The organism is Vicinamibacterales bacterium, from assembly GCA_036496585.1.
GTDB lineage: Bacteria > Acidobacteriota > Vicinamibacteria > Vicinamibacterales > 2-12-FULL-66-21 > JAICSD01.
In genome coordinates this window covers 1-57,671 of record DASXLB010000030.1, presented here as the reverse complement: position 1 = coordinate 57,671, position 57,671 = coordinate 1, and the positions used below count along the sequence as shown (strand labels likewise).

Below are 57,671 nucleotides of genomic sequence, written 5' to 3'. Positions count from 1 at the left end.
CGACGAGGAGCGAACCACCCACGAGCGGCGGCGTTCGGCAGCGAAAACGTTTCTGTCGGATTTCCGCGACCTCAAGGTCGGTGACCTGGTCGTACATGTCGACAACGGCATCGGCGTGTTCGTCGGCCTGAAGAAGATCAACGTCGGCCTCGAAACGCAGGAGTTCATGGAGCTCCGCTACGCCGGCGACGACAAGCTGTTCGTCCCGGTCGAGCGGCTCGATCTCGTCCAGAAATTCACCGGCGCGGCGCGGCCGACTCTCGACAGGCTGGGTGGAACCAGCTGGGAGAAAGCCAAGACGCGCGTCAAGAAGGCGATGCGCGACATGGCCGAGGAGCTGCTGAAGCTCTACGCCTCGCGCAAGGCGATCCCGGGCCACGCCTTCAGCGGCGATACGCACTGGCAGCAGGAGTTCGAAGACGCCTTCGAGTGGGAGCTGACGACCGACCAGAGGAACGCGATCGACGACATCAAGAAGGACATGGAATCTCCGACTCCGATGGACCGCCTGCTCTGCGGCGACGTCGGCTACGGCAAGACCGAGGTCGCCATGCGCGCCGCCTTCAAGGCCGTGATGGACGGCAAGCAGGTCGCCTTCCTCGCGCCGACGACGGTGCTCGCGTTCCAGCACCTGAAGACCCTGCAGAACCGCTTCGCCGCCTTCCCGGTCCGCGTCGACATGGTCAGCCGCTTCCGCTCGAAGGCGGAACAGACGGCGACCCTCGATGACCTCGCGGCCGCCAAGGTCGAGATCATCGTCGGCACGCACCGGCTGCTCTCGAAAGACGTCCAGTTCCGAGATCTCGGCCTGCTCGTCGTCGACGAGGAGCAGCGCTTCGGCGTTGCCCACAAGGAAAAAATCAAGCAGCTGCGCAAGCGCGTCGACGTCCTGACGATGACGGCGACGCCGATTCCGCGGACGCTCAACATGTCGCTCGCCGGCATCCGCGACATGTCGATCATCGAGACGCCGCCCAAGGACCGCCTCTCGATCCAGACCAACGTCGTCAAGTTCGATCAGGAAGTGATGCGCCGCGCCATCGGCAACGAGATGGAGCGCGGCGGCCAGATCTATTTCGTGCACAACCGGGTCGAGTCGATCTACTCCATGGGCGACCTGCTGCGCCGGCTCGTGCCGCAGGCGAAGATCGGCGTCGGCCACGGGCAGATGGCGGAGGACGAGCTGGAGAAGGTCATGGTCGACTTCATGGCGCACAAGTACGACGTGCTGCTGGCGACGACCATCATCGAGAACGGCCTCGACATCGCCAACGCCAATACCATCATCGTCAATCGCGCCGATCGCTACGGGCTGTCGCAGCTCTATCAGCTGCGCGGTCGCGTCGGGCGATCCGATCGCCGCGCCTACGCCTACCTGCTGATTCCGCCGGAGGACAACCTGTCGCCGGTGGCCAAGAAGCGGCTCGCCGCGATCCGCGAGTTCAGCGACCTCGGCAGCGGCTTCCGCGTCGCCGCGCTCGACCTCGAGATTCGTGGCGCCGGCAATCTCCTCGGCGGCGAGCAGAGCGGACAGATCGAGACCGTCGGCTTCGACATGTACATGAAGCTCCTCGAGCAGACCATCAAGGAACTCAAGGGGGAGGAGATCGAGGACGAGATTCGCGCCAACGTCAATCTCCGCGTCGATCTGCGCATCGACGAGACCTACATTCCCGACATGAACCAGCGGCTGACCGTCTACCGCCGCATGGCCGGCGTGCGGTCCGAGGACGAGCTGCGCCGGGTCGTCGAGGAGGTGCGCGATCGCTATGGCCCGCCGCCGGCCTCGATCGAGAACCTGGCCGAGTATGCCGAGGTCCGGGTGCTCGCCGACCGCATCGGCATCGAGTCGATCGACCGCGAGAGCCAGTTGATCGTCTTAAAGTTCAGACCGGAGGCGAAGCTGGACCCGGCCTGGCTCTTCAAGCTGGTGCAGGAGCGTAAGGACCTGCAACTCACGCCTCCTGCGACACTTAGGCTCGACATGCGCGTCGCCGGCACCCGCAGGCCGCCGTCGCAGCGGTCGTGGTGGACGACTCGCGCCACCGCGGGGGAGGTCACCCCCGGCTTCAGCCGGGACGAGATCCTGCGGCCGGCCGCGGAAGACCCGCGCGCCGAGGGGGGCGTGTTCAGCCGTGTGTCCGGGTTGCTGCGTGATTTGGTAAAATACTGAAAACAATGAAGAAACTGCTTTTCGCGTTGACGGCGGCGGCGGTCGTGGCTTCGAGCGCCGTGCCGCGCGCCGAAGTGATCGAACAGGTGCTCGTGAAAGTCAACGGCGACATCATCACGAAGACCGAGCTCGAACAGCGTCAGGTGGCGGTCCTGCGCCAGCGTCTGAACGGCCAGAACGTCGACCCGAACCTGCTGAAGAACGACGAGCAGCTCAAGAAGATGCTCGCGGAAATCACCCCGCAGGTGCTGGTCGACGCCATCGATCAGCTGCTGCTCCTGCAGCACGGCAAGGACCTCAACCTGCACCTGACCGACGAGCAGTTCAAAGCGGTCGTCGCCAATATCCGCAAGGAGCAGGGGCTGCAGGACGACAAGAAGTTTCAGGAAGCGCTCGCGCAGGAGAACATGACGCCCGACGACCTGCGCAAGAGCCTCGAGAAGCAGATGATCATCGAGCAGGTGCAGCGGCAGGAAGTCGGCTCGAAGCTGACCATCACCGAGGAAGAGGCGCGCCAGTACTATCAGCGGCATCCGGAGGAGTTCACGGACGCGGCGGCAATCACGCTCCGCGAGATCCTCGTCGAGGTTCCGACCACCGGCGGCGATACCGCCGCTGCCGACCAGGCCGCCCTCGCCAAGATCAACGATCTCCGCGCGCGCGCCCTTCGCGCCGAGGACTTCGCCAAGCTCGCCGCCGAGGGGTCGAGCTCGCCGTCGAAAGCCAACGGCGGCCTGATCGGTCCTTTCTCGCACGACGACATGTCGCCGACAATGCAGGCGGTGGTCGACAAGATGAAGCCGGGCGAGATCACGCAGCCGATCCGCACGGCGCGCGGCTACCAGATCTTCAAGCTGGAAACGATGAAGGCGGCGGCGCTGCAGCCCTTCGACAGCGTCCGCGACCTGATCGCCGACAAAGTGGCGGGCGAACGGACGCAGACCGAGATGCACAAGTTCCTGGCCCGCCTGCGCACGCAGGCCATCATCGAGTGGAAGAACCAGGAGCTGAAGAAGGTCTACGAGAAGCAGATTGCCGTCGAGCCCGTCGGCTAGGCAGGCGTGGTACGCGATCTGGACGCGGTCGCGTCATGAACAGGTCGTCAGGGAACAGCTCGAGCGCAAGGGGCTGGAGGCGTTTCTGCCGACCATCACCCGCTGGAGCCGCTGGAAGGACCGGAAGAAGCAGATCGACTGGCCGCTGTTTCCCGGCTATTGCTTCGCGCATTTTGACGGACGCGATCGGCTCCCCGTGCTCAAGTGCACGGGCGTCGTGAGCATCGTCTCGTTCGACGGGGAGATCGCGCCGATTCCCGACCATGAGATCCGGTCGATCCGCACGCTCGTCCAGAGCGAGCTGCAGTTCGATCCGTGCCCGCTGATTCGCGAAGGGGCGATGGTGGAGGTCGTCCACGGGCCGTTGAAGGGGGTAGTCGGGCGTCTGGCGCGTAAGGGCGCCCACGCCCGCCTCGTGCTCTCGGTCGATCTGATCGGTCAGGCGGTCAGCGTCGAAGTCGATGCGGCGGACATTCGGGCGTACTGAACGCGTAGAGGAGTCCGGGGGCCGAGCGCCCTCGATTGATCATGAAAATCGGTGCCGTCAATCTCGATCAGCCGTTTGCGCTCGCCCCGATGGCGGGGATGACCGACACGGCGTTCCGCCGGCTCGTCAAACGGCGCGGCGGCTGCGGTCTCGTCGTCACCGAGATGGTCAGTTCGGAAGGACTGGTGCGCGGGATCGATCGCACCCTCGAGTACGCGGAGTACACCGAGGAGGAACGTCCCGTCTCAATCCAGATTTTCGGCGGCGATCCAGAGAAGATGGCCGACGCCGCGCAGATCGTCGAAGGCATGGGCGCCGACATCGTCGACATCAACATGGGCTGCCCCGTTCCGAAGATCGCCAAGCACAACGCCGGCTGCAGCCTGATGCGCGAACCCGAACACGCGCAGTCGGTCGTTGCCGCGATGGCCAGGGCCGTCAAGATCCCGGTGACGGTGAAGATGCGTGCCGGCTGGGACGCGACCGAGATCAACGCGCCCGACCTGGCGAAGCGGATGGAAGACGCCGGCGCGGCGGCGCTGGCGGTCCACGGACGCACCGCGGCGCAGTCGTACACCGGGTCGTCTGACTGGGCCTTGATCAACCGCGTCGCCGCCAGTGTCGGCATCCCGGTGTTCGGCAGCGGCGACTGTGTCGAGCCCTCGCAGCTCGTCGAGAGGCTGACGGACGCCAGCGTTTCTGGCGTCCTCGTCGGCCGCGGCGCGCTGCGCAATCCGTGGATTTTCGAGCAGGCGGCGAGCGTCGCGCGCGGCGAGCGTCCGCGAGAGATCACGCACGCAGAGCGCGGCCTTTTCCTGCTCGAGTACATCGAGCTGCTGCTGCACGAGCGGAACGGCGAAGCGAAGGGCTTCCGCCACGTGGCGCCGACACGGTCCGAGACTCCGTCCCCCGACGCAGTCGCCCGGGCCAACCAGGTCGCCCGCGGGCACGACCGCTGGGTCGTGAACAAGCTGCGGGCCCTCAATTCCTGGTACACGAAGGGCCTCGACAACGGCTCGCATCTCCGGACGGCGATCAACAGCGCCGACTCCCTGCCGCGGCTTCGCGAGATCGTTGCCGAGTTCTTCGGCGTGTCGATGCCGGTCTAGTTACGTCTCTCATCCGAGGGGCGCCGCCCCTCGGACTCACCGACACGCGCTCTCGATCTGGTGTCATCCGAGGGCGTCGCGGCGCTGATCGAGACGCCTCGGACAAGCTCAGTCGAACTCGTAGTCGTACGCCAGCGCCGCCGAGGTCGCCGTGTAGAACAGGCCGCCGAGCGCGACGTGCGCTGGCGCTTCGAGATAGCGCTTCAGCGCGTCGATGTCGTCCACTTCCACGGTTAGCGCGAACTCGAATGCCTGCGTCATGAATTGCTCGTAGCCCGGCAGTCCGTGCTTGACGCGGCGACCAAGCCGCAGGCGGACCTCGGGAAGATCCGCCGCCGATCGTTGAATCGTTTCGAACGCCGCCGCGCGCTGCGCGTCAGTCAGATCCGGCTTCGGCTGCAGCAGGACGATGTGGATGATCACTTCTCGTCCTTGTTCTTCTTCCAGCCGAACTTCTTCGCCATCCGCGAACGCTTCACGTCGCGCGGCACTTTGAACTGCGCGCGCGGATCCTTGTGCTCGCCGCCGGGCCGCCAGTCGCGCCCTCGCGGTCGATCCCCACCACCGGTATCCGCCTTCCCGCCTTCACCTGGAGGCTTTCCGCCACCAGTCTGCGGAGGGCGACCCTCGCCGCGCGGTTTCCAGCCTTCGCGCCGCGGCGGCCGGCTCTCGTCGTGCTTCTTCCCAACTTCTCCCTGCGGAGGGCGATCTTCCCGGTCCTTGCTCTCGCGGAAATCGGCACGCGGTTTCCAGCCGTCGGGCTTTGGCTTCCAGCCGCCGCTCTGCGGAGGGCGACCCTCGCCGCGCGGTTTCCAGCCTTCGCGCCGGGGCGGCCGGTCGCCGCCCTCCGGCTTGCGGAAATCGGCACGCGGTTTCCAGCCGTCGGGTTTTGGCTTCCAGCCGCCGCTCTGCGGCGGACGACCCTCGCCGCGCGGCTTCCAGCCTTCGCGCCGGGGTGGCCGGTCGCCGCCCTCCGGCTTGCGGAAGTCGGCACGCGGTTTCCAGCCGTCGGGCTTCGGCTTCCAGCCTTCGCGCCGTGGCGGCCGGCTCTCGTCGCGCGTCTTCGCGTCTTCTCCCTGCGGAGGGCGATCTTCCCGGTCCTTCCGCTCGCGGAAATCGGCACGCGGTTTCCAGCCCTCGGGTTTTGGCTTCCAGCCGCCGCTCTGTGGCGGACGACCCTCGCCGCGCGGTTTCCAGCCTTCGCGCCGGGGCGGCCGGTCGCCGCCCTCCCGCTTGCGGAAATCAGCACGCGGTTTCCAGCCATCGGGCTTCGGCTTCCAGCCTTCGCGCCGTGGCGGCCGGCTCTCGTCGCGCGTCTTCCCGTCTTCTCCCTGCGGAGGGCGATCTTCCCGGTCCTTCCTCTCGCGGAAGTCAGCACGCGGTTTCCAGCCGTCGGGTTTTGGCTTCCATACGCCGCTTTGCGGAGGGCGGCCCTCTCCGCGCGGCTTCCAGCCCTCGGGCTTTGGTGGACGGCCCTCGGCGGGGTTCTTCTCGTCCGCTCCCTGCGGAGGGCGATCTTCGTGGCGCGGTCTCCACCGGCCCTGGCGGTCTCCTTCGCCCCTTCGCTTTCCTTCGCGGTCCGTCCTCTCGCGGATCATCGCGGCCTGCGCTTCTTCTTCCGAGTACCAGAGCTTGCCGCGCGCAAAGTAGCGAAGCTGCGCGTCGGGCTGCTTCGCCTGGATCTGTTTGAACGTCGGCAGCAGTTCGTCGCGGGTGCCGGAACGGAAGGCCGTGGCCTGTCCGCCGAAGATGATCGTCCAGTAGGTGAAACGTGGCGGCATTTAGTACTGATCCGAGGAGCGTGGCCCCTCGGACTCCCTTGAACGCGCGCGCAGTGCTGGCTCGCGTCGCGTGGTCATGCCTCGGTTCCGCGTTCGAGGCGCTTCAGTTTTTCGATGAGCGTGGTTCGCTTCAGGTTGAGCAGGCGCGCCGCCTGCACCTTGTTACCCTGCGTCCGCTCCAGCGAGCGTTTGATCAGCGTCAGCTCGACGTCTTCGATGTATTTCTCCAGGTCGAGGCCATCGTCGGGAAACCAGGCCGAGCGATCTTCGGCTTCGTGCGCCGCGGCCTGGATGATCTCCGTGCCGAGATCGGCGACGTCGATCTGCGTGCGTCCGTGGCTGAACGCCATGGCCCGCTCGACGACGTTCTCGAGCTGGCGGACGTTGCCCGGCCACGAATAATCCATCAGCCGCCGCAGCGCTTCCTGCGACATCGTCACGCTTCTGGGCGGTAACTGTTCCGCGCCGAGCCGCTCCAGGAAATGCTGCGCCAGCAACGGGATGTCCTCGCGCCGCTCGCGCAGCGACGGCAGACGCACGGGGATGACGTTCAGGCGGTAGAAGAGGTCCTCGCGGAAGGTCCCCTCGTGCACCATCTTCGGCAGGTCGGAATGCGTTGCCGCGATGACGCGGACGTCGATCTTGACGGTGTGGGAGTCGCCGACGCGCTCGAATTCCCGCTCCTGCAGCACGCGCAGCAGCTTCGCCTGCAGCGACGCGCTCATCGTGCCCACCTCGTCGAGGAAGAACGTTCCTTTGTGCGCCTGTTCCAGACGTCCCTGCCGCGTGCCGACCGCGCCGGTGAACGCGCCGCGCACGTGCCCGAAGAGCTCCGCCTCGAGCAGCGTTTCGGGGATGGCGCTGCAGTTGATAGCGACGAAACGGTTACCGCGCCGCGGACTGTTGTGATGGATGGCGCGCGCGGCCAGCTCCTTCCCCGTTCCCGTCTCGCCGGTGATCAGTACGGTGCTCGAGGTGGCGGCCACGGTTTCGAGCAACTGGAAGAGATCGCGCATCACCCGGCTCCGACCCACGAGCCCGTCGATGCGATAGCGCTCCTCGAGCTGAGAACGAAGATAGGCGTTTTCGGATCGGAGACGGCGCTGTTCGAGTGCCGAATTGAGGACGTGCAGCAGCGCGTCGAACTGGAACGGCTTGGTGATGAAGTCAGCCGCCCCCTGTTTGATGCTGTTGACCGCGTCCTTGACCGTCCCGAAGCCGGTGATCACGATCGCGATGATCTCGGGATAGCGTTCGAGCGCGGCGTCGAGCACTGCGCGTCCGTCGACGCCAGGCAGGCGCAGATCGGTGACGATGATGTCGAAGGCAAACGCGGCCAGGCGCGCGAGCGCCTCCTCGCCGCTGCCGGCCTGCTCCACGACGAATCCGTGGTCGGCGAGCCGTTCCGCGATGGCTTCCCGCAAAGCCGCCTCGTCGTCAACGAGCAGCAGATGTTTCGCGTTTTCAGGCATTTAATCGGGCGGCGGTATTTTGACACCCGTCTCGATCGCGGTCAACCATCGGCTGCGGGCAACGGCCTACAGGCGATCGGGCCCGCCTCCGATAACTTTCAACGAACCCAGCGCGGGCTGCACGAGGCCGTCTCGCGAGTACACAGGAACGAGCGCAGCGAGTGAGCCACGCCACCGGAGCGCGCCGGCGAATCGGCGCGCGCGAGAGCGTGCAGGGAGTCTGCGGGCCAAGCCCCCAGACGGAAAAATGATGATGGATCGCAAGACCATTTCAATCATGAAGGCGTGCGAGCTGGTTGGTGTCAGCCGGCGCACCATCTACAACTGGATCGCCAGCGGCAAGGTCGAGTACGTCCGCACGGCCGGCGGCTCGGTCCGCATCTTCGTCGACACGCTCTGGCGCGAGCCAGGCCGCAGCGGGGAGCTGACGCGCAAAGAAGCCTCATGATGCCGGCCGCCGACAATCGTTCCCGCTCGACCGTGGAAGACGGCGGCGATCTCGGGCTCCTGTTCCACCGCCTGAACAACCAGCTCGGGATCATCCTCGCCAACGCCGAACTGCTCGAGGCCAAGAGCGCCGACGAGATGGGGCGCGCCCGCGCCTCTCAAGTCGTCGGAAGCGTGCTCGACGCGATGGCCACCGCGCGCGAAATCCGCCAGCGTCTCAAGTAAGCCCCGCGAAGCGCCTCCGCCAGCCAATTTATTGACACTACGACCCGTTTGCCGTCAAATTTATGACGGCGCCTTCCTGCGCTTTCACAGACATGCACATGGAGGCATGAAAGTAACTGCTTCTACACGAGTATGTTACGGGCTTCACCGTCGTCGCGCCAGTCTTCGCTTTCCATTCGTTTTCTAGCTGGTACCTTCGTTGCGGTTGGGCTTATCGCCATCGCGTCCCGCACCAGCCCGGTGCAGGCGCCAAAGGAGACCGAGCCCATGCAGCGTCAGCCACTCGTCGCCAGTCAACGTGAGCGCATCGCCGCCGGACTTCCGTTCGTGGAATCGCTGGCGCGGCGTGTCGCCTCGTCCATGCCGCACTCGATTGAGCTCGGCGACCTCGTGCAGGATGGGATGCTCGGCCTCATTGACGCCGCCTTCCGCTTCGACGAGGCGCGCGGGATCAAGTTCGAGACGTTTGCCGAACGCCGGGTGCGAGGCGCGATGATCGACGCGCTGCGCCGGGACGCGTGGCCCCGCGGCGTGCGTCGTCAGCGGCGGGAGCTCGAGGCCGCGCGCGAGGAACTGCGCCGCGAGCTCGGCTCGGAGCCGTCGCTGGCTGATCTCGCCGCGCGCGTCGGGTCCGACGAAGCGCGGCTGAGCCGCACGATCGTTCGTATCAACACCATCGAGTCGACCTCGCCGTTATCGGCGGGCGACAAAGTCGACGGGTCGACGCTGCCGACGGCACTCGTGCCCTCCGAGCCGGCGGCGCCCGATCGCGCATACGAGGATCTCGAGGTCCGCGAGCGCGTGCGCGCCGCCATCGGTTCGCTGCCGCCGCGCGAGCGCAAGGTGATCGGCCTCTACTACTATCAGGAAGCGACAATGAAACAGATTGGCGCCGCGATTGGCGTCAACGAGTCGCGCGTCAGCCAGTTGCACGCGCGCGCCGTTCAGCGCCTCCGCACGGCGCTCGGCGCCGAGTGCTCCATGGAAGAGGCCGCCCGCGCCATGCGTCCGGCGATCATCTCGTTCCAGCAGACGATGCTGCGCTTGAAGAAGACCAGACCGACGGAGACGACGGTGCGGGCGGATGTCCCGGCCGTCGTCCTTCCCTACAAGAAGGCTGTGGCGAAGACGCCGCCCCGGCGGCGCCTGGTGGCGGCTGGACGCCTCGCGGCCGCGCAGTAGGCCGACGCGCACACCTTCCGGATCTGCCCGGCGCGGCGAGGCAGATCTGGAGCGTGTGCGGCTCTACGTTGGGATACGCGCGAGTCTAGCCGACGCTCTCTCTGGCGGTTCGCAGCAGATCGCGCAGGCGGAACGGCTTGGCGAGCCAGCGGCAGCCGCATTCCTCGAGAAACTGCTCCGCCTCGGTGCCGGCGACGTCGCCGGTGACGAAAACGATCCGACGCGCGATCTCGGGGTGCTCACGCTCGAGCGTGCGATAGAACGTCATACCATCGACGCGCGGCATCTTCAGGTCGCAGATAATCAGGTCGTAGATCCGCGCCTCGACCCGCAACAGCGCCTCGGCGCCGTCGCGGGCGCGATCGACCGTGAACCCCGCGTCTGAGAGCGACTCTGCCACGGCGGCGCCGAGCGCCTCCTCGTCTTCCACGACCAACACGACGGATCCCGCGCCCCCATCCGGCGCGGCCGCGCCCTGTGGCGCAATCGGCTTGACCGGCGCGTCGGTGACCGGCAGCGCGATGAGGAACGACGCGCCGCTTCCAGGCATCGAGTTCACCGTGATCCGGCCGCCGTGCTCCTGAACGATGGCGTAGGCCACGGTCAGCCCGAGCCCGGTCCCTTTGCCGACCTCTTTCGTCGTGAAGAACGGATCGAAGATCTTCGGTTGCACGTCTTCGGTCATGCCGGGCCCGTCGTCGTTGACCTCCAGCATCACGACGTCGCTGTCGAAGTCGTGCCAGGTGCGGAGCACGAGTGTGCCGTGGCCGTGGGCGCCGATCATCGCCTGTTCGGCGTTGATGATCAGGTTGAGCAGCACCTGCTGGAACTGGTGCGGATCGGCGAAGACGAGCGGCAGGCCGGCGGCGAGCGCCTCGATCACCGTGACGTTGTGCAGACGCTGCTCGTACGAGCGAAGCGCGAGGGTCTGCCGGGTGACCTGGTTGACGTCGACCATGGCGCGCGTGGTGTGCCGCTTGCGCGCGAACGTCAGCAGGTTCCGGACGATCTTCGCGGCTCGCTCCGACTCGCTGAGGATGGTCTCGAGGCCGCGCCTGGTCTGCTCGTCGATCTGTGCCGGCGGCCGCTGCGACAGCCGTTCGGCCCAGGTCAGGATGGTCGCGAGCGGGTTGTTCAACTCGTGCGCGACCCCCGAGATCGTCTGGCCGAGCGCCGCCAGCTTCTCGGCCTGGAGCAGCTGGTGATAGAGGTCGCGCGCCTGGTCCTCGAGCCGCTTGCGCTCGCTGACGTCGCGCATCAGCGCCTCGATGCGCAGGCCGCCCGTTTCGTCGGTTTCGACGTGCGCGGTCACCTCGACCCAGATCGCGACCTTGTCGGCGCGGCGCAGCCGCAGCAGATAGTCGGTCAACGCGCCGTCGCGCCGCAGCCGTGCGAGGAATGCATCGCGCGCCTGCGAGTCGACGAAGGTGTCGGGATCGAACGGGCGGATGGCGTTCTCGGCGGCGTCGGCGGCGAAGCCGAACATCAGCTTGAGGTGGGGGTTGGCGGCGGCGGTGCGGGTCGATGCGTCGTCGATTACGCCGATGTAGACGCCTTCGTGGACCGCTTCGAAGAGGCGCGCGAAACCTTCGATCGTCTGGCGCTCGGCAGCCCCGGCCTGACGGCTGGTCCCTGCCGGCGTCTCGTCCGGGTTCGCGTCGGCGCGCAGCCGCTCCGCGGGCCGCTCCATGCCGCGCGCGCTCACTTCCCGACCGGGGGCGTCGGGGTCATCGTTGAGAAATGCGGACGATATTCCGCTTCGATGGTGGCGCGGATGGCGCCGATCGGCGCGCCCGACGCGTGCATCTGCATCGCCTCACGGGCGACGTCGAGGCAGACCCCTCAACCAATGCCGTGCGGCTCCCACGCGGTGACGCGGCCGCGCTCATCGCGCGCGGCGACGAAGCAGTCGTCGTTGTTTCGATGCCCGCGGTTCTCGCAGCCGCAGAAGCACGGAATGTGGCTGAGCACTTCCGGATGGTCGCCGGCGAAATGGAAGACCGCTTCGACGACGTCCCTCGGCCGGGCGGGTGGAAACGGGACGTCCGGCAACGGCAGCCAATCCGAACCGCGCGCGGGCTGCGATGTCTCGGAGACGGCGACGGGCGGTGGCGTTTGCGGCTGCGATTGTTGCGCAGGCGGCGCAGGGTCGCTGCCGCATCCGCTCGCCGCCAGGCACGCACCGATGATCGCCAGCCGCGCCCACCGCATGGCGTCATCTTAGCATCGCGCCGCGCACGCCACGGGTGATAATCGGACGGGATGCACGAGCCGACGCTCTTCACTGGCCAGGATGTGGCACAGCCGAACACGGATCCATCGAGGCCCCTTCGAGCCGCTGCGATGATCGGGTTCCGATGACCTCGCCGCGGGAGCGCAAAATTGCTCTCTCTGCCTGGATCGCGGTGTGCCTGCTGTGGGGCACCACGTATCTCGGGATCCGGATCTGTCTCGACACGATGCCGCCGCTGCTGATGGGAGGTCTGCGCTGGTTCACGGCCGGCGCGCTGCTGGCCTTGTATCTGCTGGCGCGCCGCGAGCCGGCGCCCGCGCGTGCGACCTGGGGCGGCATCACACTGCTCGGATTCCTGATGATGGGGCTCGGCAACGGCGGTGTCGTGTGGGCGGAGCAGACGGTGCCGAGCGGACTCGCGGCGGTGATCGTCGCGTCCGCACCGTTCTGGATGGCGGGTGTCGAGGCCTGCCGCAAGGACGGAGAGCGCCTATCCCGGGCCAGCGCGATCGGCTTCGCGCTCGGCTTCACCGGCATCGTCCTGCTCGTCTGGCCTGAACTCAAGTCGTCGGCGACCGCCGGATCGCGCGCGGGGTTCGTCGTCGGCTTGGTCTCGCTGCAGATCGCCTGTGTCGGCTGGTCGTCCGGGTCGTCGTATTCGAAGCGCCACGCGCGCGGAGAGAACATCCTGTGGGTGGCGGCCGGACAGATGCTGACCGGCGGCGCGATGATGATCGTGGCCGGCACCCTGCGCGGGGAGTGGGCGTCGCTCTATTTCACCACCAGGACGATGGTCGCGTTCTCCTACCTGGCGACGATCGCCGCGATCGGTGGCTTCGTGGCCTACACATATGCCGTGCGCCACCTGCCGCTGTCGCTGGTGTCGCTGTACGCGTACGTGAATCCCGTGATCGCCGTGGCACTCGGAGTGACGGTGCTCGGCGAGGCGTTCACGTGGCGCATGGGCCTCGCCGCCGGTCTCGTGTTCGGCGGCGTGGCCGTCGTTCAGCGCTGGGGTCAGACGCGCCGGCCGCTGATCAACCGCACCAGGAAGAGCACGATGGCGATGACCAGCAGTACGTAGATGAAGTTGCCGAGCGTGTAGCCGCTGACCATGCCAAGCAGCCACAGGACGATCAGGATGACCGCAATCGTTTCGAGCATTGTTCCTCGTCTCCTTCGCGCCACCCTCGGCGCTCGTGCCGCTCTACCGAGCAACGCACGTGCCACGAGCCCTTCCGTTTGGTCGAAGCCGTTTGTCGTTGTGGTGCTTGTAGTTGCAGGGCTTGGCGCCACGGCCGAGCTGGCGCGCGCGCAGGACGCGCAGCAGCCCGCTACCACATCAGAGAACGACACGACATCCGATGTCCTGAAGTTCCTCGGCGGCGGGGCTGTCGGCCTCGCCGCGCACGAGAGCGGCCATCTGCTGTTCGACGCGATCTTCGGCGCCCACGCCCGCCTCGAGCCGGTCTCGTTCCACGGCATCCCGTTTTTCGCGATCACTCACGACAACGGGCTGACGCCGCGCAAGGAATTCGTCATCGACTCGGCGGGTTTTTGGGTCCAGGAAGGCACCAACGAATGGATCCTGTCGTCGCGGCGGAACCTCCGCCACGAGTCGGCGCCATTCACCAAAGGGGTGGTGGCGTTCAACGTCCTGACCTCGTTTGGGTATGCGGGCGCGGCGTTCGCCCGCACCGGTCCGGTGGAGCGCGATACGCGCGGCATGGCCGAGTCGCTCGGCTGGAAGGAGCCCTACGTCGGCCTGCTGATTCTCGCGCCGGCCGTGCTCGACATGATCCGCTACTACCGTCCCGATGCGCCCTGGGCGGTGTGGGCCTCGCGCGGCTCGAAGCTGTTCGGGGTCGTGCTGGTTTTCAAATAGCGCCCGGCGTCAGGACCGGGCCGGGCCGAGCGCGAACGTCATCGTGCCTTCGACGACCACCTTGCCGTCGACGCGCGCGATGCCGTGCAGCACGCCCATGCGGCTGCGCAGTCGCTTGACCACCGCTTCGATCACCACCACGTCGCCGGGGTGGACGGGACGCCGGTAGCGCACCCGTTCGATGCCGGCAAAGAACGGCAGGCGCTGGCGGTTCTCGGCCTTGGCGAGGATGAGGATGGCGCCGACCTGCGCGATGGCTTCGGTCAGGATCGTCGGCGGCATCACCGGACGCGTGCCGTCGCCTTGCGCGAGGTTGCGTTCGTTGAGCGTGACGTTCTTGATCCCGACGATCCGCTTGTCCATCTCCAGCTCGGTGATGCGATCCACGAGCAGCAGCGGATAGCGGTGCGGCAGGATGCGCTCGATCGTGGCGTGATCGAGCGGGAGCGTCAGATCCTCCATGAACTTGCCAGTATAATCAAAAGACACCAGCGAATGCTTCCGCCCCCGCAACTGCGTGAGCAGGAAACGCTCACCACCCTCATCGATCTCGGCCGACAGGTCGCCGGCGTACTCGACGTCAGCGAGCTGCTCGCACAGATTCCGCGCCTGATCGCGCGGCTGATCGAGTTCGACGCGTTCGCCGTGTACCTGCTCGACGAGCGCCGCGGCGATCTGCGCGTCGCCTACGGCGTCGGCTACCCGCAGCAGTCCGATCCGTCGCGGTTGAAACCGGGCCAGGGGCTGGTCGGCGCCGCGATTGCGAGCCAGATGCCGCTGATGGTCAACGACGTGGCGGGCGATCCGCGCTATGTGACGATGGTGCCGGGGATGGCGTCGGAGCTGGTGGTGCCGCTGCTGCACAAGAAGCGGGCGATCGGCGCGCTCAACATCCTCAGCCGCCACCGCGACCAGTTCGCCGCCGCCGACGTCGAGCTGCTGCGCCAGTTCGCCGCGCACGTCGCCGTCAGCATCGTCAACGCGCAGCTCTTCGAGCGCGTGCGCAGCGACGCCGACGCGTTCGAGACGCTGGCCGAGATCGGCCGCGACGTCGCGTCGGTTCTCGACGTCGAAGAGCTGTTCTCGCGCATCGCGCACGCGACGCGCCGGGTCATCGACTACCGGACGTTCGGCCTGTGGCTCCTCGACGAGGAGCGGGCGGAACTCGAGATCAAGATTGCCGTCCAGTACGGGGAGAAGGTCGACGTGCCGCGCATCGGCGTCGGCGAAGGACTGGTCGGCTATGCCGCGCTGCACAGGGAGCCGGTCCTCGTGCCCGACGTCGCGGCCGATCCTCGCTACATCAACGTGGTGGCCGACGTCCGGTCGGAGCTGGCGATTCCGATGCTGCTGAAGGATCGCTGCATCGGGGTGTTCGATCTCGAGAGTCCGGAGCTGGATGCGTTCACCAAGCGCGACGTCGAGATCCTGACGCTGCTCGCCAGCCAGGCGGCGGTGGCGATCGAGAATGCGCGGCTCTACGAGACCGTCCGGGCCAACGAAGTGCGCCTGGAAAAGGAAGTCCGCTTCGCGCAGCGCGTCCAGGCGGCCCTGCTGCCGGTCGGCCTGCCGAAACGGATGAAGGGAGTCGACGTCGCGGCGAGCTTCGCGCCGGCCCGCGAGCTGGGCGGCGACTTCCACGATTTCCTGTCGCCGGAAGCCAACACCCTGGCGGTGGCGCTCGGTGACGTCTCCGGCAAGGGAGTGCCCGCCGCGCTCTACAGCGTGTTTGCCGCGGAGCTGATCCGCGGCCGCACGTTCCGGCGGCGCTTCCTGCCCGATCGCTCGGGGCCGGCCAGCGTGCTCTCGTCGGTGAACACCATCCTCTATCAGCGGCAGCTCGAGGAGTACTACTGCACGCTCTGCTACGCGATCTTCGATCTGAAGCGGCGGGTGGTGACGCTGGCGAATTCCGGCCTGCCGTATCCGATTCGCGCGTCGGCCGACGGCGTCGCGGCGATCGAACTGCCCGGCGTGCCGCTCGGATCGTTTCAGGGATCGACGTACGACGAGATCAGCGTCGCTCTCCATACCGGCGACGTCTTCGTCTTCTGCAGCGATGGAGTGTCGGAGGCGATGAACGTGAAGGGTGAGGAATTCGGCGCCGAGCGCTTGATCGCCACGGTCGAACGATCCCGCCATCTTGCTCCCCGCGCGATCGTCGACGACATCTTCCTAAGTGCCGAAGCCTTTCGCGATGGCGCGCCGCCCAACGACGACATGACCGCCGTGGCAGTCAAGATCACCGGGTGACGGGGGATCGGGTGACGTGGGATCGGGTGATCGGGTGATCTTCTGCTCCGAGATCACCCGATCACCAGATCCCACATCACCCGATCGAGAGAGCGTGGCCGCACGAAATCGCCAACTTGCGACGGGATACGGCGATGCCAGCGCCTGCCTTAATTAGCGCATCCCGTTGATTCCGCGCGGCCGACTCCCACCACATCAAAACGTGTGCCCGCAGGATCCGGGCGGAATTCGCGAATTCGCGCCGGCACTGTCCTCGACCGGCGTCCGATCGAGATGACGCGCTGACCTGCGCGCAGGACGCTCCGCACAACCTTTCCAAAATCCGCCGCGTCTGACCTCTTGTTGACACGATTGGAGGCACGGTCATGAACGGATGCAAACGGGCCGCGTTCGCCGCGGCGGTGGTGATGGCGGCGGGGCTGTTTCCGTCGGCAGCAGTGCAGGGCCAGAGCCGCGATCGGCTCGTCCACGCGATCGACGTCGGGCGCGGGGCTCGCCTGGGGATCTCGGTGAGCGACGTCGAGGACTCGGACAGCACGAGTGCCAAGGCCGCGAAGAGCGGCGTCATCATCGACACCGTCGAGCCGGGTGGGCCAGCCGACAAGGCCGGACTCAAGCCGGGCGACGCGATCACGGAATTCGACAGCGAGCGGGTGCGCAGTGTGCGGCAGTTCGCGCGTCTGGTACAGGAGACTCCCCCAGAACGAACGCTCCCGATGGCGGTCTTCCGTGGCGGGCAGCGGATGACCGTCAACGTCACCGCGGAGCAGGGCCGGTTTGACGATGACTTCTCGGTGCGGCTGCTCGAGACGCCGCTGGCGCGTCTGGCGACGCCGCCGCTCCCGCCCATGCCGCCTGCCGCGCCTCGCGCGCCCGCGCCACCAGCGCCGCCCGCGCCGGGTCTGGGGTTCGAAGTGTTTCGACTCGGCGCCGGGCCGCGACTGGGGATCAGCATCGAATCGCTCGACGATCAGCTTGCGCAGTACTTCGGCGTGAAGGACGGCACGCTCGTCCGCTCCGTCACCCAGGGTTCGGCGGGGGAGAAGGCCGGGCTGAAGGCGGGAGACGTCATCACGGCGGTGAACGGGCGCCCGGTCTACGACACGTCCGATGTGACGCGTGCGCTCGATCGCGTCGAGGGCACGGGGGAGTTCACGCTCGACGTGATGCGCGATCGCAAGCCACAGACCTTGAAGGGCAAGCTCGAGCCACGGCAGGCCAACCGCAAGTCGGTGATGTGAAAGCCGGCGAGGCCGGGCAGGCGAGCCCGAAGGGGACGGCCCTCGGAACGAACTCGACTAGCCCGCGGCTTCGGCGCGGCGGGTCGACGGCGGCCCGACCAGGGTCGACAGCTGCGAGGCGATGAGCGTGGCCGCGGCCAGCATCGGCGCGCGTTGCTCGCCGCCGTTCTTCATTTCGACCGCCATCACGCCGAGGCACCCGGCGGGGGTGACGAGCGGAGCGGCAAGCGCGCCGTTCGACACGGCGTCTCCTTTGACTGATTGCAGCAGTCCGGTGCGATAGGCGGACGCGGTGACGTTGTCGGCGTCGCGCGACAGTGTCCCCAGTCGATTCGCCAGTCGCGGCGGGTAGCCCTGGACGAAGATCGGCGAGAGTTCGCGTCCGTCGGGATCGGCGATCCAGAGGACGATCCCGCTGGCATCGAGCAGCGCGGTCGCCCGCTCGAGCAGGGGTTGCACGGCGTGGGTGTCGGCGACGCGCGCCAGATCGCCGCACAGGGCGGCCACCGCCGCGAGATCGAGCGCCTGTGCCTGCGCGGCGGGAACCGGCGCCGCCGGGCGGGCCGCGACGACGGGCCGTTCCGGCGTGTCGATTGGGAGTTCGCGCAGCGTGATCGACGTCGCCACGGCCGTTTCGGGCGCTCTCTTGCGCGTTGGTACAGGGGCCAACAGCAGGAGTACCAGCGCCGCGCTGCCGGCCCCTGCGCCCAGCGCTGCCGCTTCACGCCGTCGCGACTCCGCCGCTGCCGTTTCCTGCGCCGAGGTTTCAGCGGCGATCGCCCGTGCGATCGACCAGGTCAGCCGGTCGGTCAGCTCGAAGCCGTCGGCAAAAATCGCGTCCGAAGCCTGCGCGAGCTGATGCGTGTGCGTGAGATCGCGCACGTGGCGGTCGAGCTGCTTGAAGTTCTCGAGCGCGGCGGCCGCCGCGCCGGCCGCGGCAAACGCCTCCGGCGACGAGAGGTGCGATTTGAACAATGCCAGGACGTCGTCGAGATCCGTCGAGAGCGCGGCGACGCGAGCGAACCAGAAATCCTCGCCCTGACCGGCTGCGACGTAGGCCTGCTGCGCGGCGCGCAGATCGCCGGCGTCGACGAGTGCGCGGCGGCTCGCGTCGCCGGCAAGACGCAACGATGTGTCGGAGGCTTGGCTGCGCGCGGCAGATGACCAGAGCAGCGCGCCGGATGCGGCGAGGGCGGCCACACCGGCAAAGGCCAGCACGACGCGTACCCACGACCTGATCATCGCACGTTACTATAACATCTCGCACGCGCATGCCCCCAGACGGTGTCGTGGCGATCGTCAATCCGTTCGCCGGTGCCGGCGCGACGCGCGACGCTCCGCAGGTGCGCCAGCGACTGCTCGAGGAACGGTTCGCCGCCGCGGGAGTCACGGGCTGTGTGCGCTTCACCGAGCGCGCCGGTCACGCGGGCGAGCTGGCGCGGGCGGCGCTCGACGCCGGCGCCGCGCTGGTCATCGCGTGGGGCGGCGACGGCACGATCAACGAGATCGCGTCGGCGGTCTCCGGTTCGCGCACGCCGCTCGGCATCGTCCCGGCCGGCTCGGGCAACGGCTTCGCCAACGAGCTGGGACTCGATTCCGTGCCGCGGCGCGCCATCGACACGGCGCTGCTCGGTCGCGATCGCGTCATTGATGGCGGCGAGTTCGACGGCCGTCGGTTCTTCAACATCGCCGGCACGGGGCTCGACGCGGCAGTCGCCGAGCGGTTCAACACGCGTCCCCGGGGGCGGCGGGGCCTCGGGCCCTATCTGCGCATCACCGCGCGCGAGCTGATGCGCTACAAGAGCCTCCGGTACCGCATTCGCCTCGACGGCGACGAGATCGTCACGACGGCGCTTTTCGTCGTCTTCGCCAACGGCCGCGAGTTCGGCAATCGGATCCGCATCGCCCCTGGCGCGAAACTCGACGACGGCCTGCTCGAGGCGATCGTGGTGGAGGACCGCCCACCGCTCGCGCGCCTCTGGAGCAGCCGGTTTGCGGCGCTGGGCCGCCTCGAACGAACGCCCGGCATGATCGTACGAGGCGTGAGGCAGGCGTCGATCGAGACCGATCGCGAGATCGTCTATCAGATCGACGGTGAAACAGGCCGCGCTCCCGGCCGGGTCGAGATCCGGGTGGTACCGGCAACGCTGACCGTGCGGGTGGCGCGGTGAAGCGAGGCGCAGGGCGTGAGGCCAGGGAAAGGACGGGTCGTGACGTATGGCTGATATAGACGCACTCATCGAGGCAGCGAAGGCTGGGGATCTGGGAAAGGTGCAGGCTCTGCTTGCCGGCAATTTCCTGCTGGCGAGCCAGCGTCTGCCCGGCGGGGAGTCGCCGCTGATGTCTGCGCTGTACCGTGGGCATCACGACGTCGTCGCGGCGGTGGTCGAGGCAGGCGCGGAGATCGACGTGTTCGCCGCGTCAGCGATGGGGCGGGTGGAGGATCTGCGCCGCCGGCTGAACGCGTCTTCCGTCAACGTGCATGCGTACGACGGCTGGACCCCGCTGCACCTCGCAGCGTTTTTCGGACACCGGGACGCCGCCGGCGTCCTGCTCGACGCGGGCGCGCCGGTTGACGCGGTTTCGAGGAACGCGCTGGCGAACACGCCACTCCATGCGGCTACCGCCGGCAAGCACGCCGACGTGGCGCTCTTGCTGCTCGAGCGCGGCGCCGATCCGCTCAAGGTTGACTCCGGTGGCTATACGGCCCTGGAGATCGCCCGCCAGAATCAGCTGGATGGAGTGGTCGCGGCTATGTCACCCGAGCGGCGCTGAGCGGATGAGGTCGCCCGTCGCCCTCGCCGTCAGAACGTCGGCAGATAGGGCTGCAGATAGCGGGTGATGATGGTGAGCTGGCCGGTCATGATCAGCAGGCCGATGACGATCAGCAGCGCGCCTGAGACCAGCTCCACGGCGTGGTAATAGCGGCGGATTCGTTTGGCGGCGCCGAAGAACTGGTTGATGGCCAGCGACGTGAGGAGGAAGGGAATCCCGAGGCCCATCGAGTAGACCGCCAGCAGCGTGACCCCTTCGGTGACGCTGTTCTTCGACCCGGCGATTGCGAGGATACCGCCCAGGATCGGGCCGATGCACGGCGTCCAGCCGAAGGCGAACGCCACGCCGACCAGGACGGCGCCCAGAGGGCCGGCTGGCTTGCGCTGCGAGTGCATCCGCTTTTCCGACTCCAGGAACGACAGCCGGAACACGCCCATCGTGTGCAGGCCGAAGACCACCAGGATCACGCCCGCGATCTTGCTCAGCAGCGGCAGCCGCGCAAACAGGAACTTGCCGATCGCTGTCGCCGAGGCGCCGAGGAGCACGAACACGATCGAGAACCCGAGGACGAAGGCGAGCGACGTCAGGAAAACCTGCAGCCGCGACGTCGTCGGCGCAACGTCGGCGCGCATCTCCTCGACCGACACCCCCGACACGAACGAGATATAGCCGGGGATGAGCGGCAGCACGCACGGAGACACGAACGACAGGAAGCCGGCGGCAAACGCGGCCAGGAGCGTGATCTGCTGGTTCACTTACTCAGTCTTCGATGATCGGATGAGACTCACCGGAATCGTCGAAGGATCCGGCCGGACCTCGAATTTCACCGGCGGCAAGTCCTGGAACATCACGTCCCACTTCCAGCGCTCCGACGGGTTCGAGGCCTGCAGCCAGTTTTTCGCAGTGACCGGGCGCGCGAAGGCGATCGACGCCAGTCCTTCGTAGCGGGAGTTACCGGCGAGCGCCCGCGCCAGCTCGGCGCGAATCTCCCCGCTGCCTGTGTAGTCGAGCGGTAAGCCCAGCGCCCGCGCGAGGTTGACAAAAATCTGCCAGTCGTCGCGCGCGTCTCCCGGCGCCGCCAGCGCGCGCGCGGCGGCCTGCAGGCGGCCCTGCCCGCTGACATAGGTGGCGTCTTTCTCGAACGCGCAGCTGCCGGGCAGGACGACGTCGGCGGCGCGCGACAAATCGGTCATCAGCACGCCCTGGACGACCAGGAAGGCGAGCTTGCCGGCCTTTCGCGCCTCGACGATCCACGAGACGTCACCGATCGATCCGGCCGGTCCCGGGTCGAACACGTAGAGCGTTTTCACCGCGCCGCTCTCGATCTGCCGGCGGAATGTCGCGAGATCGGCCTCTCCGCTGGCGCCGCGGTTGACGGGGAAGCCGAGATCGGCCGCGCCGTTCACATTCGGCGCGTCGACCGGCGGGACGTGGAATTTCGTGTTCGCCGGCTGCGGTTTCTCGCGCACGCGCCAGCTCACCGCGACGCCGTCTTCGGGAATGCCGAAGGCGCCGCCAAGGCGGCCGACGACGAACAGCTCCTCGAGCGACGCGTGCGCTGAAATCAGGAACCGCACGGCACCGTTACCGCCGTTCGCTTCGACCCCTGCTGCGACCGTGGCCAGCGCGCCTTGCCAGTCGGCCGGCTGCTGGAGCCCCGCGGCGGTCCGCACGAGCGGCGTATGCAGGCGGTCGTCCCCTTCGATCCAGTGATAGTCGAAGCGGCCGATGTCGCACATCCAGTAGCCGTTCACGTCCGGGTTGAAGCGCGGCGTCGTACGCACCAGTCGCGCGCCCTTTGCCCATTCCGGCTTGGCGCGCAGCCAGGCGGTGGTGTTGCAGCCGCGCTCGCAGAACGTGCAGATCGTGTCGACCGCGTCGGGGTTGTCCCATGGCCGCGACTTGAACCGGTAGTCGCGCGTCGTGATCGCGCCGACCGGGCAGACGTCCATCAGATTGCCGGAGATGAGCGAGTGCACCCCTTCCTCCTGGAAGGTGGCGATCTCGCTGCCGTAGCCGCGGTCGGTGATGCCGATTTGCGCGTCGCCGTCGACCTCGCGCATGAACCGCACGCAGCGCGTGCACAGGATGCACCGGTTGCGGTTGAGCATCAGCGTCGGGCCGAAGTCGACGTCGGCCTTCACCCCGTCGCCGTCGAACACGCGCCGCGGGAACTCCATGCGGCTCTCGTTCGGCCCGAACGAGTAGGAGAAGTCCTGCAGCGGGCATTCGCCGCCCTTGTCGCACACCGGGCAGTCGAGTGGATGGTTGATGAGCAGGAACTCGAACACGCTCGCCCGCGCTTCGACCACGTCGGGCGTCTCGGTCATCACCACCATGCCCTCGGCGGCCGGCGTCGAGCAGGCGGTCTGGAGTTTGGGCATCTTCTCGATCTTGACGAGACAGACGCGGCAGGAGCCGTCGATCCCCAGGCCCGGGTGGTAGCAGTAGTAGGGGACCTTGATGCCGTGCTCGATGGCCGCCTGCAGTACGGTCTTGCCCTTTTCGACCGTCAACGCACGGCCGTCGATCGTCAGGTTGACGGCGTTCTCCATAAGTCCCGGATCATATCAAGTTATGGCAGCGGCCCGGGTCGAACGGTCCCCGGGGGCCGCCGGGCCTCAGCGGTTCGAACCGGCGCCTATTTGTCGATGACCGCCAGCGCTCCGCCGTCCCGGTTCACGTCGACCGACCGGAGCGGCTTTTTCAGCGGCAGCGACTGGTCGACGACTCGCTCCGTGACCGCGACGACAACGTCTTCGCTCGTACCGTCGGCATAGCCGATCGTCACCGTCACAGGCAGATCGTAGACGTCGCCTCCCTGCTCGAAGTGGACCCGCAGGCTGCTGCTGTCGGCGGTATAGGCGAAGCGGACGGTCGGGACGCCGGCGGCATAGATCCAGCGATCGAAGAACCGTTCGAGCGATCGCCCGCCCGCCGCCTTCTCCATCGCGACGCGGAAGTCATCGGTCCCCGCCTTCTTGAACCGCCAGGTCTGGTAGAAATCGCGCAGGCCGGCAAAGAAGGCGTCGTCGCCGACCAGCCGGCGCAGCATGTGCAGGACCATCGCCCCCTTGTTGTAGACGAGCGCGCGGAAGACGCGCCCGTCGTCGCGGATGTGCCCGAGCCGGTAGCCCAGATACACCGGGCCCTGCGGGGACATCTCGATCGACCAGCGCCGCATCTGCTTCACGATGCTGGAGAAGGTGTCCGGCCCGCGCTCCTTGTCGGCATACATCGCCGCGAAGTACTGCGCGAACCCCTCGCTGATCCACTGCTCGTGGTAGTTCTTCCACCCGACGGCCTGGCCCCACCACTGGTGCGCGATCTCGTGCGCGATGAAGAACGACGGATATCCCTGAAACGCCACCGGATCGTTCGCCCAGACGTATGGTGTCGTCGGCAGCGGCTGGGTGAGCAGCGCGAAGTACGGCGGGCTGTGGCCGCCGGGCAGGTCGCCCTCGGTGATCGCCACCGTGAAGCTGTCGTAGGGGGCGTCGCCGAGAATCGACGCGTAGTACTTCAGGATGTCGGCAGCCTTGTCGCCGTACTGGCGCAGTCGATTGGCCTGCCGCCGGTTGGCCTCGACGACGAGCGTGAGCGGATCGCCGTCGTCCCGCAGCGTGAGTGTCTGGGCCGGGGCGGTCAGGAAGCGGCTGACGCTGAACGCGAGATAGCGCGCCGGCTGCCCGGACTCGAAGAGAAATCGTTTGCGCCCCTTCTGCCCGGCGGGGGCCGGCAGCAGCGCCGGCGCACCCTGCGAGGTGCCGCTCGCGACCACGTCGTACTCGCCCGGCACGATGATCGCAAGCGACGCCGTCGCGTAGTCGGTCACTGTGCCCTGCGGATACCAGTAACTGCGGTTGCTGAAGGTCCACTGCGGCTCCGCAGGAACGACCAGGTCGGGTAACGGCGCCTGCAGGCTCGGCCCCTGCTGCGGCGCGATCGCTTCCCGGTCGATGCTCTGGGGCAGCAGCCGTCCGCCGTAGGTGAAGGTCAGGTCGAAATCGCTACCCGGCGCGATCGTGCCCGGCAGCCCGATGAGCACATTGTTCTGGCCGACGACCCGCAAGTGCAGCAAGCGTCCGCCGAGCTGCGGCGAGCTGACCGATCGGATGACGAGCGAATCGGAGAGGTGGATCGTGAGCGTCCCGGCCAGCGCGTTGCGGCTGTGTACGGACAGCGTCGCTTCGCCGTCGAGCCACAGGCGCTCGGGAGCGAATGACGTCTCGATGCGGTAGTGCGTCACGTGGTAGTCGACGCTGTCGTCCTCACTGAAGAAGCGGCCGCGCGTCGCGAGCTTCTCCGCCGAGGTGTAGACGCAGATGTTGCGGCGGCGCCGCCGATCGAAGAACGAGATGTCTTCGGGCTCGGCCGACGATCGCGCGTAGGTCAGGGTGCCGAAGCGGCCGGTGCCGATCTCCCCGACGAAGTCGCCGCGCAGCGGCACCAGCGACCAGCGCTGTGTGCTCAAATCGTTGAGATCGATCTGGAAGCTGTTGGGCAGATTGGCCTCGAACACCTGCGCGGCGCGGCGCAGCTGCGCGGCGTCGACGGCGCGCGGGGTCAGCGATCCTGAGGCCAGCCGGTCGGCGAACTCCGCCGGCGACAGGCGGATGAACAGCGCCGAGAAGCCGGTCCGCAGCGCGGCCGCGCCGGAAAAGATCCGCAGCTGTCCGCGCTCCGACTCCGGCTCCGGTTTGAAATCAATCTCGCCCTGGCCGATGAAGACGATCGCCGTCGGGCCGTCCGGCACCCGTGCGGCAAAGGCGTAGCCGGCGATCAATCGCAGCGTCAGGTCCGGCGCCGAGACGACCGCGTTGCGCACGTCCCACTCGAGCGACGGATCCAGCGACAGCCGATACAGTCCGTCGATCTCGCCGAGGCGCTCGACGTCGGCGATCGCCCAGGCGTCGCTGCCGCGCCGTGGCGCCGCGTCGATGCGCCACGTCCAGACGTGACCCTCGCCCGCGGTGACGGTGAGCGTCTCGATCAGCAGGCGCTGGCGTCCGTTGTCCAGCGTCGCGCGGTCGCGCTCCTTGAGCGACAGCTCCCCAGCTCTGGGGTGCGTCATCCCGACCGCGAACTCGCTGAGCCGGACCCGGTCGAGCTCGGGTGCGGCGAGCGCGCGCAGCGCCTCCGAGTCGCCGGCGCGGATCGCCGCCTCGATGGACACCACCAGGCGCGTCACCGGATCCGCCGGAAGGTCCTGGGCCCGGGCCGGGGCGGACAGGAGCAAGAGGCACGCGGAAAGGAGCACGGCGCGCATCGACACGGTCATTATGGGACACTGGCGGCGGCACGCGGCCGGTGACGAACGGTGGGACTACTGGAGGCCGCCGCGCTTCAGAATCAGCACGGTGAGGTCGTCGGTGAAGCGCGAGTCGCGCGCGTGGGCCTCGACCGCTCGCAGAATGGCCGGCGCCAGCGCCGCGGGCGCCGCGTCAGTCCGTGACACCAGCACCTGCTCCAGCCCGCTCTCCTCGAACGGCAGCCCCGACGGGTTTTCGGCCTCGGTGATGCCGTCGCTGTAGAGCACCAGAAGATCCCCCGGGTCAACGTGCGTCTCGACCGCCCCGAAGGTGGACCCTTCGAACATCCCGAGCGCCACCCCCGTCCCGCCGAGCCTCTCGATCGTACCGCTGGCGCGGCGCAGGAGAGGCGGGTTCTGTCCGGCGTTCACGTAGGTGAGGGCGCCGGTGGACGGCGTGTACACCCCGTAGAAGAGCGTGATGAACCGCGACGCCGGGCTGTGGCGGCAGATCTGGGTGTTGAGTCGGGCCATCAGCGCCCGCGCCTCGAGCTGCTCGTCGACGAGTGTGCGCAGCACGGCGAGGAGAAGGGCCATCAGCAGCGCCGCCGGACTGCCCTTGCCGGCGACGTCGCCCAGCGTGACGATCACCCGGCCCTCGGCGTCGCCTGCCAGCGGCAGCACGTCGTAGAAATCGCCGCCGACCGTGTTGGCCGGCCGGGTCACGCCGCAGATCTCGGCATCGCCGGCGACATAGGTGCCGGTCGGCAGCATGGCCAGCTGGATCTCCCGCGCGACCTCCAGCTCCCCCTTCAGCGAAAGACGATCGGCGACTTCGAGCAGGAGGAGCAGGTTGATCAAGAGGATGCTGATGAGCAGCGACAGCGTGCCGCTGGCCCACTGCGGCGCGAAGACCGTCACGTGAAAGAACGGCGTGCCGAACGGGAGCTGGACGCTGCCCCATTGTCGGTAGAGCTCGAGGACGCCGATGAGCGCGACGACCAGCGAGATCAGGTAGAGCAGCCGGCGTGCCGGCGACAGCCGCAGCGTGAAGGCGACGAAGAGCTGGCGCGCGCGCAGCGCCAGGCGGCGCCACGGCGGCTCGCCGGCGAGGCGTTCCTCGTCCAGTCCGCGCGCGAAGAAGCGGTACGCCTCGCGGGTGTCGTGCGTGAAGAGGCGCTGCAGATCCTCGGCCGTGACGTCGCGCGCGACGTCGCGCGTCCAGGCGTCGATCCACCGGTCAGGCTTCGCCCGGCCCGACCTCCCCGCACGTTCGCTCCCACGCCGTCCTGACGCCACGTTCCTTCACGTCCTCAAATCAATCCGATCTCACGGCCGACGGCGTCGAACTGGTCGAGCGCGTACTGGAGATCCTCGCGCGTGTGCGTCGCCGTCACGATCGTCCGGACGCGCGCCCGGTTACGCGCGACAGTCGGGAACCCGATGCCCTGGGCGAACACTCCGCGTCCGAACAGCTTGTCCGACAGCAACATCGCCTTGTCGCCTTCGCCCGCGATGACCGGCGTGATCGGGCTCTCGCTCGACCCGGTGTCGAAGCCGAGTTGCTGCAGCCCCTCCTTGAAGAAACGAGTGTTGGACCAGAGTCGTTCGATGATTTCCGGCTCGGTCATGAGCACGTCGATCGCGGCCATGCAGGTCAGCACCACCGAGGGCGGATGCGAGGTCGAGAACAGAAACGGCCGCGCGCGGTGGTACAGGAATTCGACGAGGTTCGTATTTCCCGCCACATACCCGCCCAGCGCGCCGATCGCCTTCGAGAGCGTGCCCACCTGGATGTCTACCCGGCCGTGCATGCCGAAGTGATCGATCGTGCCCCGGCCGTGGCTGCCGAACACGCCACTCGCGTGGGCGTCGTCCACCATCATGATGCAGCCGGTCTCTTCCGCGAGCCCGCACAGCTCCGGCAGCGGCCCGAGATCGCCGTCCATGCTGAAGACGCCGTCGGTGATGAGCAGCTTCCGCTGACCCGCCGGGAGGTCCCCGATGATCCGCCGCGCCGCATCGACATCCTTGTGCGGGAACACTTTGATCGTGGCGCGGCTCAGCCGGCAGCCGTCGATGATGCTCGCGTGATTGAGCTCGTCGGAGATGACGACGTCCTCTTTGGTCAGGATCGCCGAGACCGTTCCGGCGTTCGCCGTGAAACCGCTCTGGAAGACGACGACCTTCTCCACCTTCTTGAACTCGGCCAGCTTGCGCTCGAGCTCCATGTGGATGTCCATCGTCCCCGCGATGGTGCGGACCGAGCCGGTGCCGACGCCGTACGCCTCGATCGCTTCGAGCGCCGCCGCGCGCAGCTTCGGATGGGTCGTCAGGCCGAGATAGTTGTTCGAGGAAAGGTTGACGACCGACGTGTGGTCGACGGTCGTGTGCGCTTTCTGTTCGTCCTCGAGAATACGCAGCTGGCGGTAGAGCTGCTGCTCGCGAAGGGAGTCGAGCTCGGTGCCGAGGAAGGCGAGCGGATCGTGACGCATAAGCGCGAATTATAGCCACGGATTCACGCGGCTACACGGATGGGTGTCCCGTTCGGCGTGCGGTTCGCCGGCAGACCGCCGCGGCGCCGGAACCGCCCGCGTCAGTCTTCCCGCAGCACTTCAGACGCCACGACCTGAAGGATCGCCGCCGTTGGCACCGCCAGGATGGCGCCGAGGATACCCGCCAGGCTGCCGCCGATGAGCAGCGCGACGATGACCGTGACCGCACTGACGCCAACCTGCCGGGACATGATCTTCGGCACCAGGACGTGGTTCTCGAGCTGCTGCTGCACGACGAAGAAGATCAAGACGACCACGACCTTCTGCACCGAGACCGTCGCCGCCACCGAGAGCGCGGGAATTGCCGACAGGATCGGTCCAACCACCGGGATCATCTCGCCAATCGCCGAAATCAGCGCCAGTACGTAGAAGAACGGAATCCCCAGCGCCCACAGACCGATTGCCGAGGATCCGCCGATCACCGCGGCGAGCAGCAGCTGGCCGGTGAGCCACGCGCTCACTTTGGCCGTCACTTCGCGGCTCGCCAGATCTGCCCGCTGGCGCCGATCGCGCGGCAGCAGCCGCAGCGCGGACTCGCGCAGGTGCGCGGAATCGACCAGGATGTAGAAGGTCAGAATCAGGATCGTCACGACGCCGAAGATCCCGCCGGCGACTCCGGCGACGGCTCCGGCTACCTTTTGCACCGCGCCGCCCCCCGTTCCCGGCGCCCGCGCCACCGCCTCGCGCATCGTCAGGTGTTCCCCCAACCAGCCTTTGGTGATGAGGAACTGCTGGCCGCGCTCGAACCACTCCGGTGCCTTGTCCCACATCGCCTGCGCCTGGTGCACCAGCGCCGGGAAGATCAGCACCAGCATCAGGCCGATGGCGCCCAGGATGGCGAGGTACAGGACCAGGATCGCCAGCCAGCGCGGGAAGCGCGCCGACCCGACTGGCAGCAGCTTCTGACGCTCGATGATCCGCACAATCGGGCTGAAGCCTATGGCCAGGATGCCGCTGATGTAGATCAGTCGAAGCGCGTCGCGGACGATGTAGGCGCACCACAGGATGAGGCCCGCGAGCGCGACCATCACGATCGCGTAGCGGATGTGCGAACGGATGTCGGGCCGGCCCGGCTCTTTCAGGGGCGCCCGCCTCGTGCGCGGAAGTCCTCCGTGAAGGCGGCGACGAGGCCATAGATCTCTTCGAGCTCCGGCGGGCTCGCCAGGAACACGACGCGGAAGAAGCCGTCCTCAGGTTTCGTGCCGAACCCCGAGCCATAGACGCAGAGGACGCCCGTCGCCCGCAGCAGCCCCAGCACGTAGTCTTCGTCGGTGACGCCCGGCGGCAGCTCGACCTTCGGCATCGCGTAGAACGCGGCGCTTGGCGCAACGGTATGAATGCCGGCAATCGCATTAAGGCGCGCCACCGTCACCGCGGCGCGCTCGCGCAGCGCCGCGCGGAAGCGCTCTTCGTGCGACCGATCGCCGTTGAGCGCCGCGACGATGGCGTGCTCCATCGGCCCGGTCGAGCACAGCCGGCCGTCGGCGAGCTTCTTGATGCCGGCCAGGACGGCGTCGAGGCCTTCCGTCCGTCCGATCGCCATCCATCCGGTGCGCCACCCCGGCGCCAGATACGCCTTCGAGAGCGAGGAAAACGAGATGATCGGCGCGTCGGGATCCAGGCTCGCCATGGGCGGCACGGCGCCGTCGTAGGCGAGATCCCCATACACCTCGTCGGCTATCAGCGGAATGTTGTGGCGATCGGCAATCTCGATGAGCGCCTTGCGGACGTCGATCGGGTAGGTCGCGCCCGTGGGATTGTTGGGATCGATGACGACGAGCGCGCGCGTCGCGGTCGAGACCTGCGCCCGCACGTCGTCGAGGTCGGGCAGCCAGCCGTTCGACGGGTCGGTGCGGTAGTAGACGGCGCGCGCGCCGATCTTCGCCAGCACCGCCGTGTAGAGCGGATAGGTCGGCGAGGGAACCAGCACCTCGTCACCCGCCTCGGCCAGCGCGGTCAGGGCGAGTTCGATGCCTTCCGAGGTGCCCGCCGTGACCAGGACGCGGTCGGCGTCGACGGGCATCCCCCGGCGCGTCAACTCGGCGGCGACGGCCTCGCGGGCTGGTTGAATCCCGGCCGAGGCCTGGTAGCCATTGTGGCCGTCGCGCATCGCGCGCTCGACCGCTTCGATCATGTGAGGCGGCGTCTTGAACCCGAACGTAATCGGGTCGCCGATGTTCAAATAGCGAACCCGACGGCCCGAGGCCTCAACCTTATGGGCCTCCGCCACGATATTCCGGATGGCGTAACTGAAACCGCCGACGCGACGGGCAACCGGGATGGCGGCTCGGGTGCGCATGGCGGCATGGTATCACCCGCCAAACTTACGCCTAGGCGTCCCGATGATCGTGTAAGTCTTACGCGCAAGAGAACGTTTTTCGACCAGTTCACAGGACACCACGGCAGTTCAACTCGTTGAGAATAAAAGGATTTCACGAATGGCACCACGATTGGATTACTGGAGCAGCGTGGCGAAGAGCACTCCTGCGACGGCTCTCCTGGCTTCCGCCCTCTTGGGCGCGTCGTCATTCGCCATGGCGTCCCAGGTTCCGCAGCCTCAAGCCACCCCGACCTTCCGGTCGGCGATCGATTTGGTGAACGTGGCTGCCGTGGTCCGGGACAAGAAAGGCCGCTTCGCGCGGAACCTCCGCAAGGAGGATTTCATCGTCGAGGAGTCAGGGACTCGTCGCGAGGTGGTGGACTTCCGTACCGACGACAACGCTCCGGTCCGGGTCGCGCTGCTGTTCGACGTGAGCGGCAGCATGCGGCTGGTTTCGCACCTCGAGGACGCGCGCGAGTCGGCGCGCCAGGTCCTGAGTGCGCTTCGGCTGCAGCCCGACGCCGACGAGGCGGCCGTTTTCAGTTTCGACATGAACCTGCAGTCGCTGCAGCCGTTCACCAGTGACGTCGTCGCGATTGAGCAGGCGCTTTCGCGCGTCACCCCCTACGGACAGACGTCGCTGTATGACGCGATCGCGCAGACCGCCGAGCGCGTCGTCGAAAGTCGTCCGCACGATCCGCGGCGGCGGGCGGTGATCGTCTTCACCGACGGCATCGACACGTCGAGCGAACTCAAGCCCGAGCAGGTGTCGGCGGCGGCCGCAGCCATCGACGTGCCGGTCTACGTCATGACCGTCGTCACCGACGTCGATCGGGACAAGGCGTCGCTGACGGGTCAGGCGGAGGGACCGCTGCGGGATCTGTCCCGACAGACGGGCGGTGAGCTATTTGTGACGAGTGCCCCGGCGCACGAGAGCATCGCGGCCCGTCAGATCGTCGATGAACTGCGTCATCAGTACGTGCTGGCGTTCACCGCCTCGACCGAGGCGGGCTGGCGGCGGGTGACGGTAAGGACGACCAACCGCGACCTGGTCGTGCGCGCGCGCAGCGGTTATGCCGCCGGCGCGCACGCCGGAAGTGCAAGTTTCTAAAGGAGCGACTGCGATGAAAAGGCTGATTGGAACGATGGCGATTGCGGCGATGGCCCTTGGCGGCACGAGCGCCTGCGCGACGAAGAAGATGGTCCGCCAGCGCGTTGGCGAGGTCAACGACAAGGTCGATGGCTTGTCGAAGTCGGTGGAGGAGAACCAGGAACGCACCAAGGCCAACGAGACGAAGATCAACGACGTGGATCAGCGGGCGCAGGCGGCCGCTCAGTCGGCCGACCAGCACGCGCAGACCGCGAATCAGCGCGCCGACGCGGCCTATACCGCCGCCGACAAGGTGAACACGCGCGCCGACGACATCGAGAAGAAGGCGAACCGTCTCGTCTATGAAGTGGTGCTCAGCGAGGACCAGGGCGGGTTCAAGTTCGGCCAGTCGAAGATGCCGACCGAGCTGCAGTCGAAGATCGACGAGCTCGTGGCGCAGCTGAAGGCGAACCCCAACGGCGGCTACATCGAGATTGAAGGCCACACCGACAACGTCGGGCCGAAGGACCTCAACTACAAGCTCGGTCTCGAGCGCGCCGAAGCCGTGAAGCGCTATCTCTACGAGAGCCAGCAGATTCCGCTCCACAAGATGAACGTGATCAGCTACGGCGAAGAGAAGCCGATCGCGCCGAACAAGACCAAGGCCGGCCGCGCCCAGAACCGCCGCGTCGTCCTCAAGGTCCTGGCCTAATAACCCCATCCCGGCGGATCCGCACGGATCCGCCGTCCCAAACCGCCGGCTCGGATCGAGGACGGATCGCAGGAGCGGCGCCGGAATTCCCCGGTGTCGTCCATCGATTCACACGTCAGCACTTTCGCAGGGTGCTTTGCGTTCCGTCCTCGTTCCGAGCCGGCGGTTTCGTGTCTGCCGGATCCCCCTCTGCCGCCTCTTCCGCCTCAAGATCGGCGCGGTTGTGTTAACACTCTTCGGTCCGCGACGTCTTTAGAAGGCGAGCAGCGGTCGTGACGACAGCAGCCCTCCACCCGGATGCCCTGCCCCTGATGGCCGACGGCCGTGCCCTTCGAGAAGCCGCCGAGTCGGTGGACGAGATCGGCCGCCTGGTCGAGGCGGCCCGCACCGGCGATCGCGACGCATTCGCCGAGCTCTACGGGCGCTATTCCCGGATGGTGCACGGCATCCTGATCGCACGAGTTCCGAGGGGCGATGTCGACGACCTGGTCCAGGACGTGTTCCTTCAAGCGATGCGGCAGATCCGGGGGCTGCGCGAGCCGACGGCCTTTGGCGGCTGGCTCGCGGCGATCGCCCGTAACCGCGGCGTCGACTATCTGCGCCAGGTCCGCGCCACCGAGCCGCTCGACGATACGCCGGACGTGTCGACCGACGGCGCCGCACGCCTGGATGCGCAAACCGTGCTGCGGACGCTGCAGACGCTGCCCGACGCGTATCGAGAAACGCTCGCGCTGCGGCTGATCGAAGGAATGACCGGTCCGGAGATTGCCGCGGCGACCGGGCTCACGCCGGCGTCGGTGCGGGTCAACCTGCACCGCGGCATGAAGCAGTTGCGCGAGCGGCTCGAAGGGAGAAGCGCCCGTGTCCGATGACTACCTGTGGGATCGCTCCGGACCGCCCGACGAGGAGATCGCCGCGCTGGAGCGGCTGCTGGCGCCGCTTGGCCAGCGGCACCCGACGAGCCTGCCGCCCGCGCTCGTGGCGCCGGCTCCTGGCCGGCGCGGTCCCGCTTCCTACGTCATCCTCCCGCTCGCGGCCGCGGCGGCGCTCGTGCTGGCCGTTGCACCGCGTTGGCTCGCGCACCCGGCGCCGGCGAACGCGCCCTCGTGGTCCGTCGTTGAGGTGGAGGGACCTGCGTCGATTGCTTCGCGGTCGATCGACGAGCACAGCACGCTGTCTGTCGGGCAGCTGCTCCGTACCGGCGTCACCGGCCGCGTTTCGCTGGAGCTTGGCCCGGTGGGCCATATCGATGTCGGCCCGTCTACCGACGTCAGCCTCGTCCCGGCCTCCAGCGGGCACTATCGCTTCCGCTTGCACAGCGGTGCGATCTCCGCATTCATCTGGGCGGATCCCGGTCAGTTCTTCGTCGAAACGCGTTCGTCGCTGGCCGTCGATCTCGGCTGCGCGTACACGCTGGACGTCGACGGGCGCGGCGAGGGCACGCTCCGCGTGACCACAGGCTGGGTCGGTTTCCAGATGCGCGACCGTCAGGCCCTGATTCCCGCAGGCGCGATGTGCAGAACGCGCGCCGGGCGCGGTCCCGGGACGCCGTATTTCGAAGACGCGCCCGCCGCACTTCGTGCCGCGATCGAGACCATCGATTTCGGCGACCGCGGCGCCGCGCGGGATGCCGCGATCGACGCCGCAATTTCGTCGTCGCGGCCGCGCGATGCGTTGACCCTCTGGCACCTGCTGCGGCGCGTCGACGGTCCGGCGTGTGACCGCGTCTACGACCGGCTCTCGGCGCTGGTGCCGCCGCCGCCGGACGTGACGCGCGACGGCGTGCGTGCCGGCAACACACAGATGCTCGAGCAGTGGTGGGATCGACTCGGTCTCGGCGATACGCAGTGGTGGCACCTGATGAGCCGACCGTGGACTGAGCCAACCGCCCGTTAACGATCGGCGCGCGCTCACGTCATTTCAAGCGAAGGAGACGCTCATGAATCGTTCATCGCTTGTCATCGCAGTCGCCGTCACGCTGTCGGCGGTCGCCGCCCCCGTATTCGCCGGTCCGCCGCTGTTGTGTCATCCCTTCGACATCGGGTCCGCGCGTTCGCTCCCCTGGGGAGCCGGCGCCGGCTGGTCAGAGACGTCGCCCGGCTACGACGTATCGCATCTCGCCGCCGACACCATCGCGCTCCTGGCTCCGGCGACGCCGGTCGTCGTGCGCATGGAAACGCTGCGCCGCGCGACGATTTACGCGAGCCGCGATCAAGCCGTGGCGGCGCAGCTGCTCTCGCGTCTGACCGAACGGACGCACAGCCCCGACGCGTATGCATGGCTCGACGCGGCGTATCTGGGGGAGGCGCTGCGGCAGATGTCCTTGATGGGGCGGCTGGCCGAGTTCCACGACACCGCACCACAGCTGGCCGAGATCGTCCGCGACGTCGACGGGGTCGCCATGATCGAGAAGGCGCTCCTGCTCCGGCCAGGGGACCCCGGCCTCGAGTTCGCGGCCGCTATGATCAACGCCGACAAGAACCGCGCCGTGTCCGTTGCGCATGCGAAACGGGCGCGCGCCGGCGCCGCGACCGACGACCTGGTCGCGCGCAATATCGCCATGGTCCTGAACTGAGGTGCGTGCAGGCGGGCCGCCTGCGTGGAGGCGGGCCGCCCGTCTTGCGTTTGTCGCCGGAACCGGGTCCCCCCCGGACCCGGTTTCCACGATGAGCGATGTGACGAACTGCCTTGCAAACGGCGGCGCGGCCTCCTAGGATTGGGCGTCCGTCCACTCCTGCGAGGAGGCAGTATGTCTGGTTCGCGCCGGGTTTCCGCGTTCCTGTTCGCGGTTGCGGTTGTCCTTGTGGTCCCGATCGGGGCCGCGGACACGGCGATCAAGTTCACCGACGTCAAGCTGAAGAACGGGCTGCGCGTCATTGTCTCCGAGGACCACTCGGCGCCGACCTTTTCCATCGCCGTGACCTACAACGTCGGATCGGCCGACGAGAAGGTGCGTCGCACCGGGTTCGCGCATCTCTTCGAGCACATGATGTTCAAGGGATCCGAGAACGTCGGTCCGGGCGAGCACTTCACGCTGGTCTTCAACAACGGCGGCAACATGAACGGCACGACGAACAACGACCGGACGCTGTACTTCGAGACGCTGCCGGCCAACCAGCTCGATCTCGCGCTGTTCCTCGAGAGCGACCGGATGAAGTCGCTCGACATCACGAAGGCGAATCTGGACAACCAGCGCAACGCCGTCCAGGAGGAACGCCGGCTCGGCCTCGACAATCAGCCGTATGGCAATACTTACGAGCGCATCGACGAACAGGCCTACGACAATCCCGCCTACAAGCACTCGGTCATCGGCTCGATGGACGACCTGAACGCCGCGTCGGTGGACGACGTGGCGACGTTCTTCAAGACGTATTACGCGCCGAACAACGCCGTCCTGTCGATCGTCGGCGACGTCGACACGAAGCGGACGCTGGCGCTCATCGAAAAGTACTTCGGGCCGATTTCCCGGCAGCCGCAGCCCAAGCGCCCCGACCTCGCCGAGCCGCCACACACGGCCGAACGGCGCAGCACGATCGAGGATTCGCTGGCGCGTCTGCCCCAGGTCGACATCGCGTGGATCACGCCGCCGGCCGGAACTCCCGATTTCGACGCGCTCGACGTGGTGTCGTGGGTGCTGTCGAGCGGGCGCAGCGCCCGGCTGAACCAGGTGGTCGTGCGCGAAAAGCAACTGGCGGTGTTCGCGTCGGCGAACAATCCCGACAAGCGCGGGCCAGGCCTCTTCCAAGTGTCGGCGCAAGTGGCGCCCGGCAAGTCCCCGGCGGACGTCGAGGCGGCGCTCCTCGAAGAGGTCGAGAAGGTCAAGACGGGCCCGATCCACGACTGGGAAATCGACAAGGCCCACAACAATGGTGTGCGTCAGCAGGCGGCGGCGATGACGAGCACGCTGCAGCGTGCGATTCAACTGGGAGAGTACGCGCTCTTCTACGACAACCCCAACCTGGTCAACACCCGCGCCGCGACCTACGAAAAGGTGACGGCAGCGGACGTCCAGCGAGTCGCGCGGAAGTATCTGACCGCCCAGAACCGCTCGGTGGTGATTACCTTGCCGAAGACGGCCGCGGCCGGCGCGCCGACGGGAGGCGCCGAGTGATCCGCCGTCTGTCGGCCGCCGCCGTCGTGTGCGCGTTCGCCGCCGCCGTTGCCGTCCATGGTGAGGCGCCGGCGCAGCAGGGGAACCCAGCCAAGGCCGCCGGCACGGTGCTCAAGGGCCGGGCGCCCGTCAACAAGGACGTCCTCAAGGTCTCGCTCCCCAAGGCGCAGGAGGCGGATCTGTCGAACGGCGTTCATCTGATCGTCGTCGAGGACCACCGCGCCCCGCAGGTGTTCTTCCAGATGCTCGTCGATGGCGCAGGCGGGTACTACGATCCGCCGGCGATGGCCGGGCTCGCCGGCTTCACCGCCGCGCTGATGCGGGAGGGCACGACGACCAAGTCGTCCGAGCAGGTCTCGGAGGTCCTCGATCGTCTTGCCGCCGCGGTGGCGGTCGGGGCCGGCGCCTCGTCGGCGTTCGCCACGGTCAGTGGCAACGGGCTGACCGCGAACCTCGACACCGTGCTGTCCTTGATGGCCGACGTCTTGATGAACCCGTCGTTCCCGCAGGCCGAGATCGATCGCTACAAGGCGCGCACGAAGGCCGCGTTCATCAACCAGCGGACGCAGCCGGGATTCCTGGCGCAGGAGCGCCTGTCGCAGGCGTTGTTCGGCGACCACCCGCTGTCGCGGGTCGCGCCCACTCCGGCCGCGCTCGACGCCCTCTCGCGCGAGGCGCTCGTCGAGTTCCACAAGGCCCACTACGTGCCCGATCGGGCCATCCTGGCGGTGGCCGGCGACATCTCGCTCGAGCAGGCGAAGACGAAGTCGGAAGCCGTCTTCGGCGGATGGCAGAAGTCCGGCGCCTCAATCGCTGCGCAGACCGCACCGGCCTCGCCGGCGGCCGCGACGGTCTCGTTCGTGGCGCGGCCCGGATCGGTGCAGACCAGCCTGCGCGTGGGGACCCAGAGCCTCGAGCGCACGAATGCCGACTACGACGCGTTGACTGTCGCCAACCGCGTTCTCGGCGGCGGCCCGACCGGCCGTCTGTTCTCCCACCTGCGCGAGGAAAAGGGCTACACCTACGGCGCCTACAGCAGCTTCAACGCGACGCGGGTGGTGGGCTCGTGGTCGGCGTCGACCGACGTGCGCTCCGAGGTCACCGACCCGGCGCTGACCGATCTTCTCGATGAAATCCGTCAGATGCGCGCGGTGCCGGTCCCGGACAAGGAGCTCGCGGATACGAAAAAGGCGCTCGTCGCGGGATTCGCGCTCTCGCTCGAGAGTCCCAACGCGATCCTCAACAACTATATCGAGCGCTACATCTACAAGCTGCCGGCGGATTACTGGGACACGTATCCGTCACGCATCGAGGCGATCACCGCCGCCGACGTGCAGCGCGTCGCCAGCAAGTACTGGGCGGCAGACCGCCTGCAGGTCGTCGCGGTCGGCGATCAATCGAAGGTCGAGCCGGCGCTGAAGAAGCTCGGCGTGGTCCAGGCGTTCGGCGCGGACGGCAAACCGATCAAGTAGGATCGGGTGATCTCGTGATCGGGTGATCTGATCACCCGATCGACAGATCACCCGATCCCCCCGATTTTCTCCATCGCGTCTCCGAACGTGTCGATCTCCTCGAGCGTGGTGTAGACGTTCGGCGTCACCCGGATGCCGGTGTACTCGGCGTGGTTGATCGGCGTGGCGATGATGCGCCAGCGATCCCAGAGGCGCTGCACGACCGTGTTGGTGTCGACGCCGCGCACCTGCACTGTCCCGATCGCGCACGATTGCGCCGGGTCGAGGCTGGTGTGCAGCGTGAACTGGCCGGTTGCGAGCAGCCGCCTCGCCCAGCGGTCGCGCAGATAGCGCAGGCGCGCCGCCTTGCGGTCGGCGCCGATGCCTTCGTGGAAGGTCAGCGCCTCGGCAATGGCGTTGTGGTTCGCCGCCGGGTGCGTCCCGATCTCCTCGAACTTGCGGATGTCTTTCGCCCGTGCGGCCGCGGTCGGCGTCAGCTCCCAGAGACGCTCGATGTGTTCCTGCCGTACGTAGAGAAACCCGGTCCCGATCGGCGCGAGCAGCCATTTGTGCAGGCTCGTGCCGTAGAAGTCGCAGCCGAGATCCTGCACCCGGAAGGGAAAGTGCGCGAAGGCGTGCGCCCCGTCGACGATGGTCAGGATGCCTTTCGCCCGCGCCGCGTCGCAGATTTTCCTGACCGGGAAGATCTGTCCCGTCAGGTTCGTGATGTGGCAGAAGTGCAGGACCCGCGTCTTCGGTCCGACGGCCGAGAGCAGGCGATCGGCGAGGTCGTCCATCGACGGCGGCGGCACCGGGAACGCGATCCGCTTCACGGTAATCCCGTGCCGGCGCGCCCGGGCGTCCCAGGTGTCGAGCATGCGGCCGTAGTCCTGGTTCGTCGTCACCACTTCGTCGCCGGGCTGCAGGTCGATGCCGAGCTGGGCGATCTGCAGCGCTTCGCTGGCGTTGCGCGTGATGGCGATCTCCTCCGCGCTGGCGCCGAACGACGCGGCCAGGCGGCGGCGCACCGACTCGATGTTCGGCTCGAGGATCTGCCACATGTGGTACACGGGCGCCTGGTTCGACTCGTCGAGATAGCGCTTGAAGGCTTCGTGCACGACGCGCGGACTCGGACAGCAGCCGCCGTTGTTGAGATTCACGATCGTGCGATCGAGCGTGAATGCCTGCTGGATGTCGCGCCAGTAGGATTCGTCGGCCGCCAGATCGGCCGCCGGTGTGTCGCCGGCGCGCGTCGCGGCGCCGGCGACCCGCGCCAGGCTCTCGTTGGTGAAGGCGAGCGCGATCGCGCCCGTCGCGGCCCCGGTCCCGAGGAAGCGTCTTCTGGAGATCATGCCCGAAGGGTAAAACAAAAGTGGAAAAGTGAGGCAAAATACCGCACGATGCGAGCCTACGGCGCCACCGTGTTACGGCTGTCGGCGGGCGCCGTCTTCCTCGTGCATGGCGCGCAGAAGCTGTTCGGGGTGCCCGGCGGTCCTGGCCTGGCCGGCACGTCCCGGATGCTCGCGTCGTTCGGGCTGCCCTACCCGTCTTCTCTGGCCGTCGCGCTCGGCGTCGGTGAATTCGGGGGGGGCGTCCTGCTGATCCTCGGCAGCCTGACATTCTGGGTGTCGCTCGTGCTGCTCGTCGACATGGCGCTGACGGTCTGGAAGGTCCACTATCCGCACGGGTTCACGCTGAGCGGCGGCCTGACGCCCGGCCACGGGTCACAGCCGGAGCTGCACCTCCTGCTGATCGGCGCACTCGTCTGCCTGATGCTCGGCGGCCCTGGCGCGCTCTCGCTGGACGACCAGCGCACCCGTAACGCCGAGGCGCAGGCGCGCGGCCGCGCTCGCATTCGCAAGGTCTGAATGGAGCTCTCCGGAAAAGCCGCGTTGATCACCGGTGGCAAGCGTATCGGGGCCGCCATCGCCGCCGCGCTCGCCGAGGCGGGGATGGACGTCGCGCTGTCCTACAACGCATCCCGTGCTGAAGCCGAAGCCGCCGCCGCCGGGATCGCCGCAGCCGGACGCCGGCCGCATCTCGCGCAGGCCAATCTGAGCAACCCGGAGGACTGCCGATCGCTCGTCGAGGGGGCGGCCGCGGCGTTCGGGCGTCTCGACGTCCTCGTGAACATGGCCTCGGTCTATTCGTCCGTGCCGTTTGACGACACCGACGACCGCGTCTGGAACCGCGTCGTCGACGTCGACCTTCGCGCGGCGTTTCTGTGCTCGCGCGCAGCCGTGCCCCACATGCGCCGGCAGGGCGGCGGCCGCATCGTGAATTTTTCGGACTGGGTCGCCGCGAGCGGACGCCCGCGCTATCCGGGATTTCTGCCCTACTACGTGGCGAAGAGCGGCGTCATCGCCCTCACCGAGGCGCTGGCGCTCGAAGTCGCCGCCGATGGCATCCTCGTCAACGCGATCGCTCCCGGACCGATCATGGCGCCGCCAGGCACGCTCGACGAGGAGTTGCAGGCGGTCGAGGCCGCGACCCCGCTCGGGCGCTGGGGAGGGGTCGAGCCGATTGTCCGCGCTACGCGGTTTCTCATCGACACCGATTTCGTGACCGGCGAAACCATCCGCGTCGACGGAGGCCGGCATGTCAAGTGACGGGGACCCGTCCTTACGGCGCCGCGCTCAGTGAGCAAACAGGGCGCCGAGCGATCTGAGCGCCCCTTCCAGCTCCACGCGATCACGCGCGAAGCAGAAGCGGATGTAGCCCTCGCCGTGGGCGCCGAAGTCCGCTCCGGGGACGCAGCCGATCCGCCCCTTCGAGATCAGGTGCTCCGCCATGGCCCACGACCGGGACTCCGGCTGCCCGCCTGAGGGTGGGCGCCATCGCGGGTCTACCTTGAGGAACGCGTAGAACGCGCCCTTCGGCGGCGCGCCGGTCAGCACGCCGGCGGCGTGCTCGCGGATCCCCTCGTAAAAGAGGTCGCGCCGCGCCCGCAGCTCGTCGCGGAAGTCGGCCACGAAGCCCTGCGGCCCCTCGAGTGCGCCAACCCCGCCGAACTGCACGATCGACGAGACGTTGCTGGCGGTGTAGAAGAGGGCCTTCTTCATCCGTTCGCGAAGCCGGGGATCCAGTGCCGCCACGTAGCCGAGACGCAGTCCGGTCATCGCATACGTCTTGCTGAAGGTATACATCGAGATCGTCCGCTCGTACATCGACGGCAGCGACGCGATGCTGACGTGCTCGGCCTCGTCGTAGATGACGTCTTCGTAGGCCTCGTCGGCGAAGACCCACAGGTCGTGGCGCTGCGCCAGCGCCGCTATCGCCTCCATGTCGCTCCGCGGGAACACGCCGCCAGTCGGATTGTTCGGCGAGTTGACATAGATGGCGCGCGTCTTCGGCGTGATCGTCCGCGCAAGCTCGTCGATATCCCAGCGCCAGTCCTGCGACTCGTGCAGCGGACACGGCACCGGTACCGCCTGGGCAAGCTTGATGTTGCCCATCGCCGGCGGCCACTCCGGGTCCGGCACGATCACCTCGTCGCCTGGCTCGAGCAGTGCCTGGCAGGCGACGAACACGCCGTGGATGCCGCCGGTCGTGACGAGGATCTCGTCGGGTGCGCCGATCGGAATGCGGTTCTGCCGGCGCAGCTTGTCGGCGAGCAGCTCCAGCAGCCGCGGCAGGCCCGTTGTCTGAAGGTAGTGGCTCCGGTTTTCGTCGATGGCGCGGCGCATCGCCGCCTTCACCGTCTCGGGCGAGTCGAAGCTGACGTCCCCTTGATCGAGCCGGAAGGGATCCGTGACGCCGTACATCATGTCGCGGATCCGGATGATGCCCGAGAAGGGAACGCCGTCGAGGAACTGACCCACGATCGGATCCTATCAGCGGTCGCGCCCGACGCGGGCCGACACGCCGGGTCCGTCACACGAGATCGAGAATCCGCCGCAGCGTCAGCGCCGCCGAGCCGACCGGCAGGTTGCTGACGTAGAAGTGCCGCGCGCCGGTCGCGGTCAGCTCGCGAATCGATCGCGCGCATACCGACTCAGGCGTCGCTCCGGCGGCGAACTCCGCCAGTAGCTCGTCCACCGGCACCGGCAGAAATCGGCTGAGCGCCTGCAGCGTCGCCCGCTTGGCGGAGCGGTAGTAGAACACGCCAAACATGCCCGGCATCTGCAGGCCGAGCCTGGCGCTCTCGGCCAGGAACCGTTCGACCGCCCGGACGTCGTAGTGCGACACGATCTGGGTCAGGAAGAACTCGGCTGTCGAGCGATCGTCGAGCAGATGCCCGACCTGAGACGCAGGTTCGGCGTGCGGGTTGGCCCAGCCGCCGAGCGACAGCGTCTCGTCCCGCCTGCGGATCATCTCGCGCAGCTGCCAGGCGTGTTCGACCGAGCGCGGCGGTCCGACGTGCTTGTCGCCGCCGAGCACCACCAGCGACTCGAAGCCATGGTGGCGCGCGCGGTCGGCGTAGGCCAGACAGAATTCCGAGGAGTGCTTGCAGGTGAGAAAGGGAATGACGTGCGAGCGCGGAACATCGTCGCCCAGATTGATCACCAGGTGGCGGAGGTTGTCTTCCTCTCTCGTGCCGACGGCGCCGTCGGTGAGAAACACGAACGTGCCGCCGCGGGTGAGACCGCGGACGGCATGGTAGGTGTCGATCCAGGCGTCCATGCTGGCGGCGCGTTCGAGCTCGGCGCGCGGCGGCCGCAGCTCCGCCGCGATGACTTGCGTGTCGCCGCGCAACCGCTCGACGAGAACGCTCATGTGCCGAGTGCTCAAACCTTTATACTAACGTGCCCGTGCACAGTGATGCGATCCGCCGCCTCGAGTCGCTGCCGGTCCTGCCGATTCCGCTGGCGCCGACGCCCATCGAACGCGCGGCGCGGCTGCTCGGTCGTTCGCGCCTGCAGGCGGGAGACCTCCTGATAAAGCGCGACGATGCCATCCCGTTCGGGTTCGGCGGCAACAAGGTGCGGAAGCTGCGTCTCGTCGTCGCACCAGCGATCGCCGGCGGCGCCGACACGCTGATCACGACGGGGGGCATCCAGTCGAACCATGCGCGAGCCACGGCGAGCGTGGCGGCGAAGATGGGGCTCGGCTGCGTGCTGGTCGCCAATGGCGCGCCGCAGGAGAAACCGACGGCAAACGCGCTGATCGATCGCCTGCTCGGCGCCGACGTCCGCTACGTGGCGCGTCGCGAGGACCGTGGGCCGGCCATGGAGCAGGTGGCTGCCGAGCTGCGTGCGGGTGGCCGGCGGCCCTGCGTGATCCCGCTCGGCGCATCGACGCCGCTCGGCGCTGCCGCGTTCGCGCTCGCGATTGGCGAACTGCTGAATCAGATTCCCGCGCCAGCCGCGATCGTCTGCGCCACGTCTTCGGGCGGCACGCAGGCGGGACTGATCGCCGGATGCGTCCTGCAGGGCGTGAAGACACGCGTGCTCGGCGTCAGCGCCGACGATTCGGCGGCCGCGATCGCCGCGACGATCCGCGGCATTCTCGACGGCCTCGCAGAGCTGCTCGAGGCGCCTGGCATCTTTGCGGCCGCGCCGATCGAGGTCGACGACCGGTTCGTCGGCGCCGGCTACGGCATTCCGACGCCGGAGTCGACAGAGGCGATCGAGCTCGCGGCGCGTTGCGAGGCCCTCTTTCTCGACCCCACCTACACGGCCAAGGCGATGGCGGGTCTTCTCGCGCGGCTCCGCGCCGGCGATCTCACCGGCGACGTCCTTTTCTGGCACACGGGCGGCCAGGTAGGTCTCTTTGCGTAACGAACGGGCAGCCGTCAGCCGGGAGTTGCACCGCACATGATTTCGATCACCTTTCTTGGCGCCGCGCGCACGGTCACCGGCTCCAAGTACCTCGTCGAGTCGAACGGCTCGCGCATCCTGGTCGACGCGGGGCTCTTCCAGGGCCTGAAGGAGCTGCGCGAGCGCAACTGGCAGGACCTGCCCGTGCCCGTTTCGACCATTCAGGCGATCGTCCTCACGCACGCCCACCTCGATCACTGCGGCTATCTGCCGCGGCTGGTCGCGCAGGGCTTTCGCGGCCGCGTCTTCTGCACGCAGGGCACGCAGGATCTCTGCCGCATCGTGCTGCCCGACGCCGGCAGGCTGCAGGAGGAGGATGCGTCGTTTGCCAACCGCCACGGGTTCTCGCGGCACAAGCCGGCGCTGCCGCTCTACACCGAGGTGGACGCGGCTCGCGCGCTGACGCTGCTGCAGCCCTGCGGCTACGACCGCCGCCTGCCGGTGGCCGCCGGCATCGACGTCGAGTTCGTCAACGCCGGCCATCTGCTCGGCTCGGCCTATGCGCGAATGCACGTCGACGGGCGCGTGGTGTTGTTCGGCGGCGATCTCGGCCGCTATGCCCGGCCGGTGCTACCAGATCCGACGCCGATCGCAGATGCCGATGCGCTGCTCGTCGAGTCGACCTATGGCAATCGCCTGCACGAGCGGGACGACAATGGCGCCCGCGTCGCGGAGATCGTCACGCAGGCGGCGCACAAGGGAGGCAAGCTCATCATCCCGGCGTTTGCCATCGGCCGCGTCGAAGAGCTGCTGTACTGGCTCAAGCGCCTGGAAGACGAGCGGCGGATCCCGACGCTGCCGGTGTTTCTCGACAGCCCGATGGCATCCGCGGCGCTGGCGCGTTACACCGCGCGCGTCAGCGAGCTCGATCCGGAGCTGCGGCCCGAGCAGCGCGACGACAAGGCGCCGCACGACGCCGCGGCCGAACCGACCCCGCCGTCCGTCCGCCGCCGAAAGGCGATGCAGGAGCGCGACATGTGCGTTTTCTGTACCGAGCGCTTCCGGGTGATTGCCTCGCCCGAGGAATCGAAACAGCTGACCGCATCGCGCGCGCCGGCGATCGTGATCTCGTCGAGCGGGATGGCGGAAGGCGGGCGCGTGCTGCACCATCTGAAGGCGGCCCTTCCGGACGCGCGCAACACCGTCCTGTTTGCCGGCTATCAGGGCGTGGGCACACGTGGCCGGCGCCTGGTCGACGGAGAGAAGACCGTGAAGATCCACGGAGAATGGGTCCCGGTGCATGCGGCCATCGAGCATCTCGACTCGATGTCGGCTCACGCCGACGCCGGCGAGATCATGCGCTGGCTGAAGGGCTTCACTCGCGCACCCGCGCGCACCTTCATTGTCCATGGCGAGCCCACCGCACAGGACGCCCTCGCCGCGCGCATCCAGGCCGAGCTTGGCTGGTCCACCCACCCGCCCGAGCACCACGAGCGCATCGAGTTCTAGAGAGCTCCGGGGCGCGGAGAAGATGTGCATCCGTGTTCGTCCGTGGCGGTCTGTGGCCTAAGATCAAAGCATGCGCACACGGTTCCTCGTGCTCGGCCTGACGGCCATTTTCTGGGGCGGCACCACCGCCGCGCAGCAGACTCCACTCGTCGAAACGGTGGGCGACACCGGCTTCCTCCAGCTGCAGGCACCCAGTTTCGGCCAGCTCACGCCCGATCAGAAGCGGCTCGCCTACTGGTTGACGCAGGCGTCGATCGCCGTCGACCCCATCATCTACGACCAGCTCTCGTCCTATGGCATTCCGCTCAAGCGCCTGCTCGAGGGTATCGTCGGCCGCCAGGCGGTTGTGCCGGCGCGTCTCTATCCGAAGATCCGTGAATATGCGCTCCTCGTGTGGGCCAATCGCGGCAATCACAACGAGCTGACGTCGCAGAAGTTCCTGCCCTCGTTCACGCCCGCGGAGCTCGAGGCGGCTGCACTCGCGGCGCAGGGCGCCGGAGCCTTCGGGGCGGCGTATGGAGACCTGCCGGCGCTGCCCGATGCCGCGGCGGTCCGCAGGGCGCTCGCCGATCTGCAGCGGCCGATTTTCGATGCCGCGTTCGAGCCGATGGTGACGGCCAAGACGCCGCCGCCCGGACAGGACATCCTGCAGGCGAGCGCCAACAACTTCTACAGGGGCGTCTCGCTGGCCGATCTCAAGGGCTTCGACGAGCGGTATCCCCTCAACTCCCGCGTCATGAAGGACGCGCGCGGCATTCGCGAAGAGGTCTATCGCGCCGGCACGCCGGACGGACGCGTGCCGCCGGGCCGCAACGCCGTGTATCTCGAGAAGGCGAACGCATACCTCGCCAGGGCCAAGGCGGTGGCGGATCCGGCGCAGGCGAAGGTGATCGACGATCTGATCCGTTTCTATCAGACGGGCGATCCCCAGGATTGGCTGAGATTCGGCGCGGCCTGGGTGCAGAACGATGCGGTCGTCGACTTCGCCAACGGATTCATCGAGGTCTACCGCGACGCACGCGGCGCCAAGGGCAGCTCGCAGAGCTTTGTCACCATCACCGACAAGCCGGTGACCACGGTGATGACGAAGCTCGCGCAGAACGCCGCCTATTTCGAGCAGAAGGCGCCGTGGGACGCCCGCTACAAGAAGCGCGACTTCACGCCGCCGGTCGTCAAGGCGGTGGAGGTGTTGATCGAGACGGGTGATTTCCACGTCAGCACGATCGGCGACAACCTGCCCAACGAGCAGGAGATCCACGCGAAATACGGCACCAAGAACTTCCTGTTCCTCGCCAGCAGCCACGCGCTCGACGCCGCCAGTACCTCGACGATCGACGAGTTCGGCGCCTCGCCCGAGGAGATCGCGCGGTCGAAGAAGTACGGCGAACAGGCCGAGGACATGCTGACCGCCATGCACGAAGTGATTGGCCACGGCTCCGGCCAGTTGTCCGACACCGTGCAGGGGCAGCCGGCGAAGTTCTTGAAGGAATACTATTCGACGCTCGAGGAGGCGCGCGCCGACCTGATGGGGCTCTGGAACGTCTGGGACCCGAAGCTCCAGGAGCTGGGCCTGGTCAAAGACCAGGACGAGGTTGCGCGTGCCATGTACGACAACGCCGCGCGCGCGCCGCTGACGCAGCTGCGTCGTATCCCGAAGGGCGACACGATCGCGGAAGACCACCAGCGCGACCGCGCGCTGATCGCCGGTTTCATCAAGGACAAGACTGGAGCGATCCAGTATTTCGACCGCGACGGGAAGACCTACGTGCGCGTGACCGATTACCCGCGAATGCGGCAGGGAGCAGGACAACTGCTCGCCGAGCTGATGCGGATCAAGGCGGAAGGGGACTACGGCGCGATCAAGGCGCTGGTCGACGCCTATGGCGTCCACTTCGATCCGAAGCTGCGCGACCAGATCGTGGCGCGCTACCGCGCGCTGAAGTTGCCGACCTACTGGGCCGGCATCAACACCGAGGTGTCGATGGGAACGGCGGGCGCGTCGGTTGCGTATCCGCGGGATCCGGTCCGCCAGTATCTCTCGTACGGCTCGATGTACGATGCCAGCCTGAAGGTGCCGACCCGATGAGCACGCCGACCGCCGCGGCCGCCGACCGGCGTCCGTATCTCCTCGAGCGTGTCGAAGACGCCGCCGTCGTCCAGCTCTATGCCGACGGCTTCGCCGAGCTGCCGCTGCGCGAGAAGACGCTGATCTACCACCTGTACCTCGCGGCCATCGCCGGGCGCGACATCTATTACGACCAGCGGTACGAGCACAACCTCGAGATGCGGGACGTGCTGGAGGAGATCGTCACGCACGCCGAGGGCCTCGATCCCGGCGTGCTCGGTGCGATCTGGAGCTACACGAAACTGTTCTGGATCAACACCGGCCCCTACAACAACCTCACCGCCCGCAAGTTCGTGCTGAAGACGACGGCCGGGGCGCTGGCGGCGGCGTCGAAGCGCGCCGCGGCCAACGGCGCGCGTTTCCCGTTGCGCGCCGGAGAGTCGCTGCCCGACCTGCTCGCGCGCCTCGAGCGCTGCTTTTTCGATCCCGGCTTCGAGCCGATCGTGACCAGCAAGACCCCCGGCGCCGGCCACGACATCCTGCAGGCGAGCGCCAACAACCTGTATCGCGGCGTGGCCATGGCGGACCTGGACGGGTTCGACGAGCGCTATCCCCTGAACTCGCGGCTCGTGATGAAAGACGGCGCGCTCGTCGAAGAGGTCTACCGGGTCGGCGGCCGCTACGACACCTATATTCGCGAGATCGTCCGCCATCTCCAGGCCGCCGTGCCGCTCGCCACACAGGCGATGGCGGCGGCGCTGGACGCGCTGATCCGGTTCTACGAGACCGGCGAGGCCGCCGACCGCGTCGGCTACGACATCGCCTGGGTCCATGATCGCGACTCGCCGGTCGACACGATCAACGGCTTCGTCGAGGTCTACATGGATGCGCGCGGCGTCAAGGGCGCCTGGGAAGCGCTCGTCTACTACGTCAATCCGCTCAAGACCAGGGAGATCCGCAAGCTCGCAGACGCGGCGCAGTGGTTCGAGGATCGCATGCCGTGGGACGACGATTATAAGAAGCGCGGTGTCTGCGGCATCTCCGCCAACGCCATCGACGTCGTCGTCGAGACCGGCGACTCGGGCCCTGTGACCCCGGTCGGCATCAACCTGCCCAACGACCAGCGTATCCGCGAGCAGCACGGCAGCAAGTCGGTGTCGCTGTCGAACGCCACCCAGGCCTACGACAAGTCCACGCTCCCTGAATTCCGGCGCGAGTTCGCGTGGAGCGACGAGGAGGCGGCGCGTGCCGAAAAGTGGAGCAGCATCGCCTCCGAGCTGACCACCAACATGCACGAGGTGATCGGCCACGGCTCGGGCAAGATCCGCGAGCACCTCAATGGCAATCCGCAGGGCGTGTTGAAGGAGCAGTACTCGGCGCTCGAGGAATCGCGCGCCGATCTCGTCGCGCTCTACTTCCTGCCGGATCCGAAGATCGCCGATCTGGGGCTGGTCGATTCGGCCGACCACGACGAGATCGTGCGCGCCGAATACGAGGCCTACGCGCGCAACGCCCTGGTGCAGCTGCGCCGCGTGCGCGAGGGGACGCAGATCGAAGAAGACCACATGCGCAACCGGCAGATGATCGTCCGCTGGCTGATCGAGAACACCAGCGCGATCGACGTGCGGCGCCGCGACGGCAAGATCTACTACCTCGTCGTCGACGTCACGGCGTTTCAGCGCGGGGTCGGCCGCCTGCTCGCGGAGGTCCAGCGCATCAAGTCGGAAGGGGACTACGCGGCGGCGAAGACGCTGTTCGAGACCTACGGCGTCCATTTCGATCCGCTGCTGCGCGACGAGGTGGTGGCGCGCGTCGAGCGCTTGCAGATGCCGTCGTACACCGGGTTCGTGCAGCCGCGCCTCGAAGCCGTGCGCGACGGCGACGGCGTCATCACCGACGTCCAGATCACGTATCCGCTGGATCTGGCGGCGCAGATGCTGGAGTATTCGGGACGCACGTAGGCGGAGCGCAGGGCCTTCAGGTCCGCCAACGAGACGAGATGAAGTTGATCGCGGCGTCGCTTGCCGGCTTGTGGCTGGTGGCGCAGACCACCAGGACGATCGTAGCGCCCGCCAACGGCGTCGCCGCACAGGTGCGGCTCTTTGGTGAGCCGCTCGCCGTGCTCAACGCCGAGAAGGCATGGCTCGGCGCCGATGCGTTCTGGCCGCTCGCGAAGGCGACGGATCCGACGATCCAGCGCTACGCGCTGCGCGCGCTGGGCCGTCTCGAGGATCCGGCCAACGTGCCTCCCCTGGTGGCGTTGGCCGAGACCCGCACCCCCTTCGACAAGCCGACCACGATCCACGACCGCCGCGCCTATGCTGCGGACGCCGTCGCGCAGTCGTTGTACCGGTTCGATCCCGCCCGCGATCCGCAGCTCATCGCCGACGTCGCCGCGTGGTTCCTGACCCTCTCAGATCTGGATGCGCCAGATGGCCGGTCGCCCATCGTCGCGCCGCTCGGGAGCATCACCTACGGGACGGAAGAACAGTTCCACGCGGCTGAGCGCCGCCTGCTCCGGGCCTACGAGAGGCTCGAGCCGAACCCGCGCACCGAGGGCGTCGCCCATCAGGCGATCGCGACGCTCGAGTCGCTGGTCCGCCTGAATCCGAGGTTCGCGCAACTGGAGAGTGACACGCTGACGCGACTGCGTCAGCTCGCTACCGACCAATCGGGGAACGAAGCCGTGGTGCGAATCTCGGCGTTTCGCACGCTCGTCGGCCGCGGGCTCGACGCCGAGCTGGAACTCACCGCGCTGCACGCCGGCGAGAACCCCGAAATCGTCAGGCTTGCGACCGAAGCGCTCGTCGGGACCGGCGGCGGTCTCGACCCGGCACAGCTCCTCGACGAAATCCAGTTCGCGCTGAAGAGCGGCGACCGTTACCTCGGACTGCGCGGCTACGTCCGCTTCGAAGCAAAGACGCAGGGCTGCGGCCCGATTGTCGATCTCCTGGACGATCCGAGCCGGCTCGTCGCGCTCGAGGCGATCGACGCCCTCGGCGATCTGTGCAAAGACGACGAAGACATCACGAAACGTCTCGACGGCGATCTCCGCGTACCGCCGGTGCAGGGATCGTGGTCGCGAGAGACCCACGTCTTCGTGACCATGGCCAAGCGCGCGCCTGAGAAGGTGGCGCTGTTCGCGAACGCGTTCGTGACGCACCAGTCACCATGGGTCCGCATGTATGCGGTGCGCGCGGTCGTGGCGCTCGACGACATTCCGCGGCTCGAGAAGCTGGCCTACGACACCGACGACAACGTCCGCGAAGCGGCGCTGGCACCGCTGCTCGCCTTGAAAAACGACCGCGGGGATCCGGTGCTGATTGCCGATCTCGGGCGCGACGACGTGCAGCTGCTGCGAGCGGCGGCGATCCTCGCGAAGGCGGCGCCGGCCGACGAGAAACTGACGGCCGCGCTGGTGGACGGGCTGCTGCGCTTGACGTCCGGCCAGAAAGAATCCTCGCGTGACGGACGCCTGGCGCTGATCGACGCGCTGAACGTCCGCGCCAGGCCGAGCGACGTGGCGCGGTTGCGGCCGCTGGCGAAGGACTTCGACCCGGTCGTGGCCGCCGCGGCCGCCGAGCTGCTTTCGAAACTGACCGGCAGCCCGGTGAAGGCCGAGCCGCCGCCGGTGCAGCGCGGCTGGCAGCAGCAGTTTTCTGATCTGTCGAACCAGTGCGTCAAGGTAGCGTTGTCATCCGGCCAGTATTTCCGGATGCGCATGGCTCCGGAAGGAGCGCCGATCGCCGCCGACCGGTTCCTCAAGCTGGCGCTGGTCGATCATTACTACGACCGTCTTTACATCCACCGCCTCGTCCCGAACTTCGTCGTCCAGATGGGCAGTCCCGGCGCGAACGAGTATTCGGGACACAAGGAATACATGCGCGACGAGATTGCGCTGCCGAACACGGCTGGGTCGGTCGGTTTGTCGATCCGAGGCCGCAATACCGGCGATGCGCAGTTCTACATCAATCTCGTCGGCAATCCGCGGCTCGATCGCGGCTACACCATCTTCGCGCACGTCCTTGACATGGGCTCGGTCGGCGCCATCGAAGAAGGCGACATGATGGAGTCGATCACGAGCACGCGCTGTCCGGGACCAGACGAGCGTTAGGCGACGGGCGTCTCGAGCAGCGTCAGTGATCCTTTGTCGGCGTCGATCTCCACCTGCACGCCGAGCGGCAGCGTCCACTGCGGTTGGGAGTGCCCGATCATCGCACCAGACCACGCCGGCACGCCGAGCGGCTTGATGTGGTCGGCGAATATCTCCTCGAGCGTCAGCGCGCCATAGTTGCCGTCGCCAGGGCCGCACTCGGCGCAGCTACCGAAGACGAAGCCCTTGATCTTGCCGAGCACCCCAGCCAGCTTCAGCTGCGTCAGCATGCGGTCGATGCGGTAGAAGTCTTCGTGGGTGTCCTCGGTGAAGAGGATCGTGTCGTCCCAGTCGGGCAGATAGGGCGATCCCAGGATGGTGGTCATCACGGTGAGGTTCCCGCCGACCAGCCGGCCGCGCGCCCGGCCCGGAGTGATCGTCTGCGTCCGGAACTCGGTCTGCACGAGCGCGTTGCGCTCAGAGAGACCCTGCTTGTTGGTGTAGGTCACCCGCTCGCCGGTGAACAGGACGCGCTTGTAGTAGTCGAGTGAATAGCTGTCCCAGCGGCCGAGGCCAATCGGGCCGTGGAACGTGACGAGGCCGCTCTTGCCAAGGATGGACAGCAGCAGGGCGGTGACGTCGCTGAAGCCGATGATCACTTTCGGATTGCTGCGGATCATGTCGAAGTCGAGGTACGGCAGCAGCCGCGCGCTGCCCCAGCCCCCGCGAATCGCGTGCACCGCGGCGACCGACGGATCGGCGAACGCGGTGTTGATGTCGGCGGCGCGCGCCTTGTCGTCGCCGGCGAGGTAGCCGTGGCGATCGAGCAGGTGCGCGCCGACCTTGACCTTGAAGCCGAGCGCGGCGAGCGACTCCTTCGCAATTTCGAGATCGACGGTGTTGAACGTCGCATTCGCCGGCGCGACGAGCGTCACCGTATCGCCGGCGGCGAGCCGCTTCGGTTTGATCACGCCAGGCGTGGCCGCGGCGCGCGCCGCCAGGGGCACGACCGCCGCCGCCGAGACGATCGCCGCGGATTGAAGGAATTCGCGTCGCTGCATGCGAGGCATCTTACCTGCTACAGGTGTTTCTTGAGGAACGCACCCGTGTGGGACGCCTTGCATCTGGCGACTTGTTCCGGCGTGCCGGTGACGACGACTCTGCCGCCGGCGTGGCCGCCTTCCGGGCCGAGATCGATCACGTGATCTGCCGTCTTGATCACGTCCATGTGGTGCTCGATCAGGATCACCGTGTGGCCGGCGTCGACGAGGCGGTTCAGCGAATCCAGCAGCTGTTGAATGTCCGCCAGGTGCAGCCCCGTCGTCGGCTCGTCGAGGATGTAGATCGTGTGCTTCGAGCGCTGCAGCGTGCTCAGCTCGGTCGCGATCTTGACGCGCTGCGCCTCGCCGCCCGACAGCGTCGTCGACGACTGGCCGAGCGTGAGGTAGCCGAGTCCGAGTTCGGCGAGGACTCTGACCTTGCGCTGAATGGTGGGATCGGCGGCAAAGAAGCCGACTCCTTCCTCGACCGACATACTGAGGACGTCGGCGATCGTCTTGCCGCGAACGGTGACTTCCAGCGTCTCGTTGTTGAAGCGCGCCCCCTTGCAGACCCCGCACGTCACCTCGACGTCGGGCATGAAGTAGAGCTGCGTGGTGATCGCCCCTTCCCCCTGGCACTCGTCGCAGCGCCCGCCGGCGACGTTGAAGCTGAAGCGTCCTGGCTTGTAGGCCCGCTCGGCGGCGAGCGGTGTCGCCGTGAAGAGATCGCGGATGGCGTCGTAGAAGCCGATGTAGGTCGCCGGATTGGAGCGGCTGTTCCGGCCGATCGGGGACTGGTCGATGTTCACGACGCGGCGAACCTGCTCCAGGCCGTCGATGCGGTCGTGCGCGCCGGGCAGCGTGCGCGTGTCGACGAGGTGCTTCCACAGCGCCTTATAGAGGACCTCGTTGATCAGGGTGCTCTTGCCGGAGCCGGAGGCGCCGGTGATCGCGATCATCGTGCCCAGTGGAAACGGCACGTCGAGCGACTTGAGGTTGTTCTCGCGAGCGCCGCGCACGGTCAGCACGTGGCCGTTGCCGGCGCGGCGTCGTGACGGCGTCGCGATGGACCGCTTGCCCGACAGGAACTGCCCGGTCGGCGACGCCTTGCATCGGAGAATGTCGTCGAGCGTGCCCTCGACGACGACCTGCCCGCCATGGACGCCGGCGCCGGGCCCCATCTCGATCAGGTGATCGGCCGCTCGGATCGTGTCTTCGTCGTGCTCGACGACGATCACGGTGTTGCCGATGTCGCGCAGGCTCTCGATCGTGTGGATCATCTTGACGTTGTCTTTCGGGTGGAGACCGATGCTCGGCTCGTCGAGGACGTAGAGCATGCCCATCAGCCCCGATCCGATCTGCGTCGAGAGCCGGATCCGCTGCGATTCGCCGCCCGAGAGCGTGCCCGAGCGGCGGTTGAAGTTCAGATAGTCGAGGCCGATGCCGAGCAGCAGGCCGAGGCGGCCGCGGATCTCCTTGAGCACCTGTCGCCCGGCGTCGGCGCCGCGGCCCGACGGCTTGATCGTGCCGAGGAAGTCGTGCAGCTCGTCGAAATTGAGCTGGCCGATCTCGTAGATCGACTTGCCGCCGATTGTGAACAGCAGGCGCGTCGCGCGCAGGCGGGCGCCCTGGCAGTCGGGGCAGGTCTGCTCGACCATCACCTTGTCGAGCCACGCCTCCATGTTCGAGTTCGCCTCGCCGCGCTGCCGGTAGCGGCGATAGTGGCGCTCGATGCGGCGGGCGATGCCTTTCCAGCCCAGCTCGCGTCCCTCCTCGTTCGACTTCAACGCCGCCTTGGCGTCCGGCGGCGTGCGCAGCGCGATCTTCCGGTCGACCCCGTAGAGAATCGCCGTGCGGGTCTTCTCCGGCAGCTGCTTCCACGGCGAGTCGAGCGGGAAGTCGAGCGCGACCGAGAGGCTGTACATCATCCGCCCGTCCCAGGTGTCGGGGTTGTATTTGTAGGCCTCCTTCACGAAGCAGCCGCCGAGGATGCTGCGCTTCGGATCCGGGATGAGCAGCTCCGGATGCGTGACCTTGTCGACGCCGAGGCCGCCGCAGGTGCGGCAGGCGCTGTCGGGGTTGTTGAAGACGAAGTAGTCCGGCCCGATGTCGCCGTAGACGAGATGATGCGTGGCGCTGCTGAGCCCCTTGTAGAAGCGCTCGGCCTCCGCCTTGCCGGCGCCCCTGGCGACGTGCACCTGCATGAGGCCGTCGCCGAGCAGCAGCGTCGCGGCGATGCCTGCCTTGATGCCCTTTTCGTGCCGCCGCGCCACGACGAAGCGATCGACGATCGCGTCCATCTGGCGGACGTCGTCGGACTCGAGATCGACCTCTTCGGAGATGTCGACAGGCTTGCCGTCGATGATCAGCGTGCGGCAGCCTTTCTTGCGGACCTCGGTGAACACGAATTCGAGATCCTCGCCGTAGACCTTGAACACCGGCGCGCGCAGCTCGATCTCGGCGCCGTCGGGCAGCGCCAGGATCGCTTCGAGGATCTGGCTGGCCGAGCGGCTCGGCACCGGCTCCTGCGTCCGCGGACAGTGCGGGTCGCCGATCGTCGCAAACACCAGGTTCAGATAGCTGCCGATGTCGGTCATCGTGCCGACGGTCGAGCGCGGGTTGCTGGCGTTCGTCTTCTGCTCGATCGAGATCACCGGCGATAAGCCGAACACGAAGTCGACGTCGGGCTTCGACACCTGCGCGACGAACCGCTTGGCGTAGCTGGAGAGCGACTCGAGGTAGCGGCGCTGTCCCTCGGCGTAGATGGTGTCGAAGGCGAGACTCGACTTGCCGGATCCCGAAAGCCCGGTGACGACCACCATCCGATCGCGCGGGATCTCGACGCTGACCTTGCGCAGGTTGTGGACGCGCGCCCCCTGCACGGCGATCGTCGTACGTGGGGCGCCGCGCGGCGCGGCTTTAGGGAGAGGTGGCTTCGGCATTCGACATTCGGCATTCGACATTCGACATTCCGGCCGGAGTAATTCAGCGGCCGGCCGGCGGCTCTGCGACGAAGAAGGCGAGCTCCTCCAGCATCACCGTGCTGCGTCTGGTCAGCTGCACCGGCGTCGACGCCTTGTCGATCAGGCCGCGATCGGCCAGGTACTCGCATGCGCTCGTCATGCTCTCGATCCCGTACGTCTTCTTGAAGTGATCGTCGATGTCGCGGCTGGATCGCACGTCGCCGTGCTGGCGCAGGTAGTCGAGCACCGGCGCGAACACCTGTGGGGCGCGCGCCGCAAGATAGTCCTCGACGGCCGCCAGCGCTTTCTCGATCGTCTCGCGCCGCGTGCCGTCGCGCAGCACGTCGAGGTAAATGGTCTGCATGAGCGCCGGGTTGATCGGCACGGCCTGCGGCAGGACCTCGCGGTCGGGCAGCAGCCCGGCGGCGATCACCTCCATTTTCGCGATCGGCCCGGCCGTGAAGAGCACCCACAGCGCGGTGTAGGCGATGTCGCCACGCGTTTCGAGCCACTTGCGCGCCTTGTAGAGCGGCCCGAGTGCCCCGGTGGCGGCCTGCAGCAGCAGGATGGCGGTGTCGCGCCCGCCGCGCGAGCGCAGCCGATCGAAGAGGGCGGCGATCGTGGGGTCGTGCGTGTAGAGCAGGCGGCCCTTGGCCAGAAACGAATGGATGAACGATCCGTGCAGGGCGCCTTCGACGACTTTCCGGAAATCGGTCCGCGGCATCAGGAGCGCGTGCACGTTGACGCCGTCGGCGTAGAGCGGGATGTCGCCGGCCGGCACCTTGCGATCGTCAATCGTGACGAAGACCAGATCGATGTCGGACCGCGCCCAGACCGTGTCGTGCGCCAGGCTGCCGCAGAGAATGGCGGCGAGCACCGACGCATCTTTCCGTGCCTTCTCGACGAGCGCCTCCAGCGCGGCTGCGAACGCCTGCGGGACCGTCGGCTCGCTCATCGCTTACCCGAGGGGCGTCGCTCCTCGGACTCCCCCACACGCGTTCTCAGGCGCCGCTCCGCCGGCGCGCTCCGCTCGCGTGGCTCGCTCGCGGCGCTCGCTCGCATCACTTCTCGAGGTAGGTCCAGACTTCGCGCGAGATCGACGCAATGAGCGCCCCGCTCACCTGCTGATCCTCGATTCCGCGCACCAGCACGACGAGCACGTAGGGCCGCGGCCCGTAGACGATCGCCGCGTCGTGATGGATCTTCGTGATATTGCCGGTCTTATGCGCGACGACGGTGCCGTCGGGCAGGCCGGCGGGGATCGCGTCGTGGAACGTCTGGCGCTTCAGGACCGCCACCATCTCGGCGTCGGCCCTGGCGCTGACCGCTTTTCCCTGCGCGAGCTTCAGCAGCAGGACCTCCAGCGCGCGGGCCGTCGTCTGGTTGTTCATCCCCTGGTCGAACGCTTTCTGATCTTCGACGCCGCGCAGCACGATCATGCCGTCGGCGCCCAGCCGATGCACCGTCTGCCGCACGTGCTCCGCGCCGACGCGCTCGATCAGCAGGTTGGCCGCGAAGTTCGAGCTCACGGTGATCATCGCCTCGCACAAATCGCGCAGCGACATCGTCGAGCCGACGTGCCGGTAGACCGCCGCGTCGGAGTCGTCGCCGACGCTGAGCTGATAGACGCTGCCGTCGACGATGCTGTGGAACTCGTTCTTGATCGGGAGCGGCTCGTCGAGGCGCAGCGGGCCGGCCTCGGCCTGCCGGAAGAGCTCGATCATGATCGGCACTTTCATCGTGCTCGCCGCGTGGAACGGCTTGTCGGGATCGATGAAGAGCTCGCGCGAGCCGTCGAACGTCCGCATCGCGACGGCGACCTCGGCGCCGCTCGCGGCGATGAGTTTGTGGACGCGCGCGTCGAGGTCTGCCGCGGGTGCGGGCGTCCGGATGAGCAGGAGCAGCAGGCACCACATCGGCTCCCAATAGTAATCTTGAACGATGCGCAGTCGCGATCTGACCGGCGTCAGCGTCATCGTCGCCGGGGCCGGCCTGGCGGGCCTCGCGGCGGCCCGCGAGCTCGAGGCGCGTGGCGCCGCGGTGACCGTCGTCGAGGCGCGCGCGCGGGTCGGCGGACGCGTCTGGACGCTGCGTGACGCCTTCGCGAACCGCCAGCAGGGCGAGGCTGGCGCCGATCTCATCGAAGGCGAGCAGGAGCACGTGCTCGGGCTGGCGAAGTCGCTCGGCCTGCAGCCGGTGCGCATCCTCCGCGGCGGCTTCGGCTTCTACGGGCCCGATGCGCGCGGCACGCGCCGCATTCACGCCTCGCCGTCGACGTTCGCGCGGGTCGGCAAGAGCCTCGGACCGAAGCTCGAGGATTTCAAGCGCGCCGAGGCGCGCTGGGACAGTCCGGTGGCCGCGGCGCTCGGCCGGCGATCGGTGATGCAGTGGCTCGACGAAATCGAGGCGCCGCGCCAGTTGAAAGCCGGCGTGCGCGGGCTGCGCGGCTTTTTTCTCGCCGATCCCGAGGACCTCTCGCTGCTGCCGCTCGTCG

50 protein-coding genes (1 of these 50 running past the window's edge) are annotated in these 57,671 nt (G+C 67.6%); 28 read left to right on the top strand and 22 right to left on the bottom strand.

The genetic code is table 11. The features are described from left to right. The 4 genes in view from mfd to dusB are tightly spaced (at most 41 nt apart) and all read left to right on the top strand, a layout consistent with a single transcriptional unit that may run on beyond the window. Nucleotides 1-2,173, top strand: the 3' portion of a protein-coding gene (gene mfd, locus VGI12_10595) for a transcription-repair coupling factor (GenBank protein ID HEY2433111.1). 1,295 nt of this gene lie to the left of the window's left edge; only the last 2,173 of its 3,468 coding nucleotides appear in the window; its start codon lies off the left edge, out of view; its stop codon occupies nucleotides 2,171-2,173. Nucleotides 2,174-2,178: 5 nt separating this feature from the next. Next, nucleotides 2,179-3,228, top strand: coding sequence for a peptidylprolyl isomerase (locus VGI12_10590; protein ID HEY2433110.1), 1,050 nt, complete (start codon nucleotides 2,179-2,181; stop codon nucleotides 3,226-3,228). Beyond that, a complete protein-coding gene (locus tag VGI12_10585; protein ID HEY2433109.1) occupies nucleotides 3,206-3,715 on the top strand; it encodes a UpxY family transcription antiterminator in 510 nt (169 codons plus the stop codon). The genes VGI12_10590 and VGI12_10585 overlap by 23 nt, the downstream gene beginning before the upstream one ends. A 41-nt stretch (nucleotides 3,716-3,756) precedes the next feature. Beyond that, nucleotides 3,757-4,824, top strand: coding sequence for a tRNA dihydrouridine synthase DusB (dusB, locus tag VGI12_10580; GenBank protein HEY2433108.1), 1,068 nt, complete (start codon nucleotides 3,757-3,759; stop codon nucleotides 4,822-4,824). A 108-nt stretch (nucleotides 4,825-4,932) separates the two neighbouring features. Here dusB and VGI12_10575 read toward each other — a convergent pair whose 3' ends face one another. From VGI12_10575 to VGI12_10565, 3 genes are all read right to left on the bottom strand, one after another. After that, a complete protein-coding gene (locus tag VGI12_10575) occupies nucleotides 4,933-5,247 on the bottom strand; it encodes a Dabb family protein (GenBank protein HEY2433107.1) in 315 nt (104 codons plus the stop codon). After that, nucleotides 5,244-6,605 carry a hypothetical protein gene (locus VGI12_10570; GenBank protein HEY2433106.1) on the bottom strand — a complete coding sequence of 454 codons (1,362 nt, stop codon included), beginning with the start codon at nucleotides 6,603-6,605 and terminating at the stop codon, nucleotides 5,244-5,246. The genes VGI12_10575 and VGI12_10570 overlap by 4 nt, the downstream gene beginning before the upstream one ends. A 74-nt stretch (nucleotides 6,606-6,679) precedes the next feature. Further along, entirely contained in the window at nucleotides 6,680-8,077 is a 1,398-nt protein-coding gene (locus tag VGI12_10565; protein HEY2433105.1) for a sigma-54 dependent transcriptional regulator, read from the bottom strand. Nucleotides 8,078-8,330: 253 nt separating this feature from the next. Here VGI12_10565 and VGI12_10560 point away from each other — a divergent pair, with 253 nt between their 5' ends. From VGI12_10560 to VGI12_10550, 3 genes are all read left to right on the top strand, one after another. Further along, the gene (locus VGI12_10560; GenBank protein HEY2433104.1) at nucleotides 8,331-8,525 is read left to right on the top strand and encodes an excisionase family DNA-binding protein; all 195 of its coding nucleotides are present in this window, start codon (nucleotides 8,331-8,333) and stop codon (nucleotides 8,523-8,525) included. Continuing rightward, nucleotides 8,525-8,749: a hypothetical protein gene (locus VGI12_10555; GenBank protein HEY2433103.1), complete on the top strand. Its 225-nt coding sequence runs from the start codon at nucleotides 8,525-8,527 to the stop codon at nucleotides 8,747-8,749. Before VGI12_10560 ends, VGI12_10555 begins: the two co-directional genes overlap by 1 nt. Before the next feature lie 267 nt (nucleotides 8,750-9,016). Continuing rightward, nucleotides 9,017-9,931 carry a FliA/WhiG family RNA polymerase sigma factor gene (locus VGI12_10550; protein ID HEY2433102.1) on the top strand — a complete coding sequence of 305 codons (915 nt, stop codon included), beginning with the start codon at nucleotides 9,017-9,019 and terminating at the stop codon, nucleotides 9,929-9,931. Between the two features lie 85 nt (nucleotides 9,932-10,016). On the opposite strand, the gene VGI12_10545 is transcribed toward VGI12_10550, so the two are convergent. Further along, nucleotides 10,017-11,621 (bottom strand): ATP-binding protein, encoded by a 1,605-nt coding sequence (locus VGI12_10545; GenBank protein ID HEY2433101.1) that lies wholly within the window; start codon nucleotides 11,619-11,621, stop codon nucleotides 10,017-10,019. Between the two features lie 11 nt (nucleotides 11,622-11,632). Then, complete coding sequence (locus tag VGI12_10540; GenBank protein ID HEY2433100.1) at nucleotides 11,633-12,142, bottom strand: PCYCGC motif-containing (lipo)protein; 510 nt, start codon at nucleotides 12,140-12,142, stop codon at nucleotides 11,633-11,635. Between the two features lie 146 nt (nucleotides 12,143-12,288). Between VGI12_10540 and VGI12_10535 the strand changes: the two genes are divergently transcribed. Further along, nucleotides 12,289-13,248, top strand: coding sequence for an EamA family transporter (locus VGI12_10535; GenBank protein ID HEY2433099.1), 960 nt, complete (start codon nucleotides 12,289-12,291; stop codon nucleotides 13,246-13,248). Here the strand turns inward: VGI12_10535 and VGI12_10530 are convergent. Further along, entirely contained in the window at nucleotides 13,182-13,328 is a 147-nt protein-coding gene (locus tag VGI12_10530) for a lmo0937 family membrane protein (GenBank protein HEY2433098.1), read from the bottom strand. The two genes, VGI12_10535 and VGI12_10530, sit on opposite strands and share 67 nt — an antisense overlap. Nucleotides 13,329-13,431: 103 nt before the next feature. Between VGI12_10530 and VGI12_10525 the strand changes: the two genes are divergently transcribed. Further along, complete coding sequence (locus VGI12_10525) at nucleotides 13,432-14,049, top strand: hypothetical protein (GenBank protein HEY2433097.1); 618 nt, start codon at nucleotides 13,432-13,434, stop codon at nucleotides 14,047-14,049. A gap of 9 nt (nucleotides 14,050-14,058) precedes the next feature. Here VGI12_10525 and fabZ read toward each other — a convergent pair whose 3' ends face one another. Beyond that, nucleotides 14,059-14,538: a 3-hydroxyacyl-ACP dehydratase FabZ gene (gene fabZ / locus VGI12_10520; GenBank protein ID HEY2433096.1), complete on the bottom strand. Its 480-nt coding sequence runs from the start codon at nucleotides 14,536-14,538 to the stop codon at nucleotides 14,059-14,061. A gap of 6 nt (nucleotides 14,539-14,544) precedes the next feature. Between fabZ and VGI12_10515 the strand changes: the two genes are divergently transcribed. Both VGI12_10515 and VGI12_10510 read left to right on the top strand, forming a co-directional pair. Then, entirely contained in the window at nucleotides 14,545-16,302 is a 1,758-nt protein-coding gene (locus VGI12_10515; protein HEY2433095.1) for a GAF domain-containing protein, read from the top strand. A gap of 365 nt (nucleotides 16,303-16,667) precedes the next feature. After that, entirely contained in the window at nucleotides 16,668-17,543 is an 876-nt protein-coding gene (locus VGI12_10510; protein ID HEY2433094.1) for a PDZ domain-containing protein, read from the top strand. Between the two features lie 57 nt (nucleotides 17,544-17,600). On the opposite strand, the gene VGI12_10505 is transcribed toward VGI12_10510, so the two are convergent. Continuing rightward, complete coding sequence (locus VGI12_10505) at nucleotides 17,601-18,785, bottom strand: hypothetical protein (GenBank protein HEY2433093.1); 1,185 nt, start codon at nucleotides 18,783-18,785, stop codon at nucleotides 17,601-17,603. A gap of 29 nt (nucleotides 18,786-18,814) precedes the next feature. Between VGI12_10505 and VGI12_10500 the strand changes: the two genes are divergently transcribed. Further along, nucleotides 18,815-19,714: a diacylglycerol kinase family protein gene (locus tag VGI12_10500; protein HEY2433092.1), complete on the top strand. Its 900-nt coding sequence runs from the start codon at nucleotides 18,815-18,817 to the stop codon at nucleotides 19,712-19,714. Nucleotides 19,715-19,760: 46 nt separating this feature from the next. Next, the gene (locus VGI12_10495; GenBank protein HEY2433091.1) at nucleotides 19,761-20,318 is read left to right on the top strand and encodes an ankyrin repeat domain-containing protein; all 558 of its coding nucleotides are present in this window, start codon (nucleotides 19,761-19,763) and stop codon (nucleotides 20,316-20,318) included. Between the two features lie 29 nt (nucleotides 20,319-20,347). Here VGI12_10495 and VGI12_10490 read toward each other — a convergent pair whose 3' ends face one another. The 7 genes from VGI12_10490 to VGI12_10460 form a co-directional block, all read right to left on the bottom strand. Continuing rightward, nucleotides 20,348-21,073: a cytochrome c biogenesis protein CcdA gene (locus VGI12_10490; protein HEY2433090.1), complete on the bottom strand. Its 726-nt coding sequence runs from the start codon at nucleotides 21,071-21,073 to the stop codon at nucleotides 20,348-20,350. Next, nucleotides 21,074-22,873 carry a molybdopterin-dependent oxidoreductase gene (locus VGI12_10485; protein HEY2433089.1) on the bottom strand — a complete coding sequence of 600 codons (1,800 nt, stop codon included), beginning with the start codon at nucleotides 22,871-22,873 and terminating at the stop codon, nucleotides 21,074-21,076. 86 nt (nucleotides 22,874-22,959) lie between these two features. Then, nucleotides 22,960-25,557, bottom strand: coding sequence for a M1 family aminopeptidase (locus tag VGI12_10480; protein HEY2433088.1), 2,598 nt, complete (start codon nucleotides 25,555-25,557; stop codon nucleotides 22,960-22,962). An 87-nt stretch (nucleotides 25,558-25,644) separates the two neighbouring features. Continuing rightward, nucleotides 25,645-26,868, bottom strand: coding sequence for a PP2C family protein-serine/threonine phosphatase (locus VGI12_10475; protein HEY2433087.1), 1,224 nt, complete (start codon nucleotides 26,866-26,868; stop codon nucleotides 25,645-25,647). A 14-nt stretch (nucleotides 26,869-26,882) separates the two neighbouring features. Then, nucleotides 26,883-28,064 (bottom strand): glycine C-acetyltransferase, encoded by a 1,182-nt coding sequence (locus VGI12_10470; GenBank protein ID HEY2433086.1) that lies wholly within the window; start codon nucleotides 28,062-28,064, stop codon nucleotides 26,883-26,885. A 101-nt stretch (nucleotides 28,065-28,165) separates the two neighbouring features. After that, complete coding sequence (locus VGI12_10465; protein ID HEY2433085.1) at nucleotides 28,166-29,152, bottom strand: AI-2E family transporter; 987 nt, start codon at nucleotides 29,150-29,152, stop codon at nucleotides 28,166-28,168. A gap of 50 nt (nucleotides 29,153-29,202) precedes the next feature. Further along, the gene (locus tag VGI12_10460) at nucleotides 29,203-30,423 is read right to left on the bottom strand and encodes an aminotransferase class I/II-fold pyridoxal phosphate-dependent enzyme (protein ID HEY2433084.1); all 1,221 of its coding nucleotides are present in this window, start codon (nucleotides 30,421-30,423) and stop codon (nucleotides 29,203-29,205) included. Nucleotides 30,424-30,562: 139 nt separating this feature from the next. Between VGI12_10460 and VGI12_10455 the strand changes: the two genes are divergently transcribed. The 7 genes from VGI12_10455 to VGI12_10425 all read left to right on the top strand — a co-directional run bounded on the left by VGI12_10455 (nucleotide 30,563) and on the right by VGI12_10425 (nucleotide 37,829). After that, complete coding sequence (locus VGI12_10455; protein HEY2433083.1) at nucleotides 30,563-31,555, top strand: VWA domain-containing protein; 993 nt, start codon at nucleotides 30,563-30,565, stop codon at nucleotides 31,553-31,555. Between the two features lie 13 nt (nucleotides 31,556-31,568). Next, a complete protein-coding gene (locus VGI12_10450; protein HEY2433082.1) occupies nucleotides 31,569-32,246 on the top strand; it encodes an OmpA family protein in 678 nt (225 codons plus the stop codon). A 272-nt stretch (nucleotides 32,247-32,518) separates the two neighbouring features. Further along, complete coding sequence (locus VGI12_10445) at nucleotides 32,519-33,118, top strand: sigma-70 family RNA polymerase sigma factor (GenBank protein ID HEY2433081.1); 600 nt, start codon at nucleotides 32,519-32,521, stop codon at nucleotides 33,116-33,118. Then, entirely contained in the window at nucleotides 33,108-34,142 is a 1,035-nt protein-coding gene (locus VGI12_10440; protein HEY2433080.1) for a hypothetical protein, read from the top strand. Before VGI12_10445 ends, VGI12_10440 begins: the two co-directional genes overlap by 11 nt. A gap of 43 nt (nucleotides 34,143-34,185) precedes the next feature. Beyond that, entirely contained in the window at nucleotides 34,186-34,821 is a 636-nt protein-coding gene (locus VGI12_10435) for a hypothetical protein (protein HEY2433079.1), read from the top strand. A 174-nt stretch (nucleotides 34,822-34,995) separates the two neighbouring features. After that, nucleotides 34,996-36,357, top strand: coding sequence for a pitrilysin family protein (locus VGI12_10430; protein HEY2433078.1), 1,362 nt, complete (start codon nucleotides 34,996-34,998; stop codon nucleotides 36,355-36,357). After that, nucleotides 36,354-37,829 carry a pitrilysin family protein gene (locus tag VGI12_10425; protein ID HEY2433077.1) on the top strand — a complete coding sequence of 492 codons (1,476 nt, stop codon included), beginning with the start codon at nucleotides 36,354-36,356 and terminating at the stop codon, nucleotides 37,827-37,829. The genes VGI12_10430 and VGI12_10425 overlap by 4 nt, the downstream gene beginning before the upstream one ends. Before the next feature lie 47 nt (nucleotides 37,830-37,876). Here VGI12_10425 and VGI12_10420 read toward each other — a convergent pair whose 3' ends face one another. Then, entirely contained in the window at nucleotides 37,877-39,160 is a 1,284-nt protein-coding gene (locus tag VGI12_10420; GenBank protein HEY2433076.1) for an aminotransferase class V-fold PLP-dependent enzyme, read from the bottom strand. A 48-nt stretch (nucleotides 39,161-39,208) separates the two neighbouring features. On the opposite strand from VGI12_10420, the gene VGI12_10415 reads away from it, so the two are divergent. Further along, nucleotides 39,209-39,676, top strand: a complete 468-nt coding sequence (locus VGI12_10415) for a DoxX family protein (GenBank protein ID HEY2433075.1) — start codon at nucleotides 39,209-39,211, stop codon at nucleotides 39,674-39,676. Then, the gene (locus tag VGI12_10410; GenBank protein HEY2433074.1) at nucleotides 39,677-40,417 is read left to right on the top strand and encodes an SDR family oxidoreductase; all 741 of its coding nucleotides are present in this window, start codon (nucleotides 39,677-39,679) and stop codon (nucleotides 40,415-40,417) included. A gap of 27 nt (nucleotides 40,418-40,444) precedes the next feature. On the opposite strand, the gene VGI12_10405 is transcribed toward VGI12_10410, so the two are convergent. Both VGI12_10405 and VGI12_10400 read right to left on the bottom strand, forming a co-directional pair. Further along, nucleotides 40,445-41,629: a pyridoxal phosphate-dependent aminotransferase gene (locus tag VGI12_10405; GenBank protein ID HEY2433073.1), complete on the bottom strand. Its 1,185-nt coding sequence runs from the start codon at nucleotides 41,627-41,629 to the stop codon at nucleotides 40,445-40,447. Between the two features lie 52 nt (nucleotides 41,630-41,681). Next, the gene (locus VGI12_10400) at nucleotides 41,682-42,524 is read right to left on the bottom strand and encodes a hypothetical protein (protein HEY2433072.1); all 843 of its coding nucleotides are present in this window, start codon (nucleotides 42,522-42,524) and stop codon (nucleotides 41,682-41,684) included. 29 nt (nucleotides 42,525-42,553) lie between these two features. Between VGI12_10400 and VGI12_10395 the strand changes: the two genes are divergently transcribed. The 5 genes from VGI12_10395 (at nucleotide 42,554) to VGI12_10375 (ending at nucleotide 51,195) form a co-directional block, all read left to right on the top strand. Then, complete coding sequence (locus tag VGI12_10395) at nucleotides 42,554-43,528, top strand: D-cysteine desulfhydrase family protein (GenBank protein ID HEY2433071.1); 975 nt, start codon at nucleotides 42,554-42,556, stop codon at nucleotides 43,526-43,528. Nucleotides 43,529-43,564: 36 nt separating this feature from the next. Continuing rightward, nucleotides 43,565-45,016: an MBL fold metallo-hydrolase gene (locus VGI12_10390; GenBank protein HEY2433070.1), complete on the top strand. Its 1,452-nt coding sequence runs from the start codon at nucleotides 43,565-43,567 to the stop codon at nucleotides 45,014-45,016. A 70-nt stretch (nucleotides 45,017-45,086) separates the two neighbouring features. After that, nucleotides 45,087-47,102: a hypothetical protein gene (locus tag VGI12_10385; protein HEY2433069.1), complete on the top strand. Its 2,016-nt coding sequence runs from the start codon at nucleotides 45,087-45,089 to the stop codon at nucleotides 47,100-47,102. Next, nucleotides 47,099-49,042: a hypothetical protein gene (locus tag VGI12_10380; GenBank protein HEY2433068.1), complete on the top strand. Its 1,944-nt coding sequence runs from the start codon at nucleotides 47,099-47,101 to the stop codon at nucleotides 49,040-49,042. The genes VGI12_10385 and VGI12_10380 overlap by 4 nt, the downstream gene beginning before the upstream one ends. A gap of 38 nt (nucleotides 49,043-49,080) precedes the next feature. Continuing rightward, nucleotides 49,081-51,195 (top strand): peptidylprolyl isomerase, encoded by a 2,115-nt coding sequence (locus VGI12_10375; GenBank protein ID HEY2433067.1) that lies wholly within the window; start codon nucleotides 49,081-49,083, stop codon nucleotides 51,193-51,195. Here VGI12_10375 and VGI12_10370 read toward each other — a convergent pair. From VGI12_10370 to VGI12_10355, 4 genes are all read right to left on the bottom strand, one after another. After that, a complete protein-coding gene (locus VGI12_10370; protein ID HEY2433066.1) occupies nucleotides 51,192-52,235 on the bottom strand; it encodes an LD-carboxypeptidase in 1,044 nt (347 codons plus the stop codon). The two genes, VGI12_10375 and VGI12_10370, sit on opposite strands and share 4 nt — an antisense overlap. A 17-nt stretch (nucleotides 52,236-52,252) precedes the next feature. Then, nucleotides 52,253-55,156: an excinuclease ABC subunit UvrA gene (gene uvrA, locus VGI12_10365; GenBank protein ID HEY2433065.1), complete on the bottom strand. Its 2,904-nt coding sequence runs from the start codon at nucleotides 55,154-55,156 to the stop codon at nucleotides 52,253-52,255. A gap of 43 nt (nucleotides 55,157-55,199) precedes the next feature. Next, entirely contained in the window at nucleotides 55,200-56,132 is a 933-nt protein-coding gene (locus tag VGI12_10360) for a hypothetical protein (GenBank protein ID HEY2433064.1), read from the bottom strand. A 106-nt stretch (nucleotides 56,133-56,238) separates the two neighbouring features. Beyond that, nucleotides 56,239-57,093: a serine hydrolase gene (locus tag VGI12_10355; GenBank protein HEY2433063.1), complete on the bottom strand. Its 855-nt coding sequence runs from the start codon at nucleotides 57,091-57,093 to the stop codon at nucleotides 56,239-56,241. A 25-nt stretch (nucleotides 57,094-57,118) separates the two neighbouring features. Between VGI12_10355 and VGI12_10350 the strand changes: the two genes are divergently transcribed. Continuing rightward, nucleotides 57,119-57,671: FAD-dependent oxidoreductase (locus VGI12_10350; protein ID HEY2433062.1), on the top strand; the 553-nt coding region annotated here is incomplete at its 3' end.

Excerpts from the sequence above, each read along its gene's own strand:
- VGI12_10590 (HEY2433110.1), top strand. The coding sequence starts at position 2,179 with ATGAAGAAACTGCTTTTCGCGTTGACGGCGGCGGCGGTCGTGGCTTCG.
- VGI12_10500 (HEY2433092.1), top strand. The coding sequence starts at position 18,815 with ATGCCCCCAGACGGTGTCGTGGCGATCGTCAATCCGTTCGCCGGTGCC.
- VGI12_10570 (HEY2433106.1), bottom strand. The coding sequence starts at position 6,605 with ATGCCGCCACGTTTCACCTACTGGACGATCATCTTCGGCGGACAGGCC.
- VGI12_10420 (HEY2433076.1), bottom strand. The coding sequence starts at position 39,160 with ATGATCTCCAGAAGACGCTTCCTCGGGACCGGGGCCGCGACGGGCGCG.
- VGI12_10370 (HEY2433066.1), bottom strand. The coding sequence starts at position 52,235 with ATGCAGCGACGCGAATTCCTTCAATCCGCGGCGATCGTCTCGGCGGCG.
- VGI12_10430 (HEY2433078.1), top strand. The coding sequence starts at position 34,996 with ATGTCTGGTTCGCGCCGGGTTTCCGCGTTCCTGTTCGCGGTTGCGGTT.
- VGI12_10435 (HEY2433079.1), top strand. The coding sequence starts at position 34,186 with ATGAATCGTTCATCGCTTGTCATCGCAGTCGCCGTCACGCTGTCGGCG.
- VGI12_10410 (HEY2433074.1), top strand. The coding sequence starts at position 39,677 with ATGGAGCTCTCCGGAAAAGCCGCGTTGATCACCGGTGGCAAGCGTATC.
- VGI12_10360 (HEY2433064.1), bottom strand. The coding sequence starts at position 56,132 with ATGAGCGAGCCGACGGTCCCGCAGGCGTTCGCAGCCGCGCTGGAGGCG.
- VGI12_10510 (HEY2433094.1), top strand. The coding sequence starts at position 16,668 with ATGAACGGATGCAAACGGGCCGCGTTCGCCGCGGCGGTGGTGATGGCG.
- VGI12_10380 (HEY2433068.1), top strand. The coding sequence starts at position 47,099 with ATGAGCACGCCGACCGCCGCGGCCGCCGACCGGCGTCCGTATCTCCTC.
- VGI12_10450 (HEY2433082.1), top strand. The coding sequence starts at position 31,569 with ATGAAAAGGCTGATTGGAACGATGGCGATTGCGGCGATGGCCCTTGGC.
- VGI12_10535 (HEY2433099.1), top strand. The coding sequence starts at position 12,289 with ATGACCTCGCCGCGGGAGCGCAAAATTGCTCTCTCTGCCTGGATCGCG.
- VGI12_10385 (HEY2433069.1), top strand. The coding sequence starts at position 45,087 with ATGCGCACACGGTTCCTCGTGCTCGGCCTGACGGCCATTTTCTGGGGC.
- VGI12_10460 (HEY2433084.1), bottom strand. The coding sequence starts at position 30,423 with ATGCGCACCCGAGCCGCCATCCCGGTTGCCCGTCGCGTCGGCGGTTTC.
- VGI12_10375 (HEY2433067.1), top strand. The coding sequence starts at position 49,081 with ATGAAGTTGATCGCGGCGTCGCTTGCCGGCTTGTGGCTGGTGGCGCAG.
- VGI12_10505 (HEY2433093.1), bottom strand. The coding sequence starts at position 18,785 with ATGATCAGGTCGTGGGTACGCGTCGTGCTGGCCTTTGCCGGTGTGGCC.
- VGI12_10565 (HEY2433105.1), bottom strand. The coding sequence starts at position 8,077 with ATGCCTGAAAACGCGAAACATCTGCTGCTCGTTGACGACGAGGCGGCT.
- VGI12_10400 (HEY2433072.1), bottom strand. The coding sequence starts at position 42,524 with ATGAGCGTTCTCGTCGAGCGGTTGCGCGGCGACACGCAAGTCATCGCG.
- VGI12_10485 (HEY2433089.1), bottom strand. The coding sequence starts at position 22,873 with ATGGAGAACGCCGTCAACCTGACGATCGACGGCCGTGCGTTGACGGTC.
- VGI12_10555 (HEY2433103.1), top strand. The coding sequence starts at position 8,525 with ATGCCGGCCGCCGACAATCGTTCCCGCTCGACCGTGGAAGACGGCGGC.
- VGI12_10470 (HEY2433086.1), bottom strand. The coding sequence starts at position 28,064 with ATGCGTCACGATCCGCTCGCCTTCCTCGGCACCGAGCTCGACTCCCTT.
- VGI12_10465 (HEY2433085.1), bottom strand. The coding sequence starts at position 29,152 with ATGGTCGCGCTCGCGGGCCTCATCCTGTGGTGCGCCTACATCGTCCGC.
- VGI12_10560 (HEY2433104.1), top strand. The coding sequence starts at position 8,331 with ATGGATCGCAAGACCATTTCAATCATGAAGGCGTGCGAGCTGGTTGGT.
- VGI12_10550 (HEY2433102.1), top strand. The coding sequence starts at position 9,017 with ATGCAGCGTCAGCCACTCGTCGCCAGTCAACGTGAGCGCATCGCCGCC.
- uvrA (HEY2433065.1), bottom strand. The coding sequence starts at position 55,156 with ATGCCGAAGCCACCTCTCCCTAAAGCCGCGCCGCGCGGCGCCCCACGT.
- VGI12_10455 (HEY2433083.1), top strand. The coding sequence starts at position 30,563 with ATGGCACCACGATTGGATTACTGGAGCAGCGTGGCGAAGAGCACTCCT.
- VGI12_10545 (HEY2433101.1), bottom strand. The coding sequence starts at position 11,621 with ATGGAGCGGCCCGCGGAGCGGCTGCGCGCCGACGCGAACCCGGACGAG.
- VGI12_10390 (HEY2433070.1), top strand. The coding sequence starts at position 43,565 with ATGATTTCGATCACCTTTCTTGGCGCCGCGCGCACGGTCACCGGCTCC.
- dusB (HEY2433108.1), top strand. The coding sequence starts at position 3,757 with ATGAAAATCGGTGCCGTCAATCTCGATCAGCCGTTTGCGCTCGCCCCG.
- VGI12_10415 (HEY2433075.1), top strand. The coding sequence starts at position 39,209 with ATGCGAGCCTACGGCGCCACCGTGTTACGGCTGTCGGCGGGCGCCGTC.
- VGI12_10515 (HEY2433095.1), top strand. The coding sequence starts at position 14,545 with ATGCTTCCGCCCCCGCAACTGCGTGAGCAGGAAACGCTCACCACCCTC.
- VGI12_10495 (HEY2433091.1), top strand. The coding sequence starts at position 19,761 with ATGGCTGATATAGACGCACTCATCGAGGCAGCGAAGGCTGGGGATCTG.
- VGI12_10530 (HEY2433098.1), bottom strand. The coding sequence starts at position 13,328 with ATGCTCGAAACGATTGCGGTCATCCTGATCGTCCTGTGGCTGCTTGGC.
- VGI12_10355 (HEY2433063.1), bottom strand. The coding sequence starts at position 57,093 with ATGTGGTGCCTGCTGCTCCTGCTCATCCGGACGCCCGCACCCGCGGCA.